Below are 48,247 nucleotides of genomic sequence, written 5' to 3'. Positions count from 1 at the left end.
TGACATTGTGCACGCTGTTGAGTTCTCAAGGATCGGACGCACCTGACCTTCACCACACCGAACACGGCATGCTGGCCTTCAGGGCAACTGTCCTACTCGACCTCCACAGCCCCGACTGGGTCTGTTCCGGAGGGAGTATCTGGTCCCGCTTGAGGCCGAGAAGCTCTTCCGCTTCCCGCACCTTTGGGGTGACGAGGGAAAACATTACGACGATGTTTCGAGCTCCGCAACCTGAGTGACACCCGGGCGTGTCGTGCTCGCCTACCCCGTCGAAGAGGTCCTCCCGCGCCGGTCGCCGAGCGACCGGACCGGGTCGTCCGCCTGAGCAGACATCAGAGACAACGCCTCTGGTGTCCGCTCCATTCCCGGGCCGGGGCGACGGGAGAAGCGGACACGTCGGACAACGACCCTGGCGCCTGGTGCATTCCCCGGGCCGTGCCCGGAGGAGGACCGGCGGACTACTCCCCCGAGCCCGTGCCGCGGCCGCGTGAATCTGCAACGGGTTCGAGGCGCCCGCGCTCGGCATCCGGAAGCTGCGCCGGGTACACCCAGGTGACGAGCGCCACCGAGATGATCATGAGCAGGAACCACGACCCCAGCTTCGCGATGGAGACGGGCTGCCAGCCGTCGAGCTGATCCGGGTACGACCAGGCGTCCGACCACGTCGCGATGTTCTCGGCGAACCAGATGAAGAGCGCCACGAGCAGGAACGCCAGCAGCACCGGCATCCGGAACCGGGCGCGGAACACCCGGACGTGCATCATCGCCCGTCCCCAGACGAGCGCGACCGCCAGGAACAGGGCGAGGCGCACGTCGGGCAGCACGTGGTGGGTGAAGAAGTTCAGGTAGACCAGCCCCGCGACCGCGAGGCAGACCCACTGGCGCGGATACCGCTCGAAGCGCAGGTCGAAGAGCCGATACACGCGCACGAGGTAGGAGCCGACGGCGGCATACATGAATCCGCTGAACAGCGGTACTCCCCCGATGCGCATCACCCCGTCGGCGGCGTAGGTCCACGAGCCCACGTCAGTCTTGAACAGCTCCATGACCGTGCCGACGACGTGGAACAGCAGAATCACGCGCAGCTCGCGCGGCGTCTCGAGCCGGAGGACGAGCATGAGCAGCTGGATCGCGAGCGCCGCGAGGGTCAGCGCGTCGTTGCGCGCGAGGGGCACGTCGTCCGGGTACCAGAGCCGTGCGGCGAGGAGCACGGCGAGCAGCGCCCCGCCGAAGACGCAGGCCCACGCCTGCTTCGCGCCGAACGCGAGCACCTCGACGAGCACACCGCCGGCGCCCCGGCTGGGCAGCCGCTCGAGCACGCGACGCGCCGCGGCGTCGAGGCGGCGCTCGGTGCGCGTCATCCGCTTCACGCGGTGCGCTTCCTGCGCGGGGCCGCTGCACGGTAGGGCGACACCGTGGGGTCGCCGTCGACCCAGAACCGCCAGGGGAACGCGTCGCCGTCGCCGCCCGGTCCTGCCACCCCGGTGCGGGGCCCGGAGCGGTAGGCGGATGACTCGGCCGGCAGTTCGAGCGTGACCGGTCCGGCCGCGAGGTCGCACCCGCCGTGGGCGAGGGTGATGCCGAGCGCGACGGTCAGCCGGGCCGGCCCACGCGCGAGGTCGTCGTCGTCGCGGGTCGTGTGCCGGCGGGCTCGCGCGTGCTCGATCCCCTCGATCACGCGGCCGGCCCGCAGCAGCACGCCGGAGGCCTCCCCCTCCGTGCCGCACACGACGTTCGCGCACGTGTGCATGCCGTAGGTGAAGTACGTGTAGAGGTGCCCGGCCGGCCCGAACATCACCGCGTTGCGGTTCGTGCGACCGCGGAAGGCGTGGGAGCCGGGGTCGAGTGCGCCGTGGTACGCCTCGACCTCGGTGAGACGCACCGCGACGTCGCCGTGCCGCACGACGGCGCCGAGCAGCAGCGGCGCGACCTCGACGGCCGGCCGCTCCAGCCGGGAGCGGTCGAACGTCACGCCTAGAGCAGCCGCTGTCCGGTGACGAGCGAGAACACGATCACGCCGACGAGCACCGTGACCGCGATGGCGATCAGCAGCGGCAGCAGCGGCTTGCGCGGCGTGCCGGCCATCAGCGGCTCTCCGGGGTGTGCAGCGCGGCGGTCAGATCGCGCACCCGCTCGGTGAGCCGCGAGAGCTGCTCGGCCACGCGCTCGGGGGCGGTGCCGCCGGCGCCGTTGCGGCTCGCGACCGAGCCTTCGATCGTGAGCACCTCCCGCACCTCGCCCGTCAGGTGCGGCGAGACGGAGGCGTACTGCTCGTCCGTCGGCTGGTCGAGGTCGAGCCCGTGCTCCTCGCAGAAGCGGACGAGCGCCCCGGAGATCTCGTGCGCCTCGCGGAACGGGATGCCGCGACGCACGAGCCAGTCCGCGACATCCGTCGCCAGGCTGAACCCCTGCGGGGCGAGCTCGCGCATGCGATCGGTGTCGAACCGCAGGGTCGCCACCATGCCGGTGAACGCGGGCAGCACGACCTCGAGGGTGTCGACGGAGTCGAAGACCGGCTCCTTGTCCTCCTGCAGGTCGCGGTTGTAGGCGAGCGGCAGCCCCTTGAGCGTCGCGAGCAGCCCGGAGAGGTTGCCGATCAGCCGCCCGCTCTTGCCTCGCGCGAGCTCGGCGATGTCGGGGTTCTTCTTCTGCGGCATGATCGACGACCCGGTCGAGAACGCGTCGTCGAGCCGCACGAAGCCGAACTCGCGGGTGTTCCAGAGGATGATCTCCTCGCTCAGCCGGGAGAGGTCGATGCCGACGAGGGCGGCGATGAACGCGAACTCGGCGACCACGTCGCGGGAGCTCGTCGCGTCGATCGAGTTCTCCGACGGCCCGGCGAGGCCGAGCTCGCGGGCGACGAGCGCGGGATCGAGGCCGAGGGAGCTGCCGGCCAGGGCGCCCGCGCCGTACGGGGAGAGCGACGCGCGCCGGCGCCAGTCGCGCAGCCGCTCGAGGTCGCGCACGAGGGGCCACGCGTGGGCCAGCAGGTGGTGCGCGAGGAGCACGGGCTGCGCGTGCTGCAGGTGGGTGCGGCCGGGCAGGATCGCGTCGGGGTGGGCGTCGGCCTGCGCGGCGAGCGCGTCGATCAGCTCGACGAGCTGGTGCGAGATGACCGCGGCGTGGTCGAGCAGGAACATCCGGATCAGCGTCGCGATCTGGTCGTTCCGGCTGCGCCCGGCGCGGAGCTTGCCGCCGAGCTCGGGTCCGGCGATCTCGAGCAGCGCGGTCTCGAGCGCCGCGTGCACGTCCTCGTCCTCCTCGCGGGGCACGAGGGTGCCGGCGTCGATCCGGTCGGCGAGCTCGTCGAGCGCGCCCTCCATCGCCACGAGCTCGTCCTGCGTGAGGTAGCCGGCGGCCGCGAGGGCCGAGGCGTGCGCCCGCGACCCGGCGAGGTCGTACGCGGCGAGGCGCCAGTCGAAGTGCGTCGACTTGCTCAGCGCGGCGAGCTCGGCCGACGGGCCGCTCGCGAAACGCGCTCCCCAGAGCGCGCCGTCACCGGTGGCGCTCATGCGCTCTTCAGGTCCCGCTTGGCCGAGATCCTGCTCGGGAGGCTCCATAGTTCGATGAATCCCTTCGACAGCGACTGGTCGAACGTGTCACCAGTGTCGTACGTGGCGAGTTCGAAGTCGTAGAGGCTCTGCTCGCTGCGGCGTCCGGTGACCACGGCGCGGCCGCCCTGCAGCTTGAGGCGGATGTCGCCCGACACGTGCTTCTGCGTGTCGTCGATGAAGACGTCGAGGCTGCGCTTGAGCCCCGAGTACCAGAGCCCGTCGTAGACGAGCTCGGCCCAGGTGCTCTCGACCCCGCGCTTGTAGCGGGCGAGGTCGCGCTCCAAGGTGAGCGCCTCGAGCTCCTCGTGGGCCGCGATCAGCGCGACGGCCCCGGGCGCCTCGTAGACCTCGCGGCTCTTGATGCCGACCAGGCGGTCCTCGACGATGTCGATCCGGCCGATGCCGTGCTTGCCGGCGACCGCGTTGAGTTCCTGCACGACGTCGAGCGGGTCGAAGGACTGCCCGTCGATCGCGACGGGCACGCCGGCCTCGAACGTGAGGGTGATCTCGTCGGCCTCGCGGTACTCGTCGGGGTCCTGCGTGTACTCGTAGAGGTCCTCGACCGGTGCGTTCCACGGGTCCTCGAGGAACCCGGTCTCGACCGCGCGACCCCACACGTTCTTGTCGATCGAGTAGGGGTTCTTCTTCGACTGCTGGATCGGCAGGCCGTGCTCCTCCGCGTAGGCGATCGCCTTGTCGCGGGTGAGTGCGAGGTCGCGCACGGGGGCGATCGACGTGAGGTCCGGCGCGAGCGCGGCGACGGCCGCCTCGAAGCGCACCTGGTCGTTGCCCTTGCCGGTGCAGCCGTGGGCGACGCTGTCGGCGCCGAGCTCCTTGGCGATGGACACGAGATGCCGCGCGATCAGCGGACGGCTGAGCGCGGAGACGAGCGGGTAGCGCTTCTGGTAGAGCGCGTTGGCTTTCAGCGCCGGCATGAGGAAGTCCGCGGCGAACTCGTCGCGTGCGTCGACGACGACGGACTCGACGGCCCCGCAGTCGAGCGCACGCTGGCGGATGTCGTCCACGTCCTCGCCGCCCTGACCGACGTCGACGGCGAGGGCGACGACCTCCTTGCCGGTGGCGTCGGCGAGCCAGCCGATGCCCACGGAGGTGTCGAGGCCGCCCGAGTAGGCGAGCACCACGCGTTCTGCCATTGCGATTCTCCTAGGGGATGTGCGGAGCGATCAGTTCTTGGCGAGCAGCCAGGTGAGCAGCGCCTTCTGGGCGTGGAGCCGGTTCTCGGCCTCATCCCAGATGACGCTCTGCGGTCCGTCGATGACGTCCGCCGTGACCTCGAAGCCGCGGTCGGCGGGGAGGCAGTGCAGGAAGACGGCGTCGGGCTTCGCCTCGGCCATCCGCGCGGCGTCGACCTGGAAGGGCTGGAACGTCGCGACGCGCGCGGCCTTCTCCTCCTCCTTGCCCATCGACACCCAGGTGTCGGTGACGACGACGTCGGCTCCGGCGACCGCCTGAGCGGGATCGGCCGAGACCGAGACCGAACCGCCCGTCGTCGCGGCGATGCGCTCGGCATCCGCCACGACCGCGGGGGCCGGCGAGTAGTCGGCGGGCGAGGCGACGCGCACGTGCATGCCCGCGACCGCGCCGGCGAGCAGGTAGGACTGCGCCATGTTGCTCGCGCCGTCGCCGAGGAACGCGACCGTCAGCCCGGCGAGGGCGCCGCGCTTCTCGCGGATGGTCAGCAGGTCGGCGAGCAGCTGACACGGGTGGAAGTCGTCGCTCAGCGCGTTGACGACGGGCACCCGAGTGCCTTCGGCCATCTCCTCGAGGCCCGCCTGCGCGTAGGTGCGCCAGACGATCGCGGCGACCTGGCGCTCGAGCACGCGCGCGGTGTCGGACGCGGTCTCCTTGCCGCCGAGCTGGCTGTTCGCGGTCGAGATGATGAGCGGGCTGCCGCCGAGGTCGGCGATGCCGACGGCGAACGAGACGCGGGTGCGGGTCGACGACTTGTCGAAGATGACCGCGACGGTCTGCGGCCCCTCGAGCGGCTTGCGGGAGAAGCGGTCCCGCTTGAGCTCCTCGGCGAGGTCGAGGATCTCGGCCTGCTCGGCGGGCGTGATGTCGTCGTCGCGCAGGAAGTGTCGGGTCATGCTGCTTTCTCCAGTGCGGTGCGGAACTTGCCCTCGAACTCGTCGAGCTCGGCGTCGCCGATGATGAGCGGCGGCGCGAGCCGGATCGAGGTCTCGTTCGGCGCGTTGATGATGAGTCCGTCGTCGAGGGCCGCGGCGGCGACGGCGGATGCCACGGGCTCGGCGAGCCCGACGCCGACGAGCAGCCCCGCCCCGCGCAGCTCCGTGACGAGCGGCGAACCGATCGCGGCGATGCGCTCGCGGAGCTCCGCGCCGCGGCGGGCCGCGTTCTCGACGAGCCCCGCGCGCTCGATCTCGCCGAGCACGGCGTTCGCCGCGGCGGTCGCGAGCGGGTTGCCTCCGAAGGTCGAGCCGTGCTGGCCCGCCTTGAACAGGTCGCTCGCCCAGCCGAAGGTCACGAGGGCGCCGATGGGCACGCCGCCGGCGATGCCCTTGGCGATCGCGACGGCGTCCGGCACGATCCCCTCGCGCTGGTAGGCGAACCACTCCCCCGTGCGGCCGACGCCGGTCTGGATCTCGTCGACGATGAGCAGGGCGCCGTGCCGCTCGGTGAGCTCGCGCGCCCGGCGCAGGAAGCCCTCGGGCAGGTCGATCACGCCGGCCTCGCCCTTGATGACCTCGAGCACGAGGGCGGCGACGTGGTCGTCGATCGCGTGCTCGAGCGCCTCGAGCGTCGTGTCGATGTGCTCGACGCCGGGCACGAGCGGCTCGAAGTCGGCGCGCAGCACGGGCTTGCCCGTGAGCGACAGGGCACCGACCGTGCGGCCATGGAAGCTGTTTGCGAGCGCGAGGATGCGATGGCGGCGGCCGTGCGGACCCTTGTTGAGCTTCGCGAGCTTGAGCGCCGCTTCGATCGCCTCCGCTCCGGAGTTGCCGAAGATCACCCGGCCGCCGTCGCCGGCGCCGGTCAGCCGGCGGAGGCGCTCGGCGAGCTCGAGGAGCGGCGGCGTGGCGAAGTAGTTGGAGACGTGCACGAGCGACGCGGACTGCCGTGACACGGCCTCGACGAGCGCGGGGTGCGCGTGACCGAGGGAGTTGACGGCGATGCCGGCGAGGAAGTCGAGGTAGCGCTTGCCGTCGATGTCCCACACGTGGCATCCGTCGCCGCGTTCGAGCATGACCTTGGGGATCACCAGGGTCTGCATGAAGGCGTCGCCGAGCCGGTCGCGCCAGTCGTCGAGCGTCACGCCGTCACCTCCGTTCCGATGCCCCTGGTCGTGAAGATCTCGAGCAGGATGCTGTGCGGCCGGCGGCCGTCGATGATCGCGGCCTTCTCGACGCCGCCGTCGACGGCCTCGAGGCACGCCGTCATCTTCGGGATCATGCCGGACTGCAGCGAGGGCAGGAGCCCGCGCAGCTCGGTCGCGGTGATCTCGCTGATCAGCGAGTCGCGGTCGGGCCAGTCGCGGTAGAGCCCCGCGACATCCGTCAGCACGACCAGCTTCGCGGCGCCGAGCGCGACGGCGAGGCTCGCCGCGGCGCTGTCGGCGTTCACGTTGAGCGACTGTCCGGGCTCGTCGAGGTCGGGCGCGATCGAGGAGACCACCGGGATGCGCCCGGCGTCGAGCTGCGCGAGCACGGCGGCGGGATCGACCTCGACGACGTCGCCCACGAGCCCGAGGTCCACCTCCTCGCCGTCGACGACGGCGCCGCGCCGGCGGCCGCGGAACAGACCCGCGTCCTCGCCGGAGATCGCGGCGGCGAGGGGTCCGTGCTCGTTGATGAGGCTGACGAGCTCGCGGCTGACCTGGCCGGTGAGCACCATCCGCACGACGTCCATCGCCTCGGGGGTCGTCACGCGGTAGCCGCCGCGGAACTCGCTCTCGATGCCGAGCCGATCGAGCATCGAGGAGATCTGCGGTCCGCCGCCGTGAACCACGACGGGACGGATGCCGGCGTAGCGCAGGTAGACCATGTCCTCGGCGAAGGCGCGTTTGAGGCTATCGTCGGTCATGGCGTTGCCGCCGTACTTCACGACGATGATCGAGCCCGCGAAGCGCTTGAGCCAGGGCAGCGACTCGATGAGGGTGTCGGCCTTCTCCGCGGCCTCGCTGCGATCGTTCATGTCGTCCATCAGCTGGAGTACGCGCTGTTCTCGTGCACGTAGTCGTGGGTGAGATCGCTCGTGAGGATCGTCGCGGCCTGCTCTCCGGCCTTGAGGTCGATGAGCACGTGCACGTCGCGGCCGGTCAGGTCGACCTCGTCGCGGGGCCGGTCGGGGGCGCCGGCGGAGCAGACGCGCACGCCGTTCATCGCGACGTCCACCGCGTAGGGGTCGAAGGCGGCGTCCGTCGTGCCGATCGCCGCGAGCACCCGTCCCCAGTTGGGGTCGTTGCCGAAGATGGCGGCCTTGAACAGGTTGTTCCGCGCGACGGAGCGGCCGACCGTGACGGCGTCCTGTTCGCTCGCGGCGCCGACGACCTCGATGGCGATGTCGTGGCTCGCGCCCTCGGCGTCGCGCTGCAGCTGCCGGGCGAGATCGAGGCAGAGGTCGGTGAGCGCGGCGGTGAACTCCGCGGCGTCCGGCGTCACGCCCGACGCGCCGCTCGCGAGCAGAGTGACCTGGTCGTTCGTCGACATGCAGCCGTCGGAGTCGAGCCGGTCGAAGCTGACGCGGGTCGCCTGCCGCAGGGCGGCGTCGAGGGCGGATGCCTCGAGCGCGGCGTCGGTCGTGAGGACGACGAGCATCGTGGCGAGTCCGGGGGCGAGCATGCCCGCACCCTTCGCCATGCCGCCGACGGTCCAGCCGTCGCCGGAGCGGACGGCGGTCTTCGGCACGCTGTCGGTGGTCATGATGGCGCGGGCCGCGTCGTCGCCGCCGGTCGTCGACAGGGTCGCCGCGGCGGCGTCGACCCCGGCGAGGAGCTGGTCCTTCGGCAGCTGCTCGCCGATCAGGCCCGTCGAGCAGACGAGCACGTCGCCCGCCGAGATGTCGAGGGCGGCGGCGACGCGCTCGGCGGTCGCGTGCGTCGTCTGGAAGCCCTGGGCCCCCGTGAAGCAGTTCGCGCCGCCGGAGTTGAGCACGATCGCGGAGACGACGCCATCGAGGATCGCCTGCTGCGACCACAGGATGGGGTTCGCCTTCGCCCGGTTGGACGTGAACACGGCGGCGCCCGCCTGGAGCGGTCCGCGGTTGACGACGAGGGAGACGTCGAGTCCCCCGGATGCCTTGAGGCCGGCGGCGACTCCGGCGGCCTCGAAGCCGGTGGCGGCGGTGACGGTCACGGGGCGACTCCGTCCAGCGGGAGACCGGTGGTCTCGGGAAGGCCGAGGGCGAGGTTGGCCGACTGGATCGCGGCGCCCGCGGTGCCCTTGACGAGGTTGTCGAGCGCGGTGACCGTGACGACGCGGCCGGCCGCCTCGTCGATCCCGACGCCGATCAGCGCGGTGTTCGCGCCCACGGCATCCGCGCTCTTCGGGTAGCTGCCCTCGGGGTACACGTGCACGAACGGCTCGTCGTCGTAGTACGACCAGGCCTGGCGGACGTCGGCGGCGGTGACGCCGTCGGCGAGCCTGGCGGTGGCGGTCGAGAGGATGCCCCGCGACATCGGCACGAGCACCGGGGTGAAGGACAGGGAGACCGACGCGGCGCCCGCCTTGCGCAGGTTCTGCCGGATCTCGGGGATGTGGCGGTGCACGCCGCCGACGGCGTACGGCGCCGCGGAGCCGTTGATCTCGCTCGCGAGCAGGTTCGCTTTGAGGCTGCGGCCCGCGCCGGAGGTACCGACCGCGAGCACGGCGACGAGGTCGTCCGGCTGGATCACTCCCGCGGCGATGCCGGGGGCGAGCCCCAGGGTGACGGCGGTCACGTTGCAACCGGGAACGGCGATGCGGCGGGCGCCGGCGAGCAGCGAACGCTGCCGGTCGGCGCCGGCGAGCGGCAGCTCGGGCAGACCGTAGGTCCACGAGCCGTGGTGCTCGCCGCCGTAGAACGCGTCCCAGTCGGCGAGGTCCTCGAGCCGGTGGTCGGCGCCCGCGTCGACGACGAGCGTGTCGTCGGGCAACTGCGCGGCGAGGGCGCCGGAGTGCCCGTGCGGCAGGGCGAGGAAGACGACGTCGTGACCGGCGAGCACGTCGGGCTCGGTCGGCTGCAGCGTCAGGTGCGCGAGGGAGCGCAGGTGCGGGTGCACATCGAGCAGGTGCTGACCGGCGTTGCTGTGAGCGGTGACGGTCTGGACGGAGAAGTCGGGGTGGGAGCTGAGCAGTCTCAGCAGCTCTCCACCCGCGTAGCCGCTCGCGCCGGCGACGGCAACGGAGAAAGGCATGCGTCTACCTTATTGATCGAGGGTCCTGGGGCTGACGGAGGCGGCGACGCTGCAGCTTGACGGGATCGTCAGACGAGCGGCGTCGCCGACAGTCGGCGGGCACGACGGATGCCACGGCGGAGGACGCCGGGGAGGTCGCGCGAGAGGGCCACGGGTCGAGCCTATCGCACGGGCGGGAGCGGCTCGGGGACGCCCTTCGCACCGGGCGGTCGAGTAGCGGCGCAGCCGCGTATCGAGACCCTCGCATCGTCGAAGGGTCTCGATACGCGCGACTGCCTCGCGCTACTCGACCGACGTGGGCGTCACTCGCGGATGCTCGCGCCCGTGCGCTCCGCCGCGCGGGTGACGCCCGCGAGCTTCGCCTCCGTGGCCTCGTTCGCCGTGAGCGTGCGGTCGGCGGCGCGGAAGCGCAGCGCGAACGTCAGCGACTTCGACCCCTCGGGCACGCCCTGGCCGCGGTAGTCGTCGACGAAGCGCGCGTCCTCGAGCAGCTCGCCGGCACCCTCGACGAGGGCGCCGAGCACCTCGGCGGCGGGCACCGCGGCGTCGACGACGAGCGAGACATCCTGGGTCGCGGCGGGGTACGGGCTGATGGTCGACGCGTTCGGCTGGGCCGGTGCCGCGGCGATGAGCGCGTCGACGTCGAGCTCGAGCACCGCGACGACGCGCGGCAGGTCGAGCTCGTCGGCGAGGGCGGGCAGCAGCTCGCCTGCGTAGCCGACCTCGGTTCCGTTCACCGTGAGCACGGCCGTGCGCCCGGGGTGGAGGCTCGCGCGCGTGCCGGCGGCGACCGTCAGCTCGACGCCGACCGACCGGGCGACCTGCTGGGCGGCGCCGAGCGCGTCGGCGATGCCGGCCGGGACGCGGGGCTGACCCTTGCTCGCGGGCACGGTGTCGCCGAGGAACAGCGCGGCGACGTGCCACGGCTGCGGCGGGATGCTCGCGTTCAGCGCGGCGAGCACGTCGTCGGCGGGCAGCGCGGCCGTCGGGGGCACCGAGTCGACGCCGTACGCGGCATCCGCCTCGGGCAGGAAGACGACGCCGAGCTCGTACAGCGCGAGATCGGTGAGACCGCGGGAGAGGTTGCGGCGCGCGATGTCGATGAGGCCGGGCAGCAGTGAGCGGCGGAGCTCCGCGACCGTTGCGTCGAGCGCGTTCGCGAGCGCGACGACGGGCTGCTTCGACCCGTCGGCGGAGCCGAACGTCTGGTTCTGCTTCGGCGTCACGAACGGGTACGCGAGCACCTCGGTGGCGCCGGCGGCGGCGAGGTCCTGCGCGATGGCGCGGCGGAAGCGCTGCGACCGGGTGAGGCCGCGCCCGGGCGGGGCGACGGGCAGCACGCTGGGGATGCGGTCGTACCCGGAGATGCGGGCGACCTCCTCGACGAGCGAGGCCTTGTCGGTGAGGTCGGGGCGCCAGCTCGGCGGCACGACGAGCCAGCCGGTCACGTCGCGCGAGGCGCGGGCGCCGATGGCGGTCAGCGCGTGCTCGACCTCCGCGTCGTCGTAGACCACGCCGATGAGGCTCGTCGCGTACGCGACGGGCAGCAGGATCGGGGCCGGCTCGGCGTACGAACCGACGACGGTCGCGCCCTCCTCCGCGGTGCCGCCGGCGAGCTCGACCAGGAGCTCGACGGCCCGCGCGGCCGCGACGCCCGCGACGAGCGGGTCGACGCCGCGCTCGAAGCGACGGGACGCCTCGCTCGGCAGCTTGTGGCGGCGGGCGGTGCGGGCGATCGACACCGGGTCGAAGGTCGCCGCCTCGATGAGCACATCGACGGTGTCGGCGCCCATCTCGGTGGTGGCGCCGCCCATGACGCCGGCGAGGCCGATCGGGCCCGAGGCATCCGTGATCAGGAGATCCTCGGGGTGCAGGGCGCGCTCGCGCTCGTCGAGCGTCGTGAGCTTCTCCCCCGGCAGGGCGCGTCGCACGACGATGTCGCCGGACAGCCGCGCGAGGTCGTAGCCGTGCAGCGGCTGACCGAGCTCGAGCATGACGTAGTTCGTGATGTCGACCGGCAGCGAGATCGAGCGGATGCCGGCGAGGGTGAGCCTCGCGACCATCCAGGCCGGGGTCGGGCGCGTGCCGTCGATGCCGCGGACGACGCGGGCGACGAAGCCGGAGGCGCCGACGCGGCCGCGGACGGGCGCCGTGTCGTCGATCGTGACGCCGACGCTGCCGGGTGCCGCCGGGGCATCCGTGCGGAACCGCTCGGCCGGGTCGTGGAACGCGGCACCGGTCGAGTTGGAGTACTCGCGGGCGATGCCGCGAATCGACATCGCATAGCCGCGGTCGGGTGTGACGTTGACCTCGACGGCCGCGTCGTCGAGCCCGAGCAGCGCGATCGCGTCGGTGCCGACCGGCGCGTCGATGCCGAGCGTCGACAGGCGCAGGATGCCCGAGTGCTCCTCCCCCAGGCCGAGCTCGCGGGCCGACGCGATCATGCCGTCGGAGACGTGGCCGTAGGTCTTGCGGGCGGCGATCGGGAACGGCCCCGGCAGCACGGCGCCGGGCAGGGTCACGACGACCTTGTCGCCGACGAAGAAGTTGGAGGCACCGCAGACGATGCCGCGCACCTCGTCATCACCGGTGCGTACCTGGCACCAGCGGATCGTCTTGCCGTTCGACTGCGGCTCGGGCGTGAACTCGAGCACCTCGCCGACGACGATCGGGCCGCTGAGGTCGAACGTGTGGACGTCCTCCTCCTCGAAGCCGACCTTCACGAGGTCCGCGAGCACCTGCTCGGGCGTCGCGTCGGCGGGGAGGGCCACGTACTCACGCAGCCAGGAGAGCGGGACGCGCATCAGACCACCATTCCGAACTGGTGCGAGAAGCGGACATCGCCCTCGACGATGTCGCGCATGTCGGTGAGGTTGTTACGGAACATCAGCGTGCGCTCGATGCCCATGCCGAAGGCGAACCCCTGGTACTCGTCCGGGTCGATGCCGGCGGAGCGGAGCACGTTGGGGTTGACCATGCCGCAGCCGCCCCACTCGATCCAGCGGGCACCGCCCTTGGCGTTCGGCGCCCAGACGTCCATCTCGGCGCTGGGCTCGGTGAAGGGGAAGAAGTTGGGGCGCAGGCGGATTTTCGCCTCGTCGCCGAACAGCGAGCGCGCGAAGTGCTCGAGCGTGCCCTTGAGGTGCGCCATCGTGAGACCACGGTCGATCGCGATGCCCTCGATCTGGTGGAAGACCGGGGTGTGGGTCGCGTCGAGCTCGTCGGTGCGGAAGGTGCGCCCGGGCGCGACGACGTACACCGGCAGCTCGCGGTCGAGCAGCGACCGGATCTGCACGGGCGACGTGTGCGTGCGCATGACGAGGTGCCGCTCGACCGGGTCGACGAAGAAGGTGTCCTGCATCGCGCGGGCGGGGTGGTCCTCGTCGAAGTTGAGGGCGTCGAAGTTGAACCACTCGTTCTCGAGCTCGGGCCCCTCGGCGACCTCCCAGCCCATGCCGACGAAGAGGTCCGCGGCGCGCTCCATGAGGAGGGACAACGGATGACGTGCGCCCGCGGCCCGGCGCGGCGCGATCGCCGTGACGTCGACGGCCTCGGCCGCGAGCCGTGCGCGCTCCTCGGCCTCGACGAGCTCGGCCTCACGGGCGGAGAACGCCTGGTTGATCCTTCCGCGGGCCTGGCCGACGAGCTTGCCGAAGGCGGCCTTCTGCTCGTTGGGGACGCTGCGGAGGCTCGCGTTGAGCTTCGCGATGGGCGAGGCCTCGGCGGCGTGGGCCGCGCGGGCGGCCTTCAGCTGCGCGGAGTCCTGCGCCTCGGCGGCGGCGCGGAGCGCGGCCTCGACCGCGTCCTCGACCGACTGCTCGGTGATGGGGGTGGGGTCGGACACAAGCCTCAAGCTTAGTGGCGGCCCCCAGCCCTACTCGGCGAGGAGGACCAGCACCGGTTTACAGCGCCCGCCGTCGACGCGACGCGCCCTCGGGGCATCCAGGCCTAGTTGTCGCTCGAGAAGTCGTTGCTCGCAGCGCCCGCCAACGCCACGCTGCCCTCGGGCTGCGACAGGTCGACGAAGTCCTTCTTCCGGCGCCGCCCGAAGATCCCGCCGCCGCCGTTCATGAAGTTGGTGGCGGCCTGGTTGCCGGTGCGACGCGCCACGACGCGGGCGAGCCACGACAGCAGCAGGTTGATGCCGAGATAGATCGCGAACACGACGAAGAACAGCGAGAACAGGTAGTAGCTGCCGAAGAACGTGCCGTAGTTCTGCATCATCGTGCGCAGCAGCTCCGGGTAGCCGACGATGTAGCCGAGCGAGGTGTCCTTCAACAGCACCACGAGCTGGGCGATGATGATCGGCAGCATCTGGCGGAACGCCTGCGGGAACTCGATGAGGAACCGGGTGCGCAGCGGTGTCAGGCCGACCGAGAGCCCCGCCTCACGCTGCCCCTTGGGCAGCGACGCGACGCCGGCGCGGAGCGCCTCGCCGATGATCGCGCCGTTGTAGAGCGCGAGGGCGATGACGACGGCGAGGAACGACCCGGTGTTCATCACGAGCAGGATGAACAGCATCATCAGCAGCACGGGCATGCCGCGGAGGAACTCGAGCAGCACGGTCGTCGGGACGCGCACGATCTTCGACCGGGCCGTGCGCAGGAACGACAGCAGCACGCCGACGGCGATCGCGAGCACCGAGGCCAGGGCCGCGGCCCGCAGCGTCGCGGCGAGACCCTCGCCGACCCCGCGCCACAGGGCGCGGTCGAGGAAGATGTCCCATCGGGTGGGGTCGAACAGCCCGGGCTGCGTCGCGCCGCCCGCGGTGACACGGGGGCTCGCGAAGACCCAGATCACGGCGCCGAGCACGGCGGCGATGAAGAGGGTGCCGACGACGGAGATGATCCGCGACCGGCGGCGGGCCTTGGGGCCCGGCGCGTCGTAGAGGACACTGCTCATCGGAGCACCGCGACCTTCCGCTCGACGGCCTCGGCGATGCGGCCGAGGGTGATGGTGATGACGAGGTAGAGCACCGCGGTCGCGACGAGGATCGCGATGACGTCTCCTCCGTACTGGTTCGCCTGCCCACGCGCGTTCGCGAAGAGCTCGAAGATGAAGAAGGCGCCCGCCACCGAGGTGTTCTTGGTGAGGGCGATGAAGACGTTGATGAGCGGCGGGATGACCATGCGCACCGCCTGCGGCAGCACGACGAGGGTCAGTACCTGCCCGAAGCCGAGCCCGATCGCGCGGGCGGCCTCCGCCTGCCCGACCGCGACGCCGTTGATGCCCGACCGCACCGCCTCGGCGACGAACGGGGAGGTGTAGACCGTGAGGCCGAGCAGCGCGAGCACGTAGTAGTCGGAGAACGACGCGTTGATGTACGGGATGAGCGTCGCGCAGAAGAAGAGGACGAGCGTCAGCGGCACGTTGCGGAAGATCTCGGTGTACACCGTCGCGAAGGCGCGCAGCGAGGCGACGGGCGAGATGCGCATCGCCGCGATGATCACGCCGAGCACGAGCGCGCCGAAGCCGGAGATCAGCAGCAGCGAGAGCGTCGCGCCGAAGGCGCGCGCGAAGGCGGGCAGTTCTGCCAGTACGGCGTCCACGCGTCTCCTCTCGTTTCAGTGCTGACGGCCCGTCCCGCGGTGGGGACGGGCCGTCAACGGGTGGGACCTAGTAGCGGTCGACGGCCGGGGGCTCCGGCGTGTCGAGCACGGAGCCGGCGGTGGCCTCCCAGGCCTCTTCCCAGCTGCCGTCCTCGTAGGACTGCTCGAGCACGTCGTTGATCCAGTTGCGGAACTCGGTGTCCTCGAGCGCGAGGCCGATGCCGTAGGGCTCCTCGGTGAAGGGGTTGCCCACGACCTCGAACTCGCCCTGGTTCTGGTCGGCGAGACCGGCGAGGATCACGTTGTCCGTGGTCACGGCGACGGCGTTGCCGGTGCGGAGCGGCTCGAGGCACTCGGAATAGGTGCCCGCGGTGAGGATGCTCTGCGTGTACTCGCGGATGTTCGTCTCGGAGGTCGAGCCGGTCACGGTGCAGACCTTGGCGTCCGGGTTCTCCTGGAAGTACTCGGGACCCTCGATGCCCTCGGGGTTGCCCGCGCTGACCAGGAGATCCTGGCCTGCGACGTAGTACGGGCCGGCGAAGGAGACGATCTCCTTGCGGGCGTCGTTGATCGTGTAGGTCGCGATGACGATGTCGACCTGGCCCGACTCGATGAACGGCTCGCGGTTGGCCGAGACGGTCTCGACGAACTCGATGTCCTCGGCGGCGATGCCGAGCTCGGCGGCGATGATCTTGCCGATCTCGACGTCGAAGCCCTCGGGGCCGTTCGGGCCGTTGAGGCCGAAGAGCGGCTGGTCGAACTTGGTGCCGATCGTGATCGATCCGGCCTCGCTGAGCTCCGCCATGGTCGAGCCCTCGGGGAACGAGGCCTCCTCGTTGACCTCGGGGGCGCTCGAGGCGCCGGTCTCGGCCGAGTCGGTGCATGCGGTGAGCGCGAAGAGCGCGGTCAGCCCGAGAGCCGACGCGGTGATCCCCTTCTTGAGTCGCATTGTGTGCCTCCTGCTTGCTGTGGTTCCTGCCCGCCGGGTGGCGGAGAGGTTCTGGCCCTGGGGCGGCCTCAGTGGGTGAGGATCTTGCCCAGGAAGTCCTTGGCGCGGGCGCTCTTCGCGTTGGTGAAGAACTCCTCCGGGGCCGCCTCCTCGACGATCGACCCGTCGGCCATGAAGATCACGCGGTCCGCGGCCTTGCGGGCGAAGCCCATCTCGTGGGTGACGACGACCATGGTCATGCCGTCCTTGGCGAGGCCGACCATGACGTCGAGCACCTCGTTGATCATCTCGGGGTCGAGCGCGCTGGTCGGCTCGTCGAGCAGCATGAGCTTGGGGTCCATGGCGAGCGACCGCGCGATCGCGACGCGCTGCTGCTGACCGCCGGAGAGCTGGGACGGCATCTTCTTCGCCTGGTTGGCGACGCCGACGCGCTCGAGCAGCTCCATAGCCCGCTTTTCGGCCTCGGCCTTGCTCTTGCGGCGCACCTTGATGGGGCCGAGGGTCACGTTCTCGAGCACCGTCTTGTGCGCGAACAGGTTGAACGACTGGAAGACCATGCCGACGTCGGCGCGGAGCTTCGCGAGCTCGGCGCCCTCCTCGGGCAGACGCTCACCGTCGATCGTGATGAGACCGTCGTCGATCGTCTCGAGGCGGTTGATGGCGCGGCAGAGCGTCGACTTGCCCGAGCCGCTGGGCCCGATGACGACGACGACCTCGCCCCGGCCGACGGTCGTGGTGATGTCCTTCAACACGTGCAGGTCGCCGTAGTGCTTGTTGACCTTGTCGAGGACGACGAGCGGTTCCATGGCGTTCACACAATCACAGCCATCGGTGCCCGGCCAAACCCGGCGCGGAACCGTAATGGGCTCGTAACGCAGGTGCAAGGGGTCTTCGCCGATCGATCGGCGGCCCGGGCGTCAGCGGGCGGAGCGCTGGGCGAACGCGGATTCGTAGAGGCAGACGGACGCCGCGGTGGCGAGGTTCATGGACTCGGCTCGCCCGTAGATCGGCACCTTCACGACGCGGTCGGCGAGCTCGAGCGCTTCGTCCGGGAGCCCTCTGGCCTCGTTGCCGAAGAGCCACGCGACGGGCGAGTCGAGTACGCCCTCGGCGCGCGCCTCGAGCAGGTCGCCGCCCTTCACATCGGCGGCGAGCACGGGGAGCCCGGCGGCCCGGGCCCGCTCGATGACGGCGGGCAGCTCGGCCCCGACGGCGACGGGCACGTGGAACAGCGAGCCGGTGGTCGAGCGGACGACCTTGGGGTTGTAGAGGTCGACGGTGCGCCCGGTCAGCACGACGGCGTCGGCGCCCGCGGCATCCGCGGCCCGGATGATGGTGCCGAGGTTGCCGGGGTCGCGCACCTCCTCGAGGATCGCGACGAGGCGCGGAGGCTCGTCGCCACGGAAGATCGACTTCACGGATGCCGGAAACTGCCGACACACGGCGACGAAGCCCTGCGGCGTGACGGTGTCGGCCATCGCATCGAGCACCTGCTCGGAGACGAACTCGACGGGCGCGTCGGCCTGCTCGGCCGCATCCGCGAGGTCGCGGTGCCGCTCGAGGGCGGTGGGGGTGGCGAAGACCTCGACGAGGGCCTCCGGCCGGTAGGTCAGGGCCTCGCGGGTCGCCTGCGGGCCCTCCAACAGAAAGAGCCCGGTCTCGGACCGGGCTTCTCTCTTGGCCAGTGCGGCCACCGCCCGCACACGGGGCGAGCGGGGGTTGTCGAGCACGCGACCCAGCGTACCGGGCCGCGTGCTCGCACGAGGACTACGCTGCCGCGTCGACCTTGGGGGCGCTCGTGTCGGCCGGAAGGGCCGCCTTGGCGGTCGCGACGATCGACGCGAAGGTGGCGGGCTCGTTGACCGCGAGCTCCGCGAGGATGCGACGGTCGACCTCGACGCCGGCCAGGTTCAGACCCTGGATGAGGCGGTTGTAGGTAAGGCCGTTCGCACGCGACGCGGCGTTGATCCGCTGGATCCAGAGGCGACGGAAGTCACCCTTCTTGGCGCGGCGGTCGCGGTACGCGTAGACGAGGGAGTGGGTGACCTGCTCCTTGGCCTTGCGGTAGAGACGCGAACGCTGGCCGCGGTAACCCTCGGCGCGCTCGAGAACGACGCGACGCTTCTTGGCGGCGTTGACCGCCCTCTTCACTCTTGCCATGACTGTTCCTTCTGAGTCCTAGACCCGGCTTACTTGCCGAGAACCTTCTTGATCGCCTTGGCGTCGGCCGGCGCCAGAACCTGGTCGCGGCTGAGGCGACGCGTGAGCTCGCTCGACTTCTTCTCGAGGTTGTGGCGCATGCCCGCCCCCTGCTTCATGACCTTGCCGGAACCGGTCACGCGGAAGCGCTTCTTGGCGCCGGAGTGCGTCTTCTGCTTAGGCATTCTCTTCCTCTGTCACTTTCTGCGCGGCCTTGTTCTGGGCGCGCTTGGCGTTGGCCTCGGCCTTCGCGTCCGCCTTGTTCTTGAGCGGACCGATGACCATGACCATGTTTCGACCGTCGATCGACGGGGTGGACTCGACAGTCCCGAACTCCGCGACGTCCTCCGCGAACCGCTGCAACAGACGCACACCCTGGTCCGGGCGCGACTGCTCGCGACCGCGGAACTGGATCATGGCCTTGACCTTGTCGCCCGCCTTGAGGAAGCCCTCAGCGCGCTTGCGCTTGGTCTCGTAGTCGTGCGCGTCGATCTTCAGGCGGAAACGGACCTCCTTGAGGACCGTGTTCGCCTGGTTGCGTCGGGCCTCCTTGGCCTTCTGCGCCGTCTCGTACTTGAACTTTCCGTAGTCCATGATCTTGACGACGGGCGGCCGGGAGTTCGGCGCAACCTCGACCAGGTCCAGGTCTGCCTCGCGTGCCAGACGCAGAGCGTCTTCGAGTCGGACGACACCGACCTGCTCGCCGGCGGGTCCGACGAGTCGGACCTCCGGGACCCGGATTCGGTCGTTGATGCGGGGATCGCTGATGCGTAGCTCCTTTTCGAGTCTGTCTTGAGCCTCGCCGGCGACGGATGTCACTGGGGCGACAGAAAGAGGAGTCAACGCGCCGCATGCCGCGGCACGCACCCTGGCTATCCGGCTGGTTCTGGCCCTGCCGGACGGGGTGCAACTACCCGGTAACCTTGATGAGGCGGTCGACGGGTGGGAGATTCTCCACTTTCATACCGGCACGCGAACGTGCCGGAGCCTCGACAAGGGTAGCAGAGACCGTCCATCGAGGTAAGGGAGCCCCATGACCGAGGACAACGACGCCGTTCGCGACATCGCCGAGGTGCCCGCGGTCGAGGTGATCAACACCCTGGCCGTGCACCTGCTGTCGGCCGCGGCCGTCAAGCTGGGGCTCGCCGACGAGCCGGATGCCGCGGCGCACGTCGACCTCGACGAGGCCCGCAAGCTGATCAACGCCCTCGCCGGTCTCGTGACCGCGAGCGCCCCGGAGCTCGGCGACCACCACGCCCGGGCGCTGCGCGACGGCCTGCGCACGGTGCAGCTCGCCTTCCGCGAGGCGTCGCCGTTCCCCGACCCGATCGGCAAGGGCCCGGGCGAGAAGTGGACCGGCCCCGTCAACTGACGGCACTCCCTCGGGCCGCGGACGCGTGGCATCCGTCCGGGCACACCTTCGCTTCGCCTCGGCCGGGCGCATGAGCCTGGCTTCGGCACGCCGGGTCTCCCCCGCGTGCCGCCGCAGAACTCATGGTCTCCGCCCGGCAGCGAGCGGCGCTGCAGCGGCCGTCCGCGCTGCGCCGTGCGGCGTCAGCCCGCGGGCAGCAGCTTGACGGCGACGCTGTCGACGCGCGCGGCGAAGAGCTCCGACGCGGCCCAGCGCCGCGACATCCGCTCGACCAGGGCGTTGATCGCCGCCTTCTCGAGGCCGGGCTCCAACTGCAGCAGCACGAGCACCTCGGCCCCGGCGAATCGCGCGTCGGGATCTCCCGGCACGATCTGCACCGCCCGTACGGATGACTCGGGCGCCGCGCTCTCCACGACGACGCCGAGCACCTCGGCGTCGTAGTGGGCGGGCAGCCACGGCTTCTGCTGCGCGATCGCCCACACCGCCGGGCGGCGCAGCACGAACTCGGTGTCGCTCGTCGGGTCGAGGACGACGATCTCGGTCTCCTCGCTCGCGGCGGCGAGGGCGACGCGCACGCCGTCGGCCGGCACGGGCCGCGCCTTCGGGTTCCACGCCGACATGGCCTGCACCGAGGTGAACGCGGGCAGCACGCGGCGCCCGTCGGGACCCGCGACCGTGACGATCGACAGCTCCTGCGACTTGTCGGCGGCGAGGCCGTGCGCGCCGGTGGTCGTACCGTCTCCCCCGAGCTCGGCGACGAGCGGGATCAGCAGCCGCGCCGGGCGCACCGCGTCGACGACGTCGGCCTCGGTGACCTCACGGGCACGGAACCGGCGCAACGCCTCGGCGAGCCGGGGGTCGGCGCTCCCGTCGTCGTCCGCGAACGGGCTCGGGTGCGTCTCGAAGCTCCGACCGGCCCACGGCTGGCCGGCGCTGTCGGCCGCGCCGGAGGAGGTCATCAGCTGCCGGCGACGTCCAGCGCCGCGGCGAGGGTGAAGGCGCCGGAGTACAGGGCCTTGCCCACGATCGCGCCCTCGAGGCCCAGCGGCACGAGCTCGCGCAGCTCGGCGAGGTCGTCGAGGCTCGAGATGCCGCCGGAGGCGATGACCGGCTTGTGAGTGCGCTCGAGCACGGCGCGGAGCAGCTCGATGTTCGGGCCCTTGAGGGTGCCGTCCTTCGTCACGTCGGTGACGACGTAGCGGGCGCAGCCCGCCTCCTCGAGCCGCTCCATGACGGTCCAGAGGTCGCCGCCCTCCTGCGTCCAGCCGCGGGCGGCGAGGGTCGTGCCGCGGACGTCGAGGCCGACGGCGATCGCCTCGCCGTACTCGGCGATGACGTGGGCAGCCCACTCGGGGTTCTCGAGCGCGGCGGTGCCGAGGTTGATGCGCTTGACGCCGGTCTCGAGCGCGGCGTCGAGGCTCTGGTCGTCGCGGATGCCGCCGGAGAGCTCGACGTTGACGTCGCCGCGCACCTCGCGGATCACGCGGCGGATGAGCGCGCGGTTGTTGCCCCGGCCGAACGCGGCGTCGAGGTCGACGAGGTGGATCCACTCCGCGCCCTGCTTGACCCAGTCGCGGGCCGCGTCGACGGGGTCGCCGTAGTTGGTGGCCGTGTCGGCCTCGCCCTGGACGAGTCGCACGGCCTTGCCGTCGGCGATGTCGATGGCCGGGAGGAGGGTGAGCCCCGGGGAATGGTTGAACTCGCTCATGCTTCTCTTCCTGCGCGGTGGGCGACGCCCGGATGCTGCTGGTGGCGTCCGATTGCTCGGCACACGAGCATCAGATCGTAGCCCACCACGGGAAAGCCGCTCATCCGGACTCCGGTCAGAGGGTGCGCAGCCAGTTGGACAGCAGCCGGATGCCGGCCTCGCCCGACTTCTCCGGGTGGAACTGAGTCGCCGAGAGCGGCCCGTTCTCCGCGGCCGCGACGAAGCGGGTGCCGTGGGTCGCCCAAGTGACCTTCGGCTTGGCGAACTGCGGCATGGGATCGAGCGTCCACTCCGTCGCGCCGTAGGAGTGCACGAAGTAGAAGCGCTCATCGCGGAGGCCCTCGAAGAGCACCGAGTCCTCGGGCGCCTCGACGGTATTCCAGCCCATGTGCGGCAGCACGGGGGCGTCGAGTTCGCGCACCGTGCCCGGCCACTCCCCCAGGCCCTCGCGTTCGACGCCGCGCTCGATGCCGCGCTCGAACATGATCTGCATGCCGACGCAGATGCCGAGCACGGGGCGGCCGCCGGCGAGCCGGCGTTCGATCACCTCGCCACCGCGGGCGCCGTCGAGGGCGTCCATCACGGCGGCGAAGGCGCCGACGCCGGGCACGAGCAGTCCGTCGGCGGCTTGGATCGCCTTCCGGTCACCGGTGAGCGAGACGTCCGCCCCGGCCTTCTCGAGCGCCTTGACGGCGGAGTGCACGTTTCCACTGCCGTAGTCGAATACGGCGACAGTCGGTCGAGCCACGGTCAGAGCGCACCCTTGGTCGAGGGGATGAGGCCTGCGATGCGCTCGTCGGGCTGGACGGCGAAGCGGAACGCGCGGGCGAAGGCCTTGAACTGCGCCTCGGCGATGTGGTGCGGATCGCGGCCCGCGAGCACGGTGAGGTGCACGGTGAGGCCCGCGTTGAACGCGATCGCCTCGAAGACGTGGCGCACCATGGAGCCGGTGAAGTGGCCGCCGATGAGGTGGTGCTCGAAGCCCACGGGCTCGCCCGTGTGCACGAGGTACGGCCGCCCGGACACGTCGACGACGGCCTGCGCGAGGGCGTCGTCGAGCGGCACGAGCGCGTCGCCGAAGCGCGAGATGCCGGCCTTGTCGCCGAGCGCCTGCCGGATGGCGGTGCCGAGCGTGATGCCGACGTCCTCGACGGTGTGGTGGACGTCGATCTCGATGTCACCGTTCGCGCGAACCTGCAGGTCGACGAGCGAGTGCTTCGCGAACGCCGTGAGCATGTGGTCGAAGAACGGGACGGAGGTCGAGATGTCGGCCGTGCCGGTGCCGTCGAGGTCGATCGCGAGCTCGATGCTCGATTCGCTCGTCTCCCGTCCGATGCGGGCTGAGCGTGCGCTGGTCATGCCCCGAGTCTACCGAGCGCCTCGAGGAAGATCGTGGTCTCCTCCTCGGTGCCCGCGGTGACGCGGAGGGTGTTCGGCAGCCCGACGTCGCGGATGAGGATGCTCTCGCGGAAGAGCGCCTCGAACGTCGCGTGAGGATCGGCGACGCCGCCGAACAGCACGAAGTTCGCCCAGCTCTCGTAGGGGGTGAACCCCATCGCGGCGAGCTCCCGCGACATCCGGTCGCGCTGCCCGCGGATCTCGTCGACCATCGCGAGCATCGCCGGGGCGTGCGCGAGCGCGGCGACCGAGGCCGCCTGCGTCAGGGCCGACAGGTGGTACGGGAGCCGGACGAGGCGCAGGGCGTCGATGACGGCCGCGTCCGCGGCGAGGTAGCCGAGCCGAGCCCCGGCGAACGCGAACGCCTTGCTCATCGTGCGGGAGACCAGCAGGCGCGGACGACCCGGCAGCAGGGTGAGCGCCGACGGGGCGTCCTCCGGCATGAACTCCGCATAGGCCTCGTCGACCACGACGATGCCCTCCGTGGCGTCGTACGCGGCGGCGATCGCCTCGAGCGACATCGGCGTGCCGGTCGGGTTGTTGGGCGCGCAGAGGAACACGAGGTCGGGGCGGTGCTGCTCGATCGCGCGGACGGCCGTCTCGGCGCTGATCGCGAAGCCGGCGTCGCGCTCGGCGGCGATCCAGCGCGTGCCGGTGCCGGAGGCGATGATCGAGTGCATCGAGTAGGTGGGAGGGAAGCCCAGCACGCTGCGGCCGGGGCCGCCGAAGGCCTGCAGGATATGCTGCAGCACCTCGTTCGAGCCGTTCGCCGCCCAGATCTGCTCCGGCGTCACGCCGTGCCCGAGGTAACCCGCGAGGCTGGTGCGGAGCTCGGTGAATTCCCGGTCCGGGTAGCGGTTGACGCCGCGGACGGCCTCCGCGACGGCCGCGACGATGTGCTCGGCGACGTCCTCGGGGATGTCGTGGGTGTTCTCGTTGACGTTGAGCGCGACCCGCACCTTCGCCTGAGGGGCGCCGTACGGCGTCAGCCCTCGGAGGTCGTCGCGGATCGGGAGGTCGGCGAGGCTCGTCACCGTGCGAGTTTAGAGCCAGCGCCGGATGCGGACCGGTCGAGTTGCTGCCACTCCGCCTCGGCCCGACGGGTGGCGACCGCCTGAACCGCCGTCAGGACTCAGTCCGAGTACTTCGCCGGCAGCTCGAGCTCGAGGCCCGGCTCGATGTCGGCGCTCGAGACGTTGTTGAGCGACAGGATGTCGTGGACGACGTCGCGGGGGTCGGCGTGCGGCGCGACCTGCTCGGCGAGCTGCCAGAGGGTCTCGCCGGGCTCGACGGTGACGACCTCGAGGGAGACAGCCTCGCTCGTCGCAGTGGCGGACTGAGCGCCGAGCAGGCTGACGCCGGCGACGACGATCGCGGGGACGGCGGCGACGAAGCCGAGTACGACGCGCCCGCGACGGGTGATGCGCAGGTGCGAGCGGACGGGGGTGCTGGTGATCGTGATGCTCGACATCTCGTTCTCTCCTCGGTGATGCTCGCCGGCAGCTGTCGCATCGGACGCTCGGCCGGGAGCGTCCGATGCGAAGCTGTGTTCCGAACATATCTTCGAACAAGCGTTCGAGCAAGTGGTTTCCCTGCCCGAAACGCTCGAACATACGTTTGCCCGGAGCCGCGAAGCGGATACAGTTTCGATCGGTGGTCGAAAGTCGATCACCGACCACCGACATCGCAGGAGCGGGTATGGCAGCCAGTTCGAAGTCGACCGGCCGGGGCCGCGACGGACTCAGCGAGAAGCAGCTGGCGATCCTCGACGTCATCCAGCAGTCGGTCGCCTCGCGCGGCTACCCGCCGAGCATGCGTGAGATCGGTGACGCCGTAGGACTCTCGTCGCTGTCGAGCGTCACCCATCAGCTGAACCAGCTCGAGCTCGCGGGCGCGATCCGCCGCGACCCGAACCGTCCGCGGGCGCTCGAGGTGCTGAGCGAGGCGCAGTCGGTGCCGACGACCGACCTGCCGGTGCCGAGCGGCGGCGACGCCGCGCTCGTGCCGCTCGTGGGCCGCATCGCTGCCGGCATCCCGATCACGGCGGAGCAGCAGGTCGAGGACGTCTTCCCGCTCCCCCGTCAGGTGGTCGGCGGCGGCGACCTCTTCATGCTCAAGGTCGTCGGCGACTCGATGATCGACGCCGCGATCTGCGACGGCGACTGGGTCGTCGTGCGGCAGCAGACCACGGCCGAGAACGGCGAGATCGTCGCGGCGATGCTCGATGAGGAGGCGACCGTCAAGGTGTTCCGTCAGCGTGACGGGCACACGTGGCTGCTCCCCCGGAACACGGCCTTCGAGCCGATCCTCGGGGACTTCGCGCAGATCCTCGGCAAGGTCGTCGCGGTCATCCGCTCGGTCTGACGTACATCCCGGAAACACGGATGCCCCGGGCACTGCTGCCCGGGGCATCCGTCGTCCGGTGCGATCAGTTCTGCACGAACTCGCTGAATGCGCCCGCCAGTTCGGCGCTCAGCTGCGCGTGCACCTTCGTGCCGCCCTCGGCGTAGTCGATCGAGAGCACGCGGGCCCGCTGGTGCAGGGTCGAGACGACGTCACCGCGGTCGTAGGGCACGAGCAGGTCGAGCTCGACCCCCGGCACCGGGAGCGCATCGGCGATCCGCTGCAGCAGCTCCTCGACGCCCTCGCCCGTGCGCGCCGAGACGAACACGGCGCCGGGCTCGAGGCCGCGGAGCACGAGGCGGGTGTCGTCGTCGACGAGGTCGGCCTTGTTGAAGACGACGATCTCGGGGATGGCGCGGCCGTCGACCTCGCCGATGACGTCGCGCACCGTCTTGATCTGGCTTGCCGGATCCGGGTGCGACCCGTCGACGACGTGCACGATCACGTCGGAGTCGCGCACCTCCTCGAGCGTCGAGCGGAACGCCTCGACGAGCTGGTGCGGCAGGTTGCGCACGAACCCGACGGTGTCGCTCAGCGTGTAGACGCGGCCGTCCTCGGTGCGGTTGCGGCGCACGGTGGCGTCCAGGGTCGCGAACAGCGCGTTCTCGACGAGCACGCCGGCGCGGGTGATCCGGTTGAGCAGGCTCGACTTGCCGGCGTTCGTGTAGCCCGCGATCGCGACCGAGGGCACCTCGAAGCGGTTGCGGTTGGCGCGCTTGGCCTCACGGGCGGGGGCGAAGCCCTTGATCTGCTTGCGCAGCCGCGCCATGCGGGAGTGAATGCGGCGACGATCGAGCTCGATCTTCGTCTCACCGGGGCCGCGGCTTCCCATGCCCGCGCCGGCGCCACCGACCTGGCCACCCGCCTGGCGGGACATCGACTCACCCCAACCGCGCAGACGCGGGAGCAGGTACTCGAGCTGCGCGAGCTCGACCTGCGCCTTGCCCTCGCGGCTCTTGGCGTGCTGGCTGAAGATGTCGAGGATCACGGCCGTGCGGTCGATCACCTTGACCTTGACGACGTCCTCGAGGGCGCGCCGCTGGCTGGGCGCGAGCTCGGTGTCGGCGATCACGGTGTCGGCGCCGAGCGCCGCGACGATGCCCGCGAGCTCCTCCGCCTTGCCGCGGCCGAGGTAGGTCGCGGGGTCGGGGTTCGGCCGGCGCTGGAGCAGCCCGTCGAGCACCACGGCGCCCGCCGTCTCGGCGAGGGCCGCGAGCTCGCGCAGCGAGTTCTCGGCGTCCGTCTGGCCGCCCTGGGGATGCACGCCGATGAGCACGACGTTCTCGAGCCGCAACTGGCGGTACTCGACCTCGGTGACGTCCTCGAGTTCCGTCGAGAGCCCGCTGACGCGGCGGAGCGCCTGCCGGTCCTCACGGTCGAACTGGTCGCCGTCCCGGGTGTCCGAGTAGGCGTTGTCGTCCTGGAGCGCCTGAGCGCCCGAGGAGAACAGAGTGAATCCCGCCGCCCGCGATGCCTCGTGATCGAGCACGCGCTGGACGGCGTCGTCGCGAGCGTCGGTGTCAGTCATTTCCTTAACCTTAGTTCTCCACTTGTTCGGTATGGTTCCCGCTATGTCCGGTGAGCATTACTTCTCCGGGTCCCCCACCAGCGCACCCGCTTACCGGAGGATCTCGGTGAGCCTTGCCGGTGCCGTGCGCGAAGTGACGACCGCGGCCGGTGTGTTCAGCCCGGAACGACTCGACGTCGGGACGCAGGTTCTCCTGTCGTCCGTTCCCGAGCCGCCGCCCGGCGGACATCTGCTCGACCTGGGTTGCGGTTGGGGACCGATCGCGCTGACGCTCGCGCTCGAATCACCCCGTGCCACCGTCTGGGCCGTCGACGTCAACGAGCGTGCGCTGGACCTCGTGCGTCGCAACGCCGAGTCCCTCGGTCTCGATAACGTCAACGCCGTCACCCCCGACGATGTTCCCGAGGACGTGCGGTTCATGACCATCTGGTCGAACCCGCCGATCCGGGTCGGCAAGAACGAGCTGCACGCGATGCTCGAGCACTGGGTGCCGCGGCTCGAGCCGGGGTGCGACGGATGGCTCGTGGTTGCCCGCAACCTCGGCTCGGACTCTCTGCACCGCTGGCTGCAGTCGACGCTCCCCGCCGACTTCCAGGTGTTGCGGGCCGCGACGAACAAGGGCTACCGGGTGCTGCGCACCAAGCGCCGGCGACCGACCGACGGGCCGGACGCGGACGAGGCCTAGAGCTCGAGCACGCCGTCGAAGACGAGCTCCGCGGGGCCGTTGAGCGCCACGTGCTCGCCGTCCTCGGCGGGGAACATCCGCACGCCGACGACGCCGCCGGGCACCTCGACGCGCCACTCGTTCGGCGCTTTCGGGCCGGCCCAGTGCCGCGTCGCGAGGGCGGCCGCGGCCGCGCCCGTGCCGCAGGAGAGGGTCTCGCCGCTACCGCGCTCGTGCACCCGCATCCGGATGCGGCCGATGCCGTCCTTCACCAGCGGATCTCTCGGAACGACGAACTCCACGTTCACGCCGCCGGGTACCTCGGGCTCCACGTGCGGGATGTACGCGAGATCGGCGGACTCGAGTTCCTCATCGCTCGACAGGGCGACGACGATGTGCGGGTTGCCGACCGAGATCGGCTGACCGGGCCGCGCGACCTGCAGGTTCTTCGCGCGCACGAGGGGCTCACCGTCGGGCAGCTCCCAGCGCCCCAGGTCGACGGAGAAGCCGAGCGTCGAGTGCTGGACGTCGCGCACCCCGGCGCGGGTGCCGATGGCGATGGTGCCGCCCGGGGGCAGCTCGGCGAGGCCGTTCTCGAGCAAGTAGCGGACGTAGACGCGGATGCCATTGCCGCACATCTCCGCGACCGAACCGTCGGCGTTGTGGTAGTCCATGAACCACTCGGCGTCCGGGTCCTCGGCGAGGGCTGCGGCGCCGTCGGGCAGGTTGGCGGAGCGCACGGCGCGGATGACGCCGTCGCCGCCCACTCCGAAGTGCCGGTCCGCGATGGCGGCGATCTGCGACGGCGTGAGGTCCACCTCGCCGTCGGGATCGGTGAAGAGCACGAAGTCGTTGCCGGTGCCGTGGCCCTTGGTGAAATGCAGCGTGCTCACGTGGGAAGCCTAGCGAGGGCGGCATCCGTCGCGTCGGAGTCGTCGGCATCGATCCACGTCGCCGGGTAGCGGCGGAACCAGCTGACCTGACGCCGCGCGTAGCGGCGGGTCAGTGCCTGCGTCGTCTCGATCGCCTGCCGCTCGTCGAGGTCGCCGCGCAACTGGGCCGCGGCCTGCGCGTAACCGATCGCCCGGCTGGCGGTCACGCCTCGCTCGAGCCCCCGGTCGACGAGCCGTCGCACCTCGTCGAGCATCCCGTCGCGCCACATCTGCTCGACGCGGCGGTCGAGCCGCTCGACGAGGACCTCGCGGGGGCTCGACCGGCCGAGGACGACGGCGGGCCGCCAGAAGGCGTCCTCGCTCGGCAGGCCGGACCCGAAGGGGCGTCCCGTGATCGCGACGACCTCGAGCGCCCGCACCAGCCGTCGCCCGTTGTGCGGACCGATCGCGGCGGCGGCGGCGGGATCGACGGCGGCGAGGCGGCGGTGCAGCGCGGTCGCGCCCTGCTCCTCGAGCGCGCGCTCGAGGTCGGCCCGCACCGCGGCATCCGTGCCGGGGAACTCGAAGTCGAAGAGCACGCTCGAGACGTAGAGGCCGGAGCCGCCGACGAGCACGGGGACGGCGCCGCGCGCCTCGATCGCGTCGATCACGGCGCGAGCCTCGGTCTGGTACCGGGCGACGCTCGCCTCCTCGGTCACGTCGAGCACGTCGAAGAGGTGATGCGGGACGCCGCGCCGTTCGGCCTCGGGAACCTTCGCGGTGCCGATGTCCATGCCGCGGTAGAGCTGCATGGCGTCGGCGTTGACGATCTCGGCCGGTCGCCCGCGGGCGGCGAGGGCCTCGGCGAGGTCGAGCGACAGGCCGGTCTTGCCGGTGCCGGTGGCGCCGACGATCGCGATGATCAGCGGCGGCCGTCCGTCACGTCGTAGATGGGCAGCGTCGCGACGGTCGGGGCAGGACCGACCCGGAGTCCCGGCAGCCCGAGCGAGACCTTGGCCGGCCCGGACGAGGGCGCGGCGGGCACGCCGCAGCTGGCCGCCTGGGCGGCGTCCCACGCGTCGCCGGCGCGGGTGCGGCGGATCGGCAGAGGCGCCCCGTCGAGGCTGTCGGCGAGCAGGTGGAACGGCGCGGCGTGCGTGACCGTCACCGTGACGACGTCGCCGGGCCGTGGGACGGCGCTGCCCGCCGGCACCTCGAAGTGCACGAGGCGGCTGTCGGCGGCACGCCCCGAGAGGCGGTGGGTCTCGGCGTCCTTCTTGCCCTCCCCGGTGGAGACGAGCACCTCGATCTGCCGGCCGACCTGCCGCAGGTTCTCCTCGTGCGAGATGCGTTCCTGCAGCGCGACGAGGCGGTCGTAGCGCTCCTGCACGACGGCCTTGTCGATCTGGTCGGGCAGGGTCGCGGCGGGGGTGCCGGGGCGGATGGAGTACTGGAACGTGAATGCGGAGGCGAAGCGCGCCGCCTCGACGACGCGCAGCGTCTCCTGGAAGTCCTCCTCGGTCTCGCCGGGGAAGCCGACGATGATGTCGGTGGAGATCGCCGCGTCGGGGATGCGGGCGCGCACCCGGTCGAGGATGCCGAGGAAGCGCTCGGAGCGATACGAGCGGCGCATCGCCTTGAGGATGCGGTCGGACCCGGACTGCAGCGGCATGTGCAGCTGCGGCATCACGGCGGGGGTCTCGGCCATCGCGTCGATGACGTCGTCGGTGAACGCCGCGGGGTGAGGGCTCGTGAAGCGGATGCGCTCGAGACCCTCGATCTGACCGGCCGCACGCAGGAGCTTGCCGAACGCCTGACGGTCACCGAACTCGACCCCGTAGGAGTTGACGTTCTGTCCGAGCAGGGTGACCTCGATCGCGCCGTCGTCGACGAGGGCCTGGATCTCGGCGAGGATCTCGCCGGGGCGGCGGTCCTTCTCCTTGCCGCGCAGGGAGGGCACGATGCAGAACGTGCAGGTGTTGTTGCAGCCGACCGAGATGGAGACCCAGCCGCTGTAGGTGGAGTCGCGCTTGGTGGGCAGCGTCGACGGGAACGTCTCGAGCGACTCGAGGATCTCGAGCTGAGCCTCGCCGTTGTGCCGCGCGCGCTCGAGCAGCGTGGGCAGGGCGCCCATGTTGTGTGTGCCGAAGACGACGTCGACCCACGGCGCCTTCTCGAGGATCATCGACTTGTCCTTCTGGGCGAGACACCCGCCGACGGCGATCTGCATGCCCTCGTGGCGGCGCTTGACGCCGGCGAGGTGTCCCAGGTTGCCGTAGAGCTTGTTGTCGGCGTTCTCGCGCACGGCGCAGGTGTTGATGACCACGACGTCGGCCTCTTCGCCGTTCGCCGGCACGTAGCCTGCCGCCTCGAGCGACCCCGAGAGTCGCTCGGAGTCGTGCACGTTCATCTGGCAGCCGTACGTGCGCACCTCGTAGGTGCGCGGCGCGGCGACGGGGCGGTCGTCGAGGAGGGTCATGGTGCGGTCAGTTTACGTCGCGGAGCGGCCCGCTTCGGCGCGCTCCCGCGGCACTCGTCGGCGACGGGAGTGCCTCCGGCATCACTCGAAACGGACGCCCGAGGACGACTCCCCCAGCGCCTTGCGGACGGCAGTCTGGGCGATGGCCCCGGAGTAGCCCTTGCGCTGGAGGAACCCGAGGAGGCGACGCTCGGCGGTGACGCGGTCGAGCGAGCGGAGCTGCGGGGCCCTCTTGCGCGCGAGCTCGTCGGCGCGGGTGACCTCGTCGTCGCCGTCGAGGTCGTCCAGGGCGAGCGTGATCGACTCGGAGTCGAGGCCGCGCCGCTTCAGCTCGCCGACGAGAGCGCTGCGCCCGAGCCGCTTGCGCTCGGTCAGGGTGCGCACGAGCGTGCGGGCGAGTTCGGCGTCGTCGAGCAGGCCGACCCCCTCCAGCCGGGAGAGTTCGGCCTCGACGATGTGCTCGGGAAGTTCTCGGGAGGTGAGGGTGCGCCGGAGCTCGCTCGTCGACACCCCGCGTCGGGTGAGTGCGTGCATGCTGACGCGCTCGGCCCGGGCTGCAAGGGCATCGTCGTCGGGCTCGGCCGCTTCCTCGCCCACGGGCTCGGTCCGGCGGCCGCGGCGGCGGTCCGCCGGCTGTTCCGGTTCCACGGTCTCGAGCAGGCGTGACATCCGCTCCATCGCCGGTGCGAGCCGCGGGTCTGCCGAGCGCTCCCGATCGGCGCGGGCGGTGTCGCTTTCCTCGACCGCGCCGCTCCACTCGTTGTCGGCGCCGGCGCCGGTGCTCCCCGTGCCGACGTCCGGCGTGCCGTCCTGGACGGGCGGCACCGCCGTGAGCGCCGCGCGGGACACGGGACGTCCCTTGCCGGCGGGGTGCCGGGGCGAGAGCGGCTCGGGGTGGAAGTACTGCTCGTCGGCGGCTGCCCGGTCGTCAACCGCGGCCGAGTCGTCGGCGGCAGCCGAGTCGTCGGCGGCAGCGTCCGGTGTCACCTCGTCGAGGTAGTCGTCGGACCCCTCGACGTGCCAGCCGTCGACGCCCCGGGCGGGGTGCGTCTCCTCGTCACGAGGAGGACGCACCCCCGGGAAGTAGCTCACCCTGGCGAGGTGCTCGCGAGGCGAGCTCATACTCAGGCGCCCTTGCGGGCCGGAACCTTCTGCACGGGAGCCTTCTGCGCCGGAGCCTTCTGGGCGGGCGCTGCCGGAGCGTCGGCGGCGGGAGCCGGGGCGGCGACCACGGGGCCGATGCCGAGCTTCGCCTTGATCTTCTGCTCGATCTCGAGGGCGATCCTCGGGTTCTCGATGAGGAAGTTGCGGGCGTTCTCCTTGCCCTGGCCGAGCTGGTCGCCGTCGTAGGTGTACCAGGCGCCGGACTTGCGGACGATCTCGTGCTCGACACCGAAGTCGATGAGGCTGCCCTCGCGGGAGATGCCCACGCCGTACAGGATGTCGAACTCGGCCTGCTTGAAGGGCGGGGCCATCTTGTTCTTCACGACCTTGACGCGGGTGCGGTTACCGACCGCCTCCGTGCCGTCCTTGAGGGTCTCGATGCGACGGATGTCGAGACGCACCGACGCGTAGAACTTGAGCGCCTTACCGCCGGAGGTCGTCTCCGGGCTGCCGAAGAAGACACCGACCTTCTCGCGCAGCTGGTTGATGAAGATCGCCGTGGTCTTGGTCTGGTTGAGGCCACCCGTGAGCTTGCGCAGTGCCTGCGACATGAGGCGGGCCTGGAGACCGACGTGCGAGTCGCCCATCTCGCCCTCGATCTCGGCGCGGGGCACGAGCGCGGCGACCGAGTCGATGACGACGAGGTCGATGGACCCCGAGCGGATGAGCATGTCGGCGATCTCGAGCGCCTGCTCACCGGTGTCGGGCTGCGAGACGAGCAGCGAGTCGATGTCGACGCCGAGCTTCTTGGCGTAGTCGGGGTCGAGGGCGTGCTCGGCGTCGATGAACGCCGCGATGCCGCCGTTGCGCTGGGCGTTGGCGATCGCGTGCAGCGTGAGGGTCGTCTTACCCGAGGACTCCGGGCCGTAGATCTCGATGATGCGGCCGCGCGGGAGCCCTCCGATACCGAGGGCGACGTCGAGCGCGATGGACCCCGTGGGGATCACCTCGACGGGAGCGCGCTCGTCGCTGCCGAGGCGCATGACGGTGCCCTTGCCGAACTGGCGGTCGATCTGCGCGAGGGCGGTCTCGAGGGACTTCTCGCGGTCGGCGGGTGATGGCATTTCTTCTCCTGATGTCGAGGTGGGGGCGCCTACAGACTGTCGTTCGCTGCCCGGCCGATGAAGCAAGGCCGGCCAGCACTTCGACAAGGCTGGTGCAGCGATTTCGCTCGATCAGGACGCTACGTGCCACCTCCGACATGGGAACCGCCGGAGGGGGCTGTGGTGAAGAGTTCGAGGGTTCTCGCCGTTGTGAAGGAGAGTACGCCCGTTCGAACGGATGTTCGAGAGGCGCGCGGCGTGTCGAACACGGCGCGGCGCTACTCCTTGGGCGGCAACTGCCCCACGCCGTACCGGCGGTTCTCGGGCACGTCCATCGCCTCGCACAGGGCGAGCCAGACCTCGCGGGCCGGCACGCCGTCGCGGAGCGCCTGCTCCGCGGTGCGGTCGCGCAGGGGCGTGAGCACGAGGTCGCGGGCGATGCTCTTGGCGTAGGCGTCGCCGAACTCGTCGCTCATCGCCTGCCAGAACTCACTCAACCGCATCCCGCAAACCTAACAACCCGCGGGCGGCGCGACCTCCGCACGCACGGACACCACGGACTGGCGAGGCGTCTCCGGAGCCACCCGGCCCCGAGACCACGGAAGCCCCGAACACGCTGGAGCCGGCGGAACTCATGGGCCCCCGGACGCACGAAAGCCCCGGACCAGCCGGGGCTTCCATGGACGTTTCAGACGACGATCACCGAACGGCGAGGCTCGGGTCGTACTCGGCGACGAGCTCGTCGGGCACGTTGTCGGGCACGGGGCTGAGCCCCTCGATGACGGCGAGGCGGTCGCCCACCTCGCGCATGATGACACTGATCGGCGTGTCGAGCGCCTCGGCGACGGAGGCGAGGATCTCGCTCGACGCCTCCTTCTGCCCGCGCTCGACCTCGCTCAGGTAGCCGAGGGCGACGCTCGCCTTGCTCGCCACCTGACGAAGGGTGCGCCCCTTCTGCAGGCGGAAGTCACGGAGCACGTCACCGATCTCTTGACGGACGAGAACCATGGGACCCTCCCCTTCTAGCGCAACCGAACCGCTTGGTCGACGGTGCCCGGGGGCTCCGGCCGAGTTGAGCAACAGTACATTGCCCTGACTCGAAAAACATAACCGGCGCGGTCTGCGTAAGTCTTGTGAATCACCATCTGTAACCGGACCGAAACGGTGGGTATTCCCTACGAGAAGGGGGGCGTCCCTAGGGGGCGTCGACGGGGAGAGCCACCCGCTCCGCCATCATCCGCAGCACGTGCGACACGGTCGAAGCCCGCACCTCGTCGCGCGTGCCGGACAGGGAGAGCTCGCGCGCTTCGCTCCCCTCGTCGGTCGCGACGGCGATGAAGACGGTGCCGGCCCGCTTGCCGCCCTGCGGATCGGGGCCGGCGACGCCGGTCGTCGCGAGCCCGATGTCGGGCAGGCGCCCGTCGATCACCAGGTGTCGCCGGACGCCCTCGGCCATCTGCCGCGCGACCTCCGGATGCACGGGCCCCTCACGCTCGAGGAGGTCGGCGTCGACGCCGAGGAGGCTCCGCTTGATCCCGGTGTCGTAGGCGACGACTCCCCCGGTGACGACGGCCGAGGCCCCGGGCGGGCGGATCAGCTCGGAGACGACGAGGCCTCCCGTGAGCGACTCGGCGACCGCGACCCGCAGCCCGCGCCGCGCGAGTTCTGCGACCAGGTCGACGACGACGGGCATCGCGACATCCGGACGCGGCGGCACCGTCATCGGCGCGGCTCGCGCGAGCGCCAGGCCTTCAGGAGGTAGTCGACGCCGCTCGTGATCGTGAGCACGACCGCGACGGCCATCGCCGCGTAGTCCACCCACAGCACCCAGTCACCGAGCACGCGGTCGAACGGGAAGAGGAACAGCGAGATCGCGATCGACTGCGCGATGGTCTTGAGCTTGCCGCCGCGGGAGGCCGGGATGACGCGGTCGCGCAGGGCGATCATCCGGTAGACGGTGATCCCGAGCTCGCGCAGCAGGATGAGCGCCGTCACCCACCACCACAGCTCGCCGAGCAGCGACAGGGCGATGAGGGCCCCGCCGATGAGCACCTTGTCGGCGATCGGGTCGAGCAGCTTGCCGAGGTCGGTGATGAGGTTGCGCCGGCGGGCGAGGATGCCGTCGACGCTGTCGGTCGCGATCGCGAGCACGAACAGGGCGGCCGCGGTCCAGCGCAGCGCGCCGTCGTCGCCGCCGTCCGCCAGCAGCATCCACACGAAGACGGGCGCGAGGAGGATGCGCAGGATCGTGATGATGTTCGCGATGTTGCCGTTCGAGACCGGGGTGTCGCCGCCCCGGATCACCCGGCCGCGCATCGATCCCGCCCTGGACGCTGGGTCGACGGCCATGTCACTCCCTGCCGGTCAGCTGCCAGGCGTCCTCATCCGAGGACACCTCGACTTCATCGTAGGCAGCGCCGGCGGGCGTTGCCTGGGACGCAGCCGGGGCGGCGGCGGATGACGCGGGCGCGTCCTCCCCCTTGATCCGGGCGATGACGCCGGGCAGCTGCTCGGCCGTGACGAGGACGTCGCGGGCCTTCGAACCCTCGCTGGGGCCGACCACCTCGCGGGACTCGAGCAGGTCCATGAGCCGCCCCGCCTTGGCGAACCCGACGCGGAGCTTGCGCTGCAGCATCGAGGTCGAGCCGAACTGGGAGCTGACGATGAGCTCGGCCGCGGCGATGAGCAGCTCGAGGTCGTCGCCGATGTCGGAGTCGATCTCGCGCTTCTCGGTGACGGCGGCGACGTCGTTGCGGTACTCGGGCTGCGCCTGCCGCGTGACATGCTCGACGACCTTGGCGATCTCGCTCTCCTGCACCCAGGCGCCCTGCACGCGGGTCGGTTTCGCGGCGCCCATCGGCAGGAAGAGGCCGTCACCCTGGCCGATGAGCTTGTCGGCGCCCGGCTGGTCGAGGATTACGCGGCTGTCGGTGACGCTCGTGACCGCGAACGCGAGGCGGGAGGGCACGTTGGCCTTGATCAGACCCGTGACGACGTCGACCGACGGTCGCTGCGTCGCGAGCACGAGGTGGATGCCGGACGCACGCGCGAGCTGGGTGATGCGCACGATCGAGTCCTCGACGTCGCGCGGCGCGACCATCATCAGGTCGGCGAGCTCGTCGACGACGACGAGGAGGTAGGGGTACGGGCGCAGCTGACGCTCGCTGCCCTGCGGCAGGACGATCTCGTTGTTGACGACGGCGCGGTTGAAGTCGTCGATGTGCCGGAACCCGAAGCTGGCGAGGTCGTCGTACCTCATGTCCATCTCCTTCACGACCCACTGCAGCGCCTCCGCGGCCTTCTTGGGGTTCGTGATGATGGGCGTGATGAGGTGCGGGACGCCGGCGTAGATCGAGAGCTCGACGCGCTTCGGGTCGATCAGCACCATGCGCACCTCGGCGGGCTTCGCGCGCATGAGGAGGCTCGTGATCATCGAATTGACGAAGCTGGACTTACCCGAGCCGGTCGAGCCGGCCACGAGGAGGTGCGGCATCTTCGCGAGGTTCGCGACGACGAAGCCGCCCTCGACGTCCTTGCCGACGCCGATCGTCATCGGGTGGGCGCTCTTCGTCGCGGCCGCGGAGCGGAGCACGTCGCCGAGGCTCACCGTCTCGCGGTCCTTGTTCGGGATCTCGACGCCGATGGCGCTCTTGCCGGGGATGGGCGAGAGGATCGTGACCTCGTTGCTCGCGACGGCGTAGGCGAGGTTCTTGCTGAGCGCCGTGACCTTCTCGACCTTGACGCCCTGGCCGAGCTCGATCTCGTACCGCGTGACACTCGGGCCGCGGGTGAAGCCGATGACGCGCGCGTCGACGGAGAACTGCGAGAGCACGCTCGTGATCGCCGCGACGACCTCGTCGTTGGCGGCCGAGCGCGACTTCGGCGGGGTGCCGGGGGCGAGCATCGCGGCCGGGGGCAGCCGGTACTGGCTCGGGGACTGCTGCACGAGACCGGCGAACTCGTCGGGCTCGCTGATCGCGGCGCCTGCGAGCGGGTCTGCGACGCTCTCCTCCTCGGCGACCTTCTGCGCGTCGAGCGGCGCGACCTCGCCCGTGAACTTCTTGACCGCCTCCTCGGCGCGGTCGAGCTCGTCGAAGAGCTCGAGGTCCCAGGGCGCGTCGCTGACGGAGGACGCCGACGACGTCGTCTCGACGGGAGGCGTGAGGTCGATGACATCCGTCACCTGCTCGGCAGGAGCCTTCTTCTGCGACTTCTCCGGCAGCACCGGGGTGTCGTAGGCCGGGTCCTCCTCGCGGCCGGTCTTGTTGCGTCGCCACCAGGGCAGCGCTCCCGCCGACTCGTCCTCGAGCGCGAGGTCGTCGAGCCTGCCGAACTGGCCGGTCTCCTCCTTGCCCTTGCGGCCCTTCGCGGCCGCGGGAGCCTGCTCCTCCTCGGTGGTCTCGGCGCCGAAGAGCCAGACGTAGAGCTCGCGCAGCCGGGCGCCGACGCGGTTCGGCGGGGTCTTCGTGATGATGAAGACCGAGAGCAGCACGAGCAGCGAGAGCACGGGCGTCGCGAGCCAGGCGGTGCCGAGCGCGACGAGCGGAGAGGCGAGCAGCCAGCCTGTGATGCCGCCGCCCGCCGCGAGCACGACGATGCCCTGGACGGGCTGCGGCTGCCCGCCGAACACGTGGCAGAGCCCCGCGACGGCGACGATGAACAGGCTCAGCCCGATGCCGATGCGGGTGTTGTCGTGCACGCTCGCCGGATGGCGGAACAGCCAGATCGCGAAGACGAACATGATGATCGGCAGCGCGAAGGCGACCCGGCCGAAGAGGCCGCCGAAGGTCCAGGCGTCGAGCGTCACCGCGACGGGCGCGCCGGGATTGAACCACTCGACGACGGCGCCGACAACGGCGAGCAGGAGCAGGAAGAAGGGCAGTCCGTCGCGGCGCTCCTCCTTCGCGAGGTCCTCCTTGCCGAGGGCGCGGGCGGCGCCGCCGGCCAGGTGGGCCATGCCCATCCAGGCGGAGACGAAGACGCTCTGACGCTCCTCGACGATCGGCGCCTTGGTGCTGCGGCTCCGCGGGGCCGGTTTCGAGTTCTGCGGCAGGCGCTTCGTGGGCGCGGTGCGCGAGGAATCGCGGGCGCGCGAAGACGAAGAGCTCGAAGCCATGCGTCAACGCTAACCGCGGCCCGCGTTCCTCCCGGCGGGACACGCGTGGGCGATACCCCGCCGTTACTCGCCGCGGAGGCGCATCCGCTCCTGATCCGTGGCGACGAGCGCGCGCTGCAGTGTCGCGAACCGGTCGGGGTCGGCGGCGCGGTCGAGCCGCTGCAGCTGACCGAGGAGGTCGGCCTTCAGCCGCAGCAGGTCGCGCTCGATCAGGCGGGCGGTGATTCCCTCGCAGTACGCGTCGAGGGCGCGCCCCTCCCGCTCGGGCAGCGGCGCGACGCTCAGTTCGCGCACGAGCGTCTCGAAGCCCTCCGGCACCTCGCGGGCGACCCGGTCGACCCAGGCGGGCGTGCCGAAGTCGTCGAGGCTCACCGCGATCGCGTCGCCCACCACGGCGAGCACCCGATTGTCCCAGCGGATGCTCGCGACGCGCGCCACCCGCTCCTTCCCCGTTTGCTCGGGGTGCTGCAGCATCGCCATGAGGGCGTCGCGCTCGAGGCGGGTGATCGGGTCGATCGGCAGGTCGACGATGGAGGGACCGCGCGGCGCCGGCGCGGGCTGGCCGGCGTCCGCGTACGGGTTGTACTCCGGCTCGTAGGGCTCGTAGGGCTCGTCCGGCGGCGGGGGCGCGTCGTGGGCGGCAGGGCGCGACGCGCCGGACTGCGGGCGCCCGCCGCGGTCCGGGCGCGCCGACCCGTCCCGGCGGGTCGAGTCGGGGCGCTGCGGCGGGCGGCCCGGACGCGACGAGGTCTGCGCGGCACGGGCGCCGGCGTCGGCCTGCTTGCCGCTCCCCCGCGACGCGGCGCGGACCGCGCGCCCAACCTCGTCCGGGTCGAGCCCGAGCCATCCGGCGAGGGTGCGGGTGTAGCCCACCGAGAGCGCGGAGTCGCGGATGCCGGCGACGACGGGCGCGGCCGCGCGGAGGCCGGCGACGCGGCCCTCGACGGTCTCGAGGTCGTGCTGGGCGAGCTCGCGCCGGATCATGAACTCGAACATCGGCTTCTTCGTCGCGACGAGGCGGCGCACCGCGTCGTCCCCGCGCTTCAGCCGGAGATCGCAGGGGTCGAGGCCCTCGGGGGCGACCGCGACGAAGGTCTGCGCGGCGAACCGCTGCTCCTCGGCGAAGGCGCGGCTCGCGGCCTTCTGCCCGGCCTCGTCGGGGTCGAAGGTGAAGACGACCTCGCCCGCGCCGGAGAGCGCGGCGCCGGAGAAGTCGCCGAGCACCCGGCGCACGACCTTGATGTGGTCGACGCCGAACGCGGTGCCACAAGTCGCCACGGCGGTCGTCACTCCCGCGAGGTGGCACGCCATGACATCCGTGTAGCCCTCGACGACGACGACCTGCTTGCCGCGGGAGATGTCGCGTCGGGCGAGGTCGAGCCCGTAGAGCACCTGGCTCTTGCGGTAGATCGGCGTCTCGGGGGTGTTGAGGTACTTGGGGCCCTGGTCGTCGTCGAAGAGCTTGCGGGCGCCGAACCCGAGGGTCGCACCGGTGACGTCGCGGATGGGCCAGACGAGCCGGCCGCGGAAGCGGTCGTAGAGGCCGCGCTCCCCCTTGCCGCAGAGGCCCGCCGTCACGATCTCCTGGTCGGTGAAGCCCTTCGAGCGCAGGTGCGAGGAGAGCGCGTCGTAGGACTTCGGCGCGAAGCCGCAGCCGAAGCGCTCGGCGGCGGAGCGGTCGAAGCCTCGGTCGCCCAGGAACTTGCGCGCCTCCGCGGCCTGCGGGGTGCGCAGCTGCTCGACGAAGAACTCCGCGGCCGCGGCGTTCGCGGCGAGCAGCCGGGCGCGCTGACCGTGGTCGGATGCCTGGCCGCCGTCCTCGTAGTGCAGCTCGAAGCCGATCCGCGCGGCGAGCCGCTCGACCGCCTCGGTGAAGGTCGCGCCGTCCATCTTCTGCAGGAAGGTGAAGACGTCGCCGTCCTCGCCGCAGCCGAAGCAGTGGTAGCGCCCGACCTGCGGGCGGACGTAGAAGCTCGGGCTCCGCTCGTCGTGGAAGGGGCAGAGGCCCTTCAGCGAGCCGACACCGCCGCTCTTGAGCGCGACGTGGTCGCCGACGACGTCCGCGATGTTGACCCTGGCCCGCACCTCGTCGATGTCGTCGCGGCGGATCAGCCCTGGCATGCGCACATTGTAAGAAGCCTCACCGCTTGACCAGGCGCTCGTGCCACGCGATCGCGGACTGGTCGGTCAGCGAGGCGACCTGGTCGACGACGGCACGCTTGCGCGCGGCATCCGTCGTCGCCGCGCGCCAGTCGGCGGCGAAGCCCGGGTCGAGCTCGGCGGGACCGGCGTCGAGGAGCACGTCGGCGAGGTCGGCGAGCAGTTCCCGCTGCTGGGCGTAGATCGGCTGACGGCGGGTGTGGGCCATGACGTGCGCCGCGACGATGCCCTTCAGCACCGCGATCTCCGCGCTGATACCCCGGGGCACGACGACGTCGGCGCCGTAGCGGGCGAGCAGCATCTGCGGGTGGGTCTCGCGCGTCGCCTCCGTGGCCGCGCCCGCGAAACGCCCGATCAGCTGACTCGTCAGGTTCTTCAGGCGCGCCTGGTCGAGGCGGGACCCGTCGTACTCCTCGAGCCAGAACGGTAGGTCGGTGAGCCGCTCGAACGCCTCCGAGAGCTCGTCGCGGTCGAGCGCCCCGCCGCTCCAGGTGAAGATCGTGCCGATGAGGGCGTCGCGCTCGTCGCGGGAGCCGAGGCGGGCGACGTCGAGGTACCCGCCGACCACCGCGTCTTCGAAGTCGTGGACCGAGTAGGCGATGTCGTCGGAAAGGTCCATCACCTGGGCCTCGATGCAGAGCCGCCGGTCGGGGGCGCCGTCGCGCATCCAGCGGAAGGCGTCGGCGTCGTCGGCGTAGAAGCCGAACTTCTGCCGCCCGCTGGGGTCGCCGACCGCCGTGCTCTTCGGCCAGGGGTACTTGCAGCTCGCGTCGAGGCTGGCGCGCGTGAGATTGAGGCCGTAGCTGCGCCCGTCGTCGCCGACGACCTTCGGCTCGATGCGCGTGAGCAGGCGGAGGGTCTGCGCGTTGCCCTCGAAGCCGCCGATGTCGTCGGCCCACTCGCTCAGGGCGAGTTCGCCGTTGTGCCCGAACGGCGGATGCCCGAGGTCGTGGGCGAGGCAGGCGGTGTCGACGACGTCCGGGGCGAGACCGAGGCTCGCGGCGAGCTCGCGCCCGACCTGGGCGACCTCGAGCGAGTGCGTCAGGCGGTTGCGGGCGAAGTCCAGGCCACCGGTCGGGCTGAGCACCTGCGTCTTCGCGGCGAGGCGGCGCAGCGCGCTCGAGTGCAGCAGGCGCGCGCGGTCGCGGGCGAAGTCGCTGCGGCGGTTCGAGTGCCGCTCCGGCAGCCAGCGCTGGGTGTCGCGGGTGCCGTAGCCCGGGAGCAGGGCGATCGGGACGCTCTCGCCGAGCGCGGCCTCAACCACCGCTCACGCTCGACTCGGCCTCGGTGAGGTCGGCGCGGTGCGGGTCGGAGAGCTCCTGCGACTCGAGCCAGCGCTCCGGCAGCGCCGGGCTCTTCGGGCTGCCGGCGCGGCCGCGCGGGCCCTCCGCGGCCTCGCCGGGGTAGGGCTGCTCCCAGTCGAGGGTCGCGAGCAGGTCGTCCAGCTGCGCGAGGGACTCGACGGTCGCGAGCTTCGCCCGCAGGTCGCCGCCGACGGCGTAGCCCTTGAAGTACCAGGCGACGTGCTTGCGGATGTCGCGGCAGGCGCGCTCCTCGCTGTCGAAGAACTCGACGAGCAGCTCGGCGTGCCGGCGGAACGTGCGGGCGACCTCGCCGAGGGTGGGCGCGGCGGTGGCGCGCTCGCCGCGGAAGGCGGCGGCCAGATCGCCGAAGAGCCACGGGCGGCCCAGGCATCCGCGGCCGACGACGACGCCGTCGCACCCGGTCTCGTCGACCATGCGCAGGGCGTCGTCGGCGCTCCAGATGTCGCCGTTGCCGAGCACCGGCACGCTCGTGATCGTCTGCTTGAGCTTCGCGATGGCCGACCAGTCGGCCTGGCCCGAGTAGAACTCTGCGGCGGTGCGGGCGTGCAGCGCGATGCTCGCGACGCCGGCGCCCTCCGCCGCCTTGCCCGCCTCGAGGTAGGTGAGGTGGTCGGAGTCGATGCCCTTGCGCATCTTGACGGTGAGCGGCAGCGGCCCTGCGGCCTCGACGGCGCGCTCCACGATCTCGCGGAACAGCCCGAGCTTCCACGGCAGCGCCGCTCCCCCGCCCTTGCGGGTGACCTTGGGCACCGGGCATCCGAAGTTCAGGTCGATGTGGTCGGCGCGGTCCTCCGCGACGAGCATCCGCACCGCCTCGCTGACCGTGTACGGGTCGACCCCGTAGAGCTGGATCGAGCGCGGGGTCTCGGATTCGTGATGCGTGATGAGCCGCATGCTCTCCGGGGTGCGCTCGACGAGGGCGCGGCTCGTGATCATCTCGCTGACGTAGAGGCCGGCGCCGAACTCGCGGCACAGGCGGCGGAAGGCCGTGTTGGTGATGCCCGCCATGGGTGCGAGCACGACGGGCACGTCGAGGTCGAGCGGGCCGATGGAGAGGCCGCGGGCGGGAGCGGGAGCGAGGGACATCGCCCCCGATTCTCCCAGATCAGGCCGCTCGAAGCCGACCGCTGTGCACGGGGGCGTCGTCCCCGCCCCTGGGAAGGGAATGTCGTCGTGCTCCTGGCGGTTGCCGGGAACATGGACGGACGCACGAGGGTCGAGACGGATGCCGCAAGGCGCGGGCTCGAGGTCGAGATCGTGAAGCGCCCCGAGGCGCGCTCCCTCGAGGAGGCGGCCGGGCTGCTCGGCATCCGACCCGCCGACATCGTGAAGTCGCTCGTCGTGCGCCGCCACGACGGCACCTATCTCTTCGCGCTCGTGCCGGGCGACCGCCAAATCTCGTGGCCGAAGCTGCGCGCGGTCGTCGGCGTCAACAAGCTGCGCCTGCCGGAGCCGGAACTCGCCCTCGAGGCGACGGGGTACGAGCGCGGCACGATCACTCCGCTCGGCTCGACCACCGCGTGGCCTGTGTACGCGGACGAGACGATGAGCGGCCGCCGGATAGCGATGGGTGCCGGCGAGCACGGGCACAGCGCCTTCGTCGACGCCGATTCGCTGATCAGCGCGTATTCGGCGACGGTCGCAGACATCACGGATCCGATCGCGGGCTGACTCGCCGGTCGTACGATGACAGGACTCTGCCGGGATGCCGGGGCCCCGATCGCCCAGACATCCCGGCAGAGGTTCAGATCACGGAGCCTGGGCTCCGCGAAGACTCAGCGGGAGCAGTCGACGTTCATGTCGCCCTCGGCCGCACCGATCACCTCGTTGTCGCACTCGACGACGTTCTCCCGTACCGGGGTGAGGGAGAACCCGAAGCCCGGGCCGTTGACCTCGGCGGTGTTGCCCCGGAACACGTTGCGCGTGCCCCACCCGTCGAGGATCTCGTGGGTCTGGAAGCCGTCGAGCGGGGAGTTCCTGCCGACGTTCCCCTCGATGACCCAGTCGTTGCCCTTGATGTCGACCCACGAGTCGGCGTCGATGATGCCCGAGCCGTCGAACGTGTTGTTGCGGACGATGCCGAAGGACGTCCCCTCCTTCACGTCGATCGCCTCGGAACTCGTCTCGCTGATCGTGTTGTTCTCCACGATGTTGCGGTCGGAGTTGTCGGGCTTGCAGTCCGACATGTCGCACCAGTTCGACTCGGCCGTGCCGATGTAGACACCCTCGCCGAACTTGGGGCGACGGAGGCCGGTGACGCTGATGAAGTTGCCGGTCACGACGTTGTCGGTGCTGAACTTGCGCAGGTGGATCGCCTCGTCGCCGATCCCGGTGACCGTGAGGCCCTCGATGATCGACCCGACGGTGCCGTCCGCCATCACGCCCTTCTGCCCGTTCGTGACGGTGAAGCCGAGAAGGTGCCAGTACTTCGCACCGTCGAGGTGGAAAACGTAGTCCCCCTCGTAGTCGCCGCCGTCGAGGATCGCCTCGGTGCCGCCGCAGAGGGTGATCGGCTCGTCCTCGGTGCCCGAGACTGTCGCGAGGAACTCCCCGACGTAGTGCCCGTCCTCGATCTCGATGACGTCTCCGGGCGAGGCCCCGTCGAGAGCCGACTGCAGTTCCTCGGCGGTCGCCACAGAGGTCGTGGGTTCGGGGCAATCGGCCGGTGCGGTCGGACGGTCGGCGGGGAGGGCCGGAGCGGACGCCGAGGGTTTCGACTCCTCCTGTTCGTCCGAGTCGGGCTCGAGTGATGCCCCGCTCCCCTCCTCCCCCTCGTCGCCGCTCGCGGAGGGCGTCGGGGAGCTCGTGCGCCCGGGCTGGGGACCGGCGTCCGAGGTGAGTTGCTGCACCGATTGCCTGCTCGTCGACACTGCGACACCCCACACGACGGAGGCGAAGAGCACCCCCGCCACGAAGGCCGCGGCCGCGGCCATGGCCGGTTTACTTCGGATGTCCCGCCACAGCGAGTCCAGTCGATTCATCGTGCCTCCCCCTGAGTGGTGTTGCGGTGTCCCGTGAGCCAGCTCGGCGGTGTGAGCCCGAGCGACTCCGGGGTTGCGACGCCGGCGGTGAGCGCGCTGAGTGGCGCCTGCCCGGCGTACGGATGACTGATCGTGTGACCGCGGCGACGGCGGCGAACGCCGGTCACGGCGGTGACGACGACCAGCAGGCCGAGCGTCAGCCACATGACCGTGAGCGGCTGGAAGATGCTCCGCAGGATCACGTCCAGCGGCTTGGTGCCCTGCCAGGCCTCGACACGGTTGCCGGAGACGACGACCTCCCCGTCGGCTCTGGCCACGTCGACCGCGCTCGGTCCGATGCCGGCGACCTCGTTGTCGGTCACCGTTGAGATCTGGGTCTGATCGATGAGCGTCACCCCGTGGTTGGTCACAGCGCTGATCTCGTTGCGGTCGACCGTACCGCCGGCGTCACGGAGGTAGACGCCCACCTCCCCGCCGACGATCGAGTTGCCCTGCACGAGCGCGTCGGTCACGCCGTTGCGGAGGGCGATCCCCTGCTCCAGCGAGTCCTCGACGATGTTGTCGGACACCGTGACATCCGCCACTCCGTTCGACACCACGATGCCCATCGTGTGATCGGTCACGGTGTTGCCGTCGATCACGATCTTCGTGCCGCCGATGACGTCGACCCCGTAGCGGCCGTTGTTCGTCATCGTGCTGTTCGTCAGGGCGTTGTTGCCGTAGTCGCCGACGGGTGTTCCCGTGGCACTCGGTCCCTCCGCCAGCGGGCCGCCCTCGATCGTCACCCCGTTGCGGCCGTTGCCGGTCGCGTCGATCCTGTCGAGCACGATGCCCGTGGTCGCGCGGGTGAGGCTGAAGCCGTCGACGCCGTTGTGCGCCGCCGTCGTGTTCCGGACGAGTGTGTTCGTCACGTAACGGTGCAGCACGAGCCCGTCGACGAGGTTGTTCTCGATCAGCGAGTCCTTGATCTCGACCCCGTCCGCGCTCGTGATGAACATCCCGAACGCGTTGTTGCGGCTCTCGACGTCGTGGATGACCGCGGACACGTAGCTGTAGGCGTCGAGGTCGGGTTCGAGTCCGAGGGTCTCGATCTCCTCGCCGACGGGGTACAGCTCCTCGCCGAACACCTGGGGGGTGCTGACCGTGTCGGCCTGCTGGTTGCGCTCGAGGTTCGTCGTGGCGTCGTCCGAGAGCACCTCCGGAACCTCGGTGCCGGTCAGCGACACTCCTCCGGTGGCCCCGGACCAGAAGCCGAGGTTCTCGAACTGGACGTGCGAGAACTCCGCGTGCCCGCCGATGATCCGCAGGTAGGAGCGCCCGTCGTCGGTCGTGACGTCGGGTTCACCGGAGATCGGGTCCCAGCTGGTGACCGTGACCGGCTTGTCGGCGGACCCGACGATTTCGACCGAGCCGCCGAGTGTGACGATCGACGCGAACCGGTCCTCGTTGCTGGCGAGCCTCAGGTCAAGGCCCTCCGGGTCCTCGAGGTGCAGGGTCGCTCCCTGCTCGACGACGATGTTCTCGCTGAGCACGTAGGAGCCGTCGGGCTGACGGACGAACGTGCCGGGCGCGAAGCGCTCGAGGTCGTCGAGGGTGTACGCCGAGTCCCTCCGAATGAGCACGAGAGTGTAGGAGTTGCCGGTGACGAGTCTGTAGGGCCGTCCCTGGTTGACGTTGGTCCAGCCGGCGGCGTTCGAGATCGAGCGGACCTCGACGAGCCGCCGTTCCTCCTGCGCGACGAGGATCGCCTCGAGCGTCGGGTCGCCCGGGTACTCGTCGCCGGTCACGGCGACGGGGGCGGCGACGTCCTCGGCGGCGGCCGCAGGCGCGGCGAGACCGAAGGTGACGGATGCCGCGGCGAGCGCGGTGGCCGCGACGGCGGCCGCGATGCGGGCGCTCACGCTGCCGCTCCCACGACAAGGGTGCTGGCGGTCTGGCCGTCGCCGCCCACGCGGTCGGCGTGACGGGTGAGCCAGCCCTGCTTGTTCATCGTGACGAACGCGTACAGCTTGATCGGCAGTGCGATCAGGATGACGGTCGCCGCGACGACGGGCAGGAGCGCGATCTCGAGAGGGTGTCGGCGCAGGTGGGAGATACCGCGGATGCCGCGTCCGAGCAGGAGCCATGCGACGACGGCGGTGATGCCGATCGGCGTGGGCTCCAGCCTGCTGAAGACGATGTACCCGATGGTCAACCCCATGGTGACAGGGGTGAGGAGGATCTGCAGCACGGTGATCTTGGTGACGAACGGGACGCGCCAGAGCCATCCCTTGGTCATCGCGGTCAGGTAGGTGCGGTAGGAGTTGCGGCTCCACCGCACACGCTGCTTGACGAAGGCGCGGAAGCTCGACGGGAACATCGACAGTGCCTTGGCGGACGACTGATGCACCGTCTTGTAGCCCGAGGCGAGGACGAGCCAGGTGAGCCGGCCGTCGTCCCCCGAGATGCAGCGCCTGCCGAGGAAGAACTCGTTCTCGAGGTTCTCGAGCACCGGGAGCACGGCCGAGCGACGGTAGACGGCCGTCCGGCCCGAGATGCACGGGACGGCGCCCGCTCTGCCCATCGCCGGCACGTAGTCGTAGTAGCGGAGGTTGACGAGCCAGTCGGCCACGCGGCGCCAGATGCTGGTCTCGCGCTGGTAGACGTTCTGCTGCGTGCTCACCCCGCCGACCTGCGGGTCGACGAAGGGCTTCTGCACGTTCTCGAGCAGCCCGTGACGCCACGAGGTGTCGGAGTCGGTGAGGACGAGGATCTCTCCCGTGGCCTCACGGATGCCGACGCCGAGGGCGGATCGCTTGCCGGCGTGATGGAACAGGATCGGCTTGACCCGCTCGTCGCCCAGCTCGACGATGCGGCGGTAGGCGTCGGTGTCGGCGACGTCGAGGACGATGATGACCTCGGTCGGGTTCTGGTTGAGCCAGGTGCCCAGGCATCTCATCAGGATGTCGGGGTCCTCGTGGAAGGAGGGCACGACGACCGAGGTGGTCGTGCGGAAGTCGCTCTCGATGGGCTTGGCCCGACGCGACAGGATGACGCGGTAAAGCCAGAGCGCCCACACGATGGTGCCGGCGATCGCGAGCGGGAAGTACGGGAGCAGTTGGAGGACGAAGCCACCGACTGCCTCCCAGCTGAAGTTGACGCTGGAGATGCCCAGCGCCAGGGCGGATCGGGTCATGAGGATCGGGTTCCTTCTGGGTGGCGACCGCCGTCGCGCCCGGGTCGGGACGGGCGCGACGACGTCGCGGGCGGGAAGTGCGAAGCAGAGGCGGAGCGGGTGCGTACTCCCGGCGTTCGGGTCGCCCGGAGGGTGCGGTGCTGTGCGAGGGTCTCTGCTGAGGCGCCGTGGTCCCGATCACCTCGACGCCTCAGCAGAGGTTCAAGTCACGAGAGGGTCAGCGCGACGCTGTCGC

Annotated in this window: 47 protein-coding genes (1 of these 47 cut by a window edge); 4 read left to right on the top strand and 43 right to left on the bottom strand. The window is 70.9% G+C overall.

From position 1 onward, the window contains the following. Positions 1 to 458 precede the first annotated feature (458 nt). From JUB10_RS13740 to infC, 19 genes are all read right to left on the bottom strand, one after another. Positions 459 to 1,370, bottom strand: coding sequence for a DUF817 domain-containing protein (locus JUB10_RS13740; RefSeq protein WP_374191706.1), 912 nt, complete (start codon positions 1,368 to 1,370; stop codon positions 459 to 461). Continuing rightward, on the bottom strand, positions 1,367 to 1,972 hold the full coding sequence (locus tag JUB10_RS13735; RefSeq protein ID WP_207457625.1) for a DNA-3-methyladenine glycosylase: 606 nt from the start codon (positions 1,970 to 1,972) through the stop codon (positions 1,367 to 1,369). Before JUB10_RS13735 ends, JUB10_RS13740 begins: the two co-directional genes overlap by 4 nt. A 112-nt stretch (positions 1,973 to 2,084) precedes the next feature. Continuing rightward, complete coding sequence (gene argH / locus JUB10_RS13730) at positions 2,085 to 3,512, bottom strand: argininosuccinate lyase (RefSeq protein ID WP_207457624.1); 1,428 nt, start codon at positions 3,510 to 3,512, stop codon at positions 2,085 to 2,087. Continuing rightward, positions 3,509 to 4,708 (bottom strand): argininosuccinate synthase, encoded by a 1,200-nt coding sequence (locus JUB10_RS13725; RefSeq protein ID WP_207457622.1) that lies wholly within the window; start codon positions 4,706 to 4,708, stop codon positions 3,509 to 3,511. The genes argH and JUB10_RS13725 overlap by 4 nt, the downstream gene beginning before the upstream one ends. Positions 4,709 to 4,738: 30 nt before the next feature. Continuing rightward, positions 4,739 to 5,662, bottom strand: coding sequence for an ornithine carbamoyltransferase (gene argF / locus JUB10_RS13720; RefSeq protein ID WP_207457620.1), 924 nt, complete (start codon positions 5,660 to 5,662; stop codon positions 4,739 to 4,741). Next, positions 5,659 to 6,849 (bottom strand): acetylornithine transaminase, encoded by a 1,191-nt coding sequence (locus tag JUB10_RS13715; RefSeq protein WP_307859238.1) that lies wholly within the window; start codon positions 6,847 to 6,849, stop codon positions 5,659 to 5,661. The genes argF and JUB10_RS13715 overlap by 4 nt, the downstream gene beginning before the upstream one ends. Then, positions 6,846 to 7,736 carry an acetylglutamate kinase gene (argB, locus tag JUB10_RS13710; protein WP_207457618.1) on the bottom strand — a complete coding sequence of 297 codons (891 nt, stop codon included), beginning with the start codon at positions 7,734 to 7,736 and terminating at the stop codon, positions 6,846 to 6,848. The genes JUB10_RS13715 and argB overlap by 4 nt, the downstream gene beginning before the upstream one ends. Further along, positions 7,736 to 8,887 (bottom strand): bifunctional glutamate N-acetyltransferase/amino-acid acetyltransferase ArgJ, encoded by a 1,152-nt coding sequence (argJ, locus tag JUB10_RS13705; RefSeq protein ID WP_207457616.1) that lies wholly within the window; start codon positions 8,885 to 8,887, stop codon positions 7,736 to 7,738. Before argJ ends, argB begins: the two co-directional genes overlap by 1 nt. Next, on the bottom strand, positions 8,884 to 9,927 hold the full coding sequence (argC, locus tag JUB10_RS13700; protein ID WP_207457614.1) for an N-acetyl-gamma-glutamyl-phosphate reductase: 1,044 nt from the start codon (positions 9,925 to 9,927) through the stop codon (positions 8,884 to 8,886). The genes argJ and argC overlap by 4 nt, the downstream gene beginning before the upstream one ends. A 302-nt stretch (positions 9,928 to 10,229) precedes the next feature. Next, a complete protein-coding gene (pheT, locus tag JUB10_RS13695; RefSeq protein WP_207457613.1) occupies positions 10,230 to 12,731 on the bottom strand; it encodes a phenylalanine--tRNA ligase subunit beta in 2,502 nt (833 codons plus the stop codon). Continuing rightward, positions 12,731 to 13,771, bottom strand: a complete 1,041-nt coding sequence (gene pheS / locus JUB10_RS13690) for a phenylalanine--tRNA ligase subunit alpha (RefSeq protein ID WP_207457611.1) — start codon at positions 13,769 to 13,771, stop codon at positions 12,731 to 12,733. The genes pheT and pheS overlap by 1 nt, the downstream gene beginning before the upstream one ends. Positions 13,772 to 13,875: 104 nt before the next feature. Beyond that, positions 13,876 to 14,829, bottom strand: a complete 954-nt coding sequence (locus tag JUB10_RS13685; RefSeq protein WP_207457609.1) for an amino acid ABC transporter permease — start codon at positions 14,827 to 14,829, stop codon at positions 13,876 to 13,878. Further along, positions 14,826 to 15,476, bottom strand: a complete 651-nt coding sequence (locus JUB10_RS13680; RefSeq protein ID WP_207457607.1) for an amino acid ABC transporter permease — start codon at positions 15,474 to 15,476, stop codon at positions 14,826 to 14,828. Before JUB10_RS13680 ends, JUB10_RS13685 begins: the two co-directional genes overlap by 4 nt. A gap of 67 nt (positions 15,477 to 15,543) precedes the next feature. Next, a complete protein-coding gene (locus JUB10_RS13675; RefSeq protein ID WP_207457605.1) occupies positions 15,544 to 16,425 on the bottom strand; it encodes a glutamate ABC transporter substrate-binding protein in 882 nt (293 codons plus the stop codon). 68 nt (positions 16,426 to 16,493) lie between these two features. Then, positions 16,494 to 17,231, bottom strand: a complete 738-nt coding sequence (locus JUB10_RS13670) for an amino acid ABC transporter ATP-binding protein (RefSeq protein ID WP_207457603.1) — start codon at positions 17,229 to 17,231, stop codon at positions 16,494 to 16,496. A 111-nt stretch (positions 17,232 to 17,342) separates the two neighbouring features. Then, positions 17,343 to 18,155: a TrmH family RNA methyltransferase gene (locus JUB10_RS13665; protein ID WP_207457601.1), complete on the bottom strand. Its 813-nt coding sequence runs from the start codon at positions 18,153 to 18,155 to the stop codon at positions 17,343 to 17,345. Between the two features lie 37 nt (positions 18,156 to 18,192). Next, positions 18,193 to 18,585: a 50S ribosomal protein L20 gene (rplT, locus tag JUB10_RS13660; protein ID WP_207457600.1), complete on the bottom strand. Its 393-nt coding sequence runs from the start codon at positions 18,583 to 18,585 to the stop codon at positions 18,193 to 18,195. 29 nt (positions 18,586 to 18,614) lie between these two features. Beyond that, a complete protein-coding gene (gene rpmI / locus JUB10_RS13655) occupies positions 18,615 to 18,809 on the bottom strand; it encodes a 50S ribosomal protein L35 (protein WP_207457598.1) in 195 nt (64 codons plus the stop codon). Beyond that, positions 18,802 to 19,443 carry a translation initiation factor IF-3 gene (gene infC, locus JUB10_RS13650; RefSeq protein ID WP_307859237.1) on the bottom strand — a complete coding sequence of 214 codons (642 nt, stop codon included), beginning with the start codon at positions 19,441 to 19,443 and terminating at the stop codon, positions 18,802 to 18,804. Before infC ends, rpmI begins: the two co-directional genes overlap by 8 nt. A gap of 214 nt (positions 19,444 to 19,657) precedes the next feature. On the opposite strand from infC, the gene JUB10_RS13645 reads away from it, so the two are divergent. Then, entirely contained in the window at positions 19,658 to 19,996 is a 339-nt protein-coding gene (locus JUB10_RS13645) for a DUF1844 domain-containing protein (RefSeq protein WP_207457596.1), read from the top strand. A gap of 182 nt (positions 19,997 to 20,178) precedes the next feature. On the opposite strand, the gene JUB10_RS13640 is transcribed toward JUB10_RS13645, so the two are convergent. The 6 genes from JUB10_RS13640 to JUB10_RS13615 form a co-directional block, all read right to left on the bottom strand. Beyond that, positions 20,179 to 20,955 carry an SseB family protein gene (locus tag JUB10_RS13640; protein ID WP_207457594.1) on the bottom strand — a complete coding sequence of 259 codons (777 nt, stop codon included), beginning with the start codon at positions 20,953 to 20,955 and terminating at the stop codon, positions 20,179 to 20,181. Next, positions 20,955 to 21,704, bottom strand: a complete 750-nt coding sequence (priA, locus tag JUB10_RS13635) for a bifunctional 1-(5-phosphoribosyl)-5-((5-phosphoribosylamino)methylideneamino)imidazole-4-carboxamide isomerase/phosphoribosylanthranilate isomerase PriA (RefSeq protein WP_207457592.1) — start codon at positions 21,702 to 21,704, stop codon at positions 20,955 to 20,957. Before priA ends, JUB10_RS13640 begins: the two co-directional genes overlap by 1 nt. Before the next feature lie 115 nt (positions 21,705 to 21,819). Continuing rightward, positions 21,820 to 22,452, bottom strand: a complete 633-nt coding sequence (hisH, locus tag JUB10_RS13630) for an imidazole glycerol phosphate synthase subunit HisH (RefSeq protein ID WP_207457590.1) — start codon at positions 22,450 to 22,452, stop codon at positions 21,820 to 21,822. Between the two features lie 2 nt (positions 22,453 to 22,454). Beyond that, entirely contained in the window at positions 22,455 to 23,063 is a 609-nt protein-coding gene (gene hisB / locus JUB10_RS13625; protein ID WP_207457589.1) for an imidazoleglycerol-phosphate dehydratase HisB, read from the bottom strand. Next, positions 23,060 to 24,136, bottom strand: a complete 1,077-nt coding sequence (locus JUB10_RS13620; RefSeq protein ID WP_207457587.1) for a histidinol-phosphate transaminase — start codon at positions 24,134 to 24,136, stop codon at positions 23,060 to 23,062. The genes hisB and JUB10_RS13620 overlap by 4 nt, the downstream gene beginning before the upstream one ends. 98 nt (positions 24,137 to 24,234) lie before the next feature. After that, the gene (locus JUB10_RS13615; RefSeq protein WP_207457586.1) at positions 24,235 to 24,573 is read right to left on the bottom strand and encodes a LysM peptidoglycan-binding domain-containing protein; all 339 of its coding nucleotides are present in this window, start codon (positions 24,571 to 24,573) and stop codon (positions 24,235 to 24,237) included. A gap of 227 nt (positions 24,574 to 24,800) precedes the next feature. Here JUB10_RS13615 and lexA point away from each other — a divergent pair, with 227 nt between their 5' ends. Beyond that, the gene (gene lexA / locus JUB10_RS13610) at positions 24,801 to 25,466 is read left to right on the top strand and encodes a transcriptional repressor LexA (protein WP_207457585.1); all 666 of its coding nucleotides are present in this window, start codon (positions 24,801 to 24,803) and stop codon (positions 25,464 to 25,466) included. Positions 25,467 to 25,530: 64 nt separating this feature from the next. On the opposite strand, the gene hflX is transcribed toward lexA, so the two are convergent. Continuing rightward, a complete protein-coding gene (gene hflX / locus JUB10_RS13605) occupies positions 25,531 to 27,033 on the bottom strand; it encodes a GTPase HflX (RefSeq protein ID WP_207457584.1) in 1,503 nt (500 codons plus the stop codon). A 43-nt stretch (positions 27,034 to 27,076) separates the two neighbouring features. Between hflX and JUB10_RS13600 the strand changes: the two genes are divergently transcribed. Beyond that, positions 27,077 to 27,718 carry a class I SAM-dependent methyltransferase gene (locus JUB10_RS13600; RefSeq protein ID WP_207457583.1) on the top strand — a complete coding sequence of 214 codons (642 nt, stop codon included), beginning with the start codon at positions 27,077 to 27,079 and terminating at the stop codon, positions 27,716 to 27,718. Here the strand turns inward: JUB10_RS13600 and dapF are convergent. The 13 genes from dapF to dusB all read right to left on the bottom strand — a co-directional run bounded on the left by dapF (position 27,715) and on the right by dusB (position 42,942). Further along, on the bottom strand, positions 27,715 to 28,590 hold the full coding sequence (gene dapF, locus JUB10_RS13595) for a diaminopimelate epimerase (protein ID WP_207457582.1): 876 nt from the start codon (positions 28,588 to 28,590) through the stop codon (positions 27,715 to 27,717). The two genes, JUB10_RS13600 and dapF, sit on opposite strands and share 4 nt — an antisense overlap. Beyond that, a complete protein-coding gene (gene miaA, locus JUB10_RS13590; protein WP_207457654.1) occupies positions 28,587 to 29,495 on the bottom strand; it encodes a tRNA (adenosine(37)-N6)-dimethylallyltransferase MiaA in 909 nt (302 codons plus the stop codon). The genes dapF and miaA overlap by 4 nt, the downstream gene beginning before the upstream one ends. Continuing rightward, positions 29,492 to 31,048, bottom strand: a complete 1,557-nt coding sequence (gene miaB, locus JUB10_RS13585) for a tRNA (N6-isopentenyl adenosine(37)-C2)-methylthiotransferase MiaB (protein WP_207457581.1) — start codon at positions 31,046 to 31,048, stop codon at positions 29,492 to 29,494. Before miaB ends, miaA begins: the two co-directional genes overlap by 4 nt. A gap of 81 nt (positions 31,049 to 31,129) precedes the next feature. Then, positions 31,130 to 32,170 carry a regulatory protein RecX gene (locus tag JUB10_RS14755; protein ID WP_242682634.1) on the bottom strand — a complete coding sequence of 347 codons (1,041 nt, stop codon included), beginning with the start codon at positions 32,168 to 32,170 and terminating at the stop codon, positions 31,130 to 31,132. A 2-nt stretch (positions 32,171 to 32,172) separates the two neighbouring features. After that, a complete protein-coding gene (gene recA / locus JUB10_RS13575; protein ID WP_207457579.1) occupies positions 32,173 to 33,276 on the bottom strand; it encodes a recombinase RecA in 1,104 nt (367 codons plus the stop codon). A 257-nt stretch (positions 33,277 to 33,533) separates the two neighbouring features. Beyond that, the gene (locus JUB10_RS13570; protein ID WP_207457577.1) at positions 33,534 to 33,758 is read right to left on the bottom strand and encodes a DUF3046 domain-containing protein; all 225 of its coding nucleotides are present in this window, start codon (positions 33,756 to 33,758) and stop codon (positions 33,534 to 33,536) included. 196 nt (positions 33,759 to 33,954) lie between these two features. Continuing rightward, positions 33,955 to 34,263: a helix-turn-helix domain-containing protein gene (locus JUB10_RS13565; RefSeq protein ID WP_207457576.1), complete on the bottom strand. Its 309-nt coding sequence runs from the start codon at positions 34,261 to 34,263 to the stop codon at positions 33,955 to 33,957. A gap of 187 nt (positions 34,264 to 34,450) precedes the next feature. Continuing rightward, complete coding sequence (locus JUB10_RS13560) at positions 34,451 to 34,978, bottom strand: CinA family protein (RefSeq protein WP_207457574.1); 528 nt, start codon at positions 34,976 to 34,978, stop codon at positions 34,451 to 34,453. Continuing rightward, positions 34,975 to 35,604, bottom strand: a complete 630-nt coding sequence (gene pgsA, locus JUB10_RS13555) for a CDP-diacylglycerol--glycerol-3-phosphate 3-phosphatidyltransferase (RefSeq protein ID WP_207457572.1) — start codon at positions 35,602 to 35,604, stop codon at positions 34,975 to 34,977. The genes JUB10_RS13560 and pgsA overlap by 4 nt, the downstream gene beginning before the upstream one ends. 1 nt (position 35,605) lies before the next feature. Beyond that, a complete protein-coding gene (locus tag JUB10_RS13550) occupies positions 35,606 to 38,371 on the bottom strand; it encodes an FtsK/SpoIIIE family DNA translocase (RefSeq protein ID WP_207457570.1) in 2,766 nt (921 codons plus the stop codon). 63 nt (positions 38,372 to 38,434) lie between these two features. Further along, positions 38,435 to 40,492, bottom strand: coding sequence for a DNA primase (gene dnaG / locus JUB10_RS13545; protein WP_207457568.1), 2,058 nt, complete (start codon positions 40,490 to 40,492; stop codon positions 38,435 to 38,437). Positions 40,493 to 40,511: 19 nt separating this feature from the next. Further along, complete coding sequence (locus tag JUB10_RS13540) at positions 40,512 to 41,762, bottom strand: deoxyguanosinetriphosphate triphosphohydrolase (RefSeq protein ID WP_207457651.1); 1,251 nt, start codon at positions 41,760 to 41,762, stop codon at positions 40,512 to 40,514. A 25-nt stretch (positions 41,763 to 41,787) separates the two neighbouring features. Next, the gene (dusB, locus tag JUB10_RS13535) at positions 41,788 to 42,942 is read right to left on the bottom strand and encodes a tRNA dihydrouridine synthase DusB (RefSeq protein ID WP_207457566.1); all 1,155 of its coding nucleotides are present in this window, start codon (positions 42,940 to 42,942) and stop codon (positions 41,788 to 41,790) included. A gap of 111 nt (positions 42,943 to 43,053) precedes the next feature. Between dusB and JUB10_RS13530 the strand changes: the two genes are divergently transcribed. After that, a complete protein-coding gene (locus JUB10_RS13530) occupies positions 43,054 to 43,527 on the top strand; it encodes an aminoacyl-tRNA deacylase (protein ID WP_207457649.1) in 474 nt (157 codons plus the stop codon). A gap of 104 nt (positions 43,528 to 43,631) precedes the next feature. On the opposite strand, the gene JUB10_RS13525 is transcribed toward JUB10_RS13530, so the two are convergent. The 4 genes from JUB10_RS13525 to JUB10_RS13510 all read right to left on the bottom strand — a co-directional run. Beyond that, a complete protein-coding gene (locus JUB10_RS13525) occupies positions 43,632 to 44,837 on the bottom strand; it encodes a right-handed parallel beta-helix repeat-containing protein (RefSeq protein WP_242682632.1) in 1,206 nt (401 codons plus the stop codon). Further along, positions 44,834 to 46,738: a right-handed parallel beta-helix repeat-containing protein gene (locus JUB10_RS15115; RefSeq protein WP_207457564.1), complete on the bottom strand. Its 1,905-nt coding sequence runs from the start codon at positions 46,736 to 46,738 to the stop codon at positions 44,834 to 44,836. The genes JUB10_RS13525 and JUB10_RS15115 overlap by 4 nt, the downstream gene beginning before the upstream one ends. Beyond that, positions 46,735 to 48,012, bottom strand: coding sequence for a glycosyltransferase (locus tag JUB10_RS13515; RefSeq protein ID WP_207457562.1), 1,278 nt, complete (start codon positions 48,010 to 48,012; stop codon positions 46,735 to 46,737). The genes JUB10_RS15115 and JUB10_RS13515 overlap by 4 nt, the downstream gene beginning before the upstream one ends. A gap of 206 nt (positions 48,013 to 48,218) precedes the next feature. Continuing rightward, on the bottom strand, positions 48,219 to 48,247 hold the 3' end of the coding sequence (locus tag JUB10_RS13510) for a UDP-glucose dehydrogenase family protein (protein WP_207457560.1). It continues 1,342 nt past the right edge of the window; only the last 29 of its 1,371 coding nucleotides appear in the window; the start codon falls outside the window, past its right edge; it ends in the stop codon at positions 48,219 to 48,221.

Origin of the sequence: Desertivibrio insolitus (genome assembly GCF_017355965.1) — a bacterium.
GTDB lineage: Bacteria > Actinomycetota > Actinomycetes > Actinomycetales > Microbacteriaceae > JAFIQW01.
The sequence above is the reverse complement of the archived record's forward strand: the minus strand, read 5'-3'. Positions and strand labels throughout refer to the sequence as shown.

What these genes read in the sequence shown, in the direction of transcription:
- miaB (WP_207457581.1), bottom strand. Translation starts at nt 31,048, where the DNA reads ATGACCCTCCTCGACGACCGCCCCGTCGCCGCGCCGCGCACCTACGAG.
- JUB10_RS13515 (WP_207457562.1), bottom strand. Translation starts at nt 48,012, where the DNA reads ATGACCCGATCCGCCCTGGCGCTGGGCATCTCCAGCGTCAACTTCAGC.
- JUB10_RS13600 (WP_207457583.1), top strand. Translation starts at nt 27,077, where the DNA reads ATGTCCGGTGAGCATTACTTCTCCGGGTCCCCCACCAGCGCACCCGCT.
- JUB10_RS13685 (WP_207457609.1), bottom strand. Translation starts at nt 14,829, where the DNA reads ATGAGCAGTGTCCTCTACGACGCGCCGGGCCCCAAGGCCCGCCGCCGG.
- JUB10_RS13640 (WP_207457594.1), bottom strand. Translation starts at nt 20,955, where the DNA reads ATGACCTCCTCCGGCGCGGCCGACAGCGCCGGCCAGCCGTGGGCCGGT.
- JUB10_RS13725 (WP_207457622.1), bottom strand. Translation starts at nt 4,708, where the DNA reads ATGGCAGAACGCGTGGTGCTCGCCTACTCGGGCGGCCTCGACACCTCC.
- argB (WP_207457618.1), bottom strand. Translation starts at nt 7,736, where the DNA reads ATGGACGACATGAACGATCGCAGCGAGGCCGCGGAGAAGGCCGACACC.
- JUB10_RS13670 (WP_207457603.1), bottom strand. Translation starts at nt 17,231, where the DNA reads ATGGAACCGCTCGTCGTCCTCGACAAGGTCAACAAGCACTACGGCGAC.
- argH (WP_207457624.1), bottom strand. Translation starts at nt 3,512, where the DNA reads ATGAGCGCCACCGGTGACGGCGCGCTCTGGGGAGCGCGTTTCGCGAGC.
- JUB10_RS13560 (WP_207457574.1), bottom strand. Translation starts at nt 34,978, where the DNA reads ATGACGGTGCCGCCGCGTCCGGATGTCGCGATGCCCGTCGTCGTCGAC.
- pheT (WP_207457613.1), bottom strand. Translation starts at nt 12,731, where the DNA reads ATGCGCGTCCCGCTCTCCTGGCTGCGTGAGTACGTGGCCCTCCCCGCC.
- rpmI (WP_207457598.1), bottom strand. Translation starts at nt 18,809, where the DNA reads ATGCCTAAGCAGAAGACGCACTCCGGCGCCAAGAAGCGCTTCCGCGTG.
- lexA (WP_207457585.1), top strand. Translation starts at nt 24,801, where the DNA reads ATGGCAGCCAGTTCGAAGTCGACCGGCCGGGGCCGCGACGGACTCAGC.
- JUB10_RS13615 (WP_207457586.1), bottom strand. Translation starts at nt 24,573, where the DNA reads ATGTCGAGCATCACGATCACCAGCACCCCCGTCCGCTCGCACCTGCGC.
- pgsA (WP_207457572.1), bottom strand. Translation starts at nt 35,604, where the DNA reads ATGGCCGTCGACCCAGCGTCCAGGGCGGGATCGATGCGCGGCCGGGTG.
- priA (WP_207457592.1), bottom strand. Translation starts at nt 21,704, where the DNA reads ATGAGCGAGTTCAACCATTCCCCGGGGCTCACCCTCCTCCCGGCCATC.
- JUB10_RS13530 (WP_207457649.1), top strand. Translation starts at nt 43,054, where the DNA reads ATGGACGGACGCACGAGGGTCGAGACGGATGCCGCAAGGCGCGGGCTC.
- JUB10_RS13675 (WP_207457605.1), bottom strand. Translation starts at nt 16,425, where the DNA reads ATGCGACTCAAGAAGGGGATCACCGCGTCGGCTCTCGGGCTGACCGCG.
- hisB (WP_207457589.1), bottom strand. Translation starts at nt 23,063, where the DNA reads ATGACCAGCGCACGCTCAGCCCGCATCGGACGGGAGACGAGCGAATCG.
- argF (WP_207457620.1), bottom strand. Translation starts at nt 5,662, where the DNA reads ATGACCCGACACTTCCTGCGCGACGACGACATCACGCCCGCCGAGCAG.
- argC (WP_207457614.1), bottom strand. Translation starts at nt 9,927, where the DNA reads ATGCCTTTCTCCGTTGCCGTCGCCGGCGCGAGCGGCTACGCGGGTGGA.
- JUB10_RS13645 (WP_207457596.1), top strand. Translation starts at nt 19,658, where the DNA reads ATGACCGAGGACAACGACGCCGTTCGCGACATCGCCGAGGTGCCCGCG.
- JUB10_RS13525 (WP_242682632.1), bottom strand. Translation starts at nt 44,837, where the DNA reads ATGAATCGACTGGACTCGCTGTGGCGGGACATCCGAAGTAAACCGGCC.
- JUB10_RS13570 (WP_207457577.1), bottom strand. Translation starts at nt 33,758, where the DNA reads ATGCGGTTGAGTGAGTTCTGGCAGGCGATGAGCGACGAGTTCGGCGAC.
- JUB10_RS14755 (WP_242682634.1), bottom strand. Translation starts at nt 32,170, where the DNA reads ATGAGCTCGCCTCGCGAGCACCTCGCCAGGGTGAGCTACTTCCCGGGG.
- dnaG (WP_207457568.1), bottom strand. Translation starts at nt 40,492, where the DNA reads ATGCCAGGGCTGATCCGCCGCGACGACATCGACGAGGTGCGGGCCAGG.
- hflX (WP_207457584.1), bottom strand. Translation starts at nt 27,033, where the DNA reads ATGACTGACACCGACGCTCGCGACGACGCCGTCCAGCGCGTGCTCGAT.
- dusB (WP_207457566.1), bottom strand. Translation starts at nt 42,942, where the DNA reads ATGTCCCTCGCTCCCGCTCCCGCCCGCGGCCTCTCCATCGGCCCGCTC.
- recA (WP_207457579.1), bottom strand. Translation starts at nt 33,276, where the DNA reads ATGCCATCACCCGCCGACCGCGAGAAGTCCCTCGAGACCGCCCTCGCG.
- rplT (WP_207457600.1), bottom strand. Translation starts at nt 18,585, where the DNA reads ATGGCAAGAGTGAAGAGGGCGGTCAACGCCGCCAAGAAGCGTCGCGTC.
- JUB10_RS13565 (WP_207457576.1), bottom strand. Translation starts at nt 34,263, where the DNA reads ATGGTTCTCGTCCGTCAAGAGATCGGTGACGTGCTCCGTGACTTCCGC.
- JUB10_RS13550 (WP_207457570.1), bottom strand. Translation starts at nt 38,371, where the DNA reads ATGGCTTCGAGCTCTTCGTCTTCGCGCGCCCGCGATTCCTCGCGCACC.